The organism is Streptomyces sp. NPDC086787, assembly GCF_044745865.1.
Taxonomy (GTDB): Bacteria; Actinomycetota; Actinomycetes; order Streptomycetales; family Streptomycetaceae; genus Streptomyces.
In genome coordinates this window covers 115,344-170,601 of sequence record NZ_JBIVBC010000008.1, presented here as the reverse complement: position 1 = coordinate 170,601, position 55,258 = coordinate 115,344, and the positions used below count along the sequence as shown (strand labels likewise).

The 55,258-nt window shown below is 70.4% G+C and carries 56 protein-coding genes and 1 pseudogene (2 of these 57 only partly in view); 25 read left to right on the top strand and 32 right to left on the bottom strand.

What is annotated here, in order from left to right; all coding sequences use genetic code 11:
- The 3 genes and pseudogenes from ACIPK3_RS20885 to ACIPK3_RS20875 all read left to right on the top strand — a co-directional run.
- A protein-coding gene (locus tag ACIPK3_RS20885) for an RICIN domain-containing protein (protein ID WP_402571668.1) crosses the window boundary here: on the top strand, positions 1 to 1,264 show its end. 3,392 nt of this gene lie to the left of the window's left edge; 1,264 of the gene's 4,656 nt are visible here — the last part of the coding sequence; the start codon falls outside the window, past its left edge; it ends in the stop codon at positions 1,262 to 1,264.
- 2 nt (positions 1,265 to 1,266) lie between these two features.
- Complete coding sequence (locus tag ACIPK3_RS20880; RefSeq protein ID WP_402571666.1) at positions 1,267 to 1,584, top strand: hypothetical protein; 318 nt, start codon at positions 1,267 to 1,269, stop codon at positions 1,582 to 1,584.
- A gap of 227 nt (positions 1,585 to 1,811) precedes the next feature.
- A pseudogene (locus tag ACIPK3_RS20875) lies at positions 1,812 to 2,059 on the top strand (rhomboid family intramembrane serine protease); the annotation flags it as partial.
- Positions 2,060 to 2,073: 14 nt separating this feature from the next.
- Here ACIPK3_RS20875 and ACIPK3_RS20870 read toward each other — a convergent pair.
- Together ACIPK3_RS20870 and ACIPK3_RS20865 are read right to left on the bottom strand one after the other, a co-directional pair.
- Positions 2,074 to 2,358: a hypothetical protein gene (locus ACIPK3_RS20870; RefSeq protein ID WP_402571664.1), complete on the bottom strand. Its 285-nt coding sequence runs from the start codon at positions 2,356 to 2,358 to the stop codon at positions 2,074 to 2,076.
- A gap of 176 nt (positions 2,359 to 2,534) precedes the next feature.
- Positions 2,535 to 3,503: a LysR family transcriptional regulator gene (locus tag ACIPK3_RS20865; RefSeq protein WP_402571662.1), complete on the bottom strand. Its 969-nt coding sequence runs from the start codon at positions 3,501 to 3,503 to the stop codon at positions 2,535 to 2,537.
- 62 nt (positions 3,504 to 3,565) lie between these two features.
- On the opposite strand from ACIPK3_RS20865, the gene ACIPK3_RS20860 reads away from it, so the two are divergent.
- Both ACIPK3_RS20860 and ACIPK3_RS20855 read left to right on the top strand, forming a co-directional pair.
- Positions 3,566 to 4,870, top strand: coding sequence for an MFS transporter (locus ACIPK3_RS20860; RefSeq protein WP_402571661.1), 1,305 nt, complete (start codon positions 3,566 to 3,568; stop codon positions 4,868 to 4,870).
- 169 nt (positions 4,871 to 5,039) lie between these two features.
- Positions 5,040 to 6,041: a sigma-70 family RNA polymerase sigma factor gene (locus ACIPK3_RS20855; protein WP_402571659.1), complete on the top strand. Its 1,002-nt coding sequence runs from the start codon at positions 5,040 to 5,042 to the stop codon at positions 6,039 to 6,041.
- On the opposite strand, the gene ACIPK3_RS20850 is transcribed toward ACIPK3_RS20855, so the two are convergent.
- The 9 genes from ACIPK3_RS20850 to ACIPK3_RS20810 form a co-directional block, all read right to left on the bottom strand.
- Complete coding sequence (locus tag ACIPK3_RS20850; protein WP_402571657.1) at positions 5,925 to 6,311, bottom strand: STAS domain-containing protein; 387 nt, start codon at positions 6,309 to 6,311, stop codon at positions 5,925 to 5,927. The genes ACIPK3_RS20855 and ACIPK3_RS20850 overlap by 117 nt on opposite strands.
- 66 nt (positions 6,312 to 6,377) lie before the next feature.
- Positions 6,378 to 7,655 carry a thymidine phosphorylase gene (locus tag ACIPK3_RS20845; protein ID WP_402571872.1) on the bottom strand — a complete coding sequence of 426 codons (1,278 nt, stop codon included), beginning with the start codon at positions 7,653 to 7,655 and terminating at the stop codon, positions 6,378 to 6,380.
- 81 nt (positions 7,656 to 7,736) lie between these two features.
- Positions 7,737 to 8,138, bottom strand: a complete 402-nt coding sequence (locus ACIPK3_RS20840) for a cytidine deaminase (protein WP_402571656.1) — start codon at positions 8,136 to 8,138, stop codon at positions 7,737 to 7,739.
- The gene (locus ACIPK3_RS20835) at positions 8,135 to 9,397 is read right to left on the bottom strand and encodes an ABC transporter permease (RefSeq protein WP_402571654.1); all 1,263 of its coding nucleotides are present in this window, start codon (positions 9,395 to 9,397) and stop codon (positions 8,135 to 8,137) included. Before ACIPK3_RS20835 ends, ACIPK3_RS20840 begins: the two co-directional genes overlap by 4 nt.
- Complete coding sequence (locus tag ACIPK3_RS20830; RefSeq protein ID WP_402571652.1) at positions 9,397 to 10,515, bottom strand: ABC transporter permease; 1,119 nt, start codon at positions 10,513 to 10,515, stop codon at positions 9,397 to 9,399. The genes ACIPK3_RS20835 and ACIPK3_RS20830 overlap by 1 nt, the downstream gene beginning before the upstream one ends.
- Positions 10,512 to 12,176 (bottom strand): ABC transporter ATP-binding protein, encoded by a 1,665-nt coding sequence (locus ACIPK3_RS20825; RefSeq protein ID WP_402571870.1) that lies wholly within the window; start codon positions 12,174 to 12,176, stop codon positions 10,512 to 10,514. Before ACIPK3_RS20825 ends, ACIPK3_RS20830 begins: the two co-directional genes overlap by 4 nt.
- Positions 12,177 to 12,446: 270 nt before the next feature.
- Positions 12,447 to 13,502 carry a BMP family protein gene (locus ACIPK3_RS20820; RefSeq protein WP_402571651.1) on the bottom strand — a complete coding sequence of 352 codons (1,056 nt, stop codon included), beginning with the start codon at positions 13,500 to 13,502 and terminating at the stop codon, positions 12,447 to 12,449.
- 213 nt (positions 13,503 to 13,715) lie between these two features.
- The gene (locus ACIPK3_RS20815) at positions 13,716 to 14,744 is read right to left on the bottom strand and encodes a BMP family protein (RefSeq protein ID WP_402571649.1); all 1,029 of its coding nucleotides are present in this window, start codon (positions 14,742 to 14,744) and stop codon (positions 13,716 to 13,718) included.
- A 278-nt stretch (positions 14,745 to 15,022) separates the two neighbouring features.
- Positions 15,023 to 16,249, bottom strand: coding sequence for an amidohydrolase (locus ACIPK3_RS20810; RefSeq protein ID WP_402571647.1), 1,227 nt, complete (start codon positions 16,247 to 16,249; stop codon positions 15,023 to 15,025).
- 233 nt (positions 16,250 to 16,482) lie between these two features.
- On the opposite strand from ACIPK3_RS20810, the gene ACIPK3_RS20805 reads away from it, so the two are divergent.
- Positions 16,483 to 17,136: a class I SAM-dependent DNA methyltransferase gene (locus tag ACIPK3_RS20805; protein ID WP_402571645.1), complete on the top strand. Its 654-nt coding sequence runs from the start codon at positions 16,483 to 16,485 to the stop codon at positions 17,134 to 17,136.
- 16 nt (positions 17,137 to 17,152) lie between these two features.
- Here the strand turns inward: ACIPK3_RS20805 and ACIPK3_RS20800 are convergent, their stop codons facing one another.
- Positions 17,153 to 17,899, bottom strand: a complete 747-nt coding sequence (locus ACIPK3_RS20800; RefSeq protein WP_402571643.1) for a helix-turn-helix domain-containing protein — start codon at positions 17,897 to 17,899, stop codon at positions 17,153 to 17,155.
- 225 nt (positions 17,900 to 18,124) lie between these two features.
- Here ACIPK3_RS20800 and ACIPK3_RS20795 point away from each other — a divergent pair, with 225 nt between their 5' ends.
- From ACIPK3_RS20795 to ACIPK3_RS20785, 3 genes are read left to right on the top strand one after another with little or no spacing between them, the layout of a single operon-like run.
- A complete protein-coding gene (locus ACIPK3_RS20795; protein WP_402571641.1) occupies positions 18,125 to 18,796 on the top strand; it encodes a DUF4097 family beta strand repeat-containing protein in 672 nt (223 codons plus the stop codon).
- Between the two features lie 23 nt (positions 18,797 to 18,819).
- Positions 18,820 to 19,791, top strand: a complete 972-nt coding sequence (locus ACIPK3_RS20790) for an ATP-binding cassette domain-containing protein (RefSeq protein ID WP_402571639.1) — start codon at positions 18,820 to 18,822, stop codon at positions 19,789 to 19,791.
- Complete coding sequence (locus ACIPK3_RS20785) at positions 19,788 to 20,579, top strand: ABC transporter permease (RefSeq protein WP_402571637.1); 792 nt, start codon at positions 19,788 to 19,790, stop codon at positions 20,577 to 20,579. The genes ACIPK3_RS20790 and ACIPK3_RS20785 overlap by 4 nt, the downstream gene beginning before the upstream one ends.
- A 41-nt stretch (positions 20,580 to 20,620) precedes the next feature.
- Here the strand turns inward: ACIPK3_RS20785 and ACIPK3_RS20780 are convergent, their stop codons facing one another.
- The 4 genes from ACIPK3_RS20780 to ACIPK3_RS20765 form a co-directional block, all read right to left on the bottom strand.
- Positions 20,621 to 21,820, bottom strand: coding sequence for a hypothetical protein (locus tag ACIPK3_RS20780; protein WP_402571635.1), 1,200 nt, complete (start codon positions 21,818 to 21,820; stop codon positions 20,621 to 20,623).
- Positions 21,821 to 21,945: 125 nt separating this feature from the next.
- Positions 21,946 to 22,881, bottom strand: coding sequence for an N-acetylneuraminate synthase family protein (locus tag ACIPK3_RS20775; RefSeq protein ID WP_402571633.1), 936 nt, complete (start codon positions 22,879 to 22,881; stop codon positions 21,946 to 21,948).
- A 14-nt stretch (positions 22,882 to 22,895) separates the two neighbouring features.
- Entirely contained in the window at positions 22,896 to 24,170 is a 1,275-nt protein-coding gene (locus ACIPK3_RS20770) for a cytidylyltransferase domain-containing protein (protein WP_402571631.1), read from the bottom strand.
- An 89-nt stretch (positions 24,171 to 24,259) separates the two neighbouring features.
- Positions 24,260 to 25,591 (bottom strand): DUF6716 putative glycosyltransferase, encoded by a 1,332-nt coding sequence (locus tag ACIPK3_RS20765; protein ID WP_402571630.1) that lies wholly within the window; start codon positions 25,589 to 25,591, stop codon positions 24,260 to 24,262.
- Positions 25,592 to 25,789: 198 nt separating this feature from the next.
- Here ACIPK3_RS20765 and ACIPK3_RS20760 point away from each other — a divergent pair, with 198 nt between their 5' ends.
- The 3 genes from ACIPK3_RS20760 (at position 25,790) to ACIPK3_RS20750 (ending at position 29,346) form a co-directional block, all read left to right on the top strand.
- Positions 25,790 to 26,779 (top strand): glycosyltransferase family 2 protein, encoded by a 990-nt coding sequence (locus tag ACIPK3_RS20760; protein WP_402571628.1) that lies wholly within the window; start codon positions 25,790 to 25,792, stop codon positions 26,777 to 26,779.
- Positions 26,776 to 28,110, top strand: coding sequence for an alpha-2,8-polysialyltransferase family protein (locus ACIPK3_RS20755; protein WP_402571626.1), 1,335 nt, complete (start codon positions 26,776 to 26,778; stop codon positions 28,108 to 28,110). Before ACIPK3_RS20760 ends, ACIPK3_RS20755 begins: the two co-directional genes overlap by 4 nt.
- A 147-nt stretch (positions 28,111 to 28,257) precedes the next feature.
- Entirely contained in the window at positions 28,258 to 29,346 is a 1,089-nt protein-coding gene (locus ACIPK3_RS20750) for an acyltransferase family protein (RefSeq protein ID WP_402571869.1), read from the top strand.
- 39 nt (positions 29,347 to 29,385) lie between these two features.
- On the opposite strand, the gene leuE is transcribed toward ACIPK3_RS20750, so the two are convergent.
- Together leuE and ACIPK3_RS20740 are read right to left on the bottom strand one after the other, a co-directional pair.
- A complete protein-coding gene (leuE, locus tag ACIPK3_RS20745; protein WP_402571624.1) occupies positions 29,386 to 30,033 on the bottom strand; it encodes a leucine efflux protein LeuE in 648 nt (215 codons plus the stop codon).
- A 66-nt stretch (positions 30,034 to 30,099) separates the two neighbouring features.
- Positions 30,100 to 31,680, bottom strand: coding sequence for a methylmalonyl-CoA mutase (locus ACIPK3_RS20740; RefSeq protein ID WP_402571622.1), 1,581 nt, complete (start codon positions 31,678 to 31,680; stop codon positions 30,100 to 30,102).
- 80 nt (positions 31,681 to 31,760) lie between these two features.
- On the opposite strand from ACIPK3_RS20740, the gene ACIPK3_RS20735 reads away from it, so the two are divergent.
- A complete protein-coding gene (locus ACIPK3_RS20735) occupies positions 31,761 to 32,570 on the top strand; it encodes a L,D-transpeptidase family protein (RefSeq protein ID WP_402571621.1) in 810 nt (269 codons plus the stop codon).
- Positions 32,571 to 32,773: 203 nt separating this feature from the next.
- Here ACIPK3_RS20735 and ACIPK3_RS20730 read toward each other — a convergent pair whose 3' ends face one another.
- From ACIPK3_RS20730 to ACIPK3_RS20705, 6 genes are all read right to left on the bottom strand, one after another.
- Complete coding sequence (locus ACIPK3_RS20730; protein ID WP_402571619.1) at positions 32,774 to 33,751, bottom strand: hypothetical protein; 978 nt, start codon at positions 33,749 to 33,751, stop codon at positions 32,774 to 32,776.
- A gap of 56 nt (positions 33,752 to 33,807) precedes the next feature.
- Positions 33,808 to 34,470 (bottom strand): RNA polymerase sigma factor, encoded by a 663-nt coding sequence (locus ACIPK3_RS20725; protein ID WP_402571617.1) that lies wholly within the window; start codon positions 34,468 to 34,470, stop codon positions 33,808 to 33,810.
- A 513-nt stretch (positions 34,471 to 34,983) separates the two neighbouring features.
- A complete protein-coding gene (locus tag ACIPK3_RS20720; RefSeq protein WP_402571616.1) occupies positions 34,984 to 35,586 on the bottom strand; it encodes an RNA polymerase sigma factor in 603 nt (200 codons plus the stop codon).
- 134 nt (positions 35,587 to 35,720) lie between these two features.
- Positions 35,721 to 36,104 (bottom strand): hypothetical protein, encoded by a 384-nt coding sequence (locus ACIPK3_RS20715; RefSeq protein WP_402571867.1) that lies wholly within the window; start codon positions 36,102 to 36,104, stop codon positions 35,721 to 35,723.
- A 148-nt stretch (positions 36,105 to 36,252) separates the two neighbouring features.
- Complete coding sequence (locus tag ACIPK3_RS20710; protein WP_402571615.1) at positions 36,253 to 36,825, bottom strand: hypothetical protein; 573 nt, start codon at positions 36,823 to 36,825, stop codon at positions 36,253 to 36,255.
- Between the two features lie 159 nt (positions 36,826 to 36,984).
- Entirely contained in the window at positions 36,985 to 38,583 is a 1,599-nt protein-coding gene (locus ACIPK3_RS20705; RefSeq protein ID WP_402571866.1) for a glycoside hydrolase family 20 protein, read from the bottom strand.
- A gap of 208 nt (positions 38,584 to 38,791) precedes the next feature.
- Here ACIPK3_RS20705 and ACIPK3_RS20700 point away from each other — a divergent pair, with 208 nt between their 5' ends.
- From ACIPK3_RS20700 to ACIPK3_RS20660, 9 genes are all read left to right on the top strand, one after another.
- Entirely contained in the window at positions 38,792 to 39,388 is a 597-nt protein-coding gene (locus ACIPK3_RS20700; RefSeq protein ID WP_402571613.1) for a 2-oxo-4-hydroxy-4-carboxy-5-ureidoimidazoline decarboxylase, read from the top strand.
- Between the two features lie 157 nt (positions 39,389 to 39,545).
- On the top strand, positions 39,546 to 39,926 hold the full coding sequence (gene sdhC / locus ACIPK3_RS20695) for a succinate dehydrogenase, cytochrome b556 subunit (protein WP_402571611.1): 381 nt from the start codon (positions 39,546 to 39,548) through the stop codon (positions 39,924 to 39,926).
- 5 nt (positions 39,927 to 39,931) lie between these two features.
- The gene (locus ACIPK3_RS20690) at positions 39,932 to 40,414 is read left to right on the top strand and encodes a succinate dehydrogenase hydrophobic membrane anchor subunit (protein WP_402571610.1); all 483 of its coding nucleotides are present in this window, start codon (positions 39,932 to 39,934) and stop codon (positions 40,412 to 40,414) included.
- Between the two features lie 19 nt (positions 40,415 to 40,433).
- Complete coding sequence (gene sdhA / locus ACIPK3_RS20685) at positions 40,434 to 42,188, top strand: succinate dehydrogenase flavoprotein subunit (protein WP_402571608.1); 1,755 nt, start codon at positions 40,434 to 40,436, stop codon at positions 42,186 to 42,188.
- Entirely contained in the window at positions 42,188 to 42,949 is a 762-nt protein-coding gene (locus tag ACIPK3_RS20680) for a succinate dehydrogenase iron-sulfur subunit (RefSeq protein WP_402571606.1), read from the top strand. The genes sdhA and ACIPK3_RS20680 overlap by 1 nt, the downstream gene beginning before the upstream one ends.
- A gap of 111 nt (positions 42,950 to 43,060) precedes the next feature.
- On the top strand, positions 43,061 to 43,471 hold the full coding sequence (locus ACIPK3_RS20675; protein ID WP_402571604.1) for a VOC family protein: 411 nt from the start codon (positions 43,061 to 43,063) through the stop codon (positions 43,469 to 43,471).
- A gap of 83 nt (positions 43,472 to 43,554) precedes the next feature.
- Positions 43,555 to 43,962 (top strand): hypothetical protein, encoded by a 408-nt coding sequence (locus tag ACIPK3_RS20670; protein ID WP_402571602.1) that lies wholly within the window; start codon positions 43,555 to 43,557, stop codon positions 43,960 to 43,962.
- Between the two features lie 5 nt (positions 43,963 to 43,967).
- Complete coding sequence (locus tag ACIPK3_RS20665) at positions 43,968 to 44,468, top strand: thiol-disulfide oxidoreductase DCC family protein (RefSeq protein ID WP_402571864.1); 501 nt, start codon at positions 43,968 to 43,970, stop codon at positions 44,466 to 44,468.
- 10 nt (positions 44,469 to 44,478) lie between these two features.
- Positions 44,479 to 45,219: a TetR family transcriptional regulator gene (locus ACIPK3_RS20660; RefSeq protein WP_402571600.1), complete on the top strand. Its 741-nt coding sequence runs from the start codon at positions 44,479 to 44,481 to the stop codon at positions 45,217 to 45,219.
- Positions 45,220 to 45,229: 10 nt separating this feature from the next.
- Here the strand turns inward: ACIPK3_RS20660 and ACIPK3_RS20655 are convergent, their stop codons facing one another.
- Positions 45,230 to 46,582 carry an ABC transporter substrate-binding protein gene (locus tag ACIPK3_RS20655; protein ID WP_402571862.1) on the bottom strand — a complete coding sequence of 451 codons (1,353 nt, stop codon included), beginning with the start codon at positions 46,580 to 46,582 and terminating at the stop codon, positions 45,230 to 45,232.
- Between the two features lie 435 nt (positions 46,583 to 47,017).
- Positions 47,018 to 47,257 (bottom strand): SCO4848 family membrane protein, encoded by a 240-nt coding sequence (locus ACIPK3_RS20650; protein ID WP_402571598.1) that lies wholly within the window; start codon positions 47,255 to 47,257, stop codon positions 47,018 to 47,020.
- Between the two features lie 100 nt (positions 47,258 to 47,357).
- Here ACIPK3_RS20650 and ACIPK3_RS20645 point away from each other — a divergent pair, with 100 nt between their 5' ends.
- Positions 47,358 to 48,641 (top strand): D-alanyl-D-alanine carboxypeptidase family protein, encoded by a 1,284-nt coding sequence (locus tag ACIPK3_RS20645; RefSeq protein WP_402571596.1) that lies wholly within the window; start codon positions 47,358 to 47,360, stop codon positions 48,639 to 48,641.
- Here the strand turns inward: ACIPK3_RS20645 and ACIPK3_RS20640 are convergent.
- The 4 genes from ACIPK3_RS20640 to ACIPK3_RS20625 are packed head-to-tail and all read right to left on the bottom strand — an operon-like array spanning position 48,568 to position 51,434.
- Positions 48,568 to 49,497, bottom strand: a complete 930-nt coding sequence (locus tag ACIPK3_RS20640; protein ID WP_402571594.1) for a YihY/virulence factor BrkB family protein — start codon at positions 49,495 to 49,497, stop codon at positions 48,568 to 48,570. The genes ACIPK3_RS20645 and ACIPK3_RS20640 overlap by 74 nt on opposite strands.
- Positions 49,485 to 49,946, bottom strand: coding sequence for a GtrA family protein (locus ACIPK3_RS20635; protein ID WP_402571592.1), 462 nt, complete (start codon positions 49,944 to 49,946; stop codon positions 49,485 to 49,487). The genes ACIPK3_RS20640 and ACIPK3_RS20635 overlap by 13 nt, the downstream gene beginning before the upstream one ends.
- The gene (locus ACIPK3_RS20630) at positions 49,943 to 50,923 is read right to left on the bottom strand and encodes a decaprenyl-phosphate phosphoribosyltransferase (RefSeq protein WP_402571590.1); all 981 of its coding nucleotides are present in this window, start codon (positions 50,921 to 50,923) and stop codon (positions 49,943 to 49,945) included. The genes ACIPK3_RS20635 and ACIPK3_RS20630 overlap by 4 nt, the downstream gene beginning before the upstream one ends.
- Positions 50,916 to 51,434, bottom strand: a complete 519-nt coding sequence (locus tag ACIPK3_RS20625; RefSeq protein ID WP_402571588.1) for a phosphatase PAP2 family protein — start codon at positions 51,432 to 51,434, stop codon at positions 50,916 to 50,918. The genes ACIPK3_RS20630 and ACIPK3_RS20625 overlap by 8 nt, the downstream gene beginning before the upstream one ends.
- 133 nt (positions 51,435 to 51,567) lie before the next feature.
- Here ACIPK3_RS20625 and ACIPK3_RS20620 point away from each other — a divergent pair, with 133 nt between their 5' ends.
- Both ACIPK3_RS20620 and ACIPK3_RS20615 read left to right on the top strand, forming a co-directional pair.
- On the top strand, positions 51,568 to 52,923 hold the full coding sequence (locus ACIPK3_RS20620) for an FAD-binding protein (RefSeq protein WP_402571586.1): 1,356 nt from the start codon (positions 51,568 to 51,570) through the stop codon (positions 52,921 to 52,923).
- 27 nt (positions 52,924 to 52,950) lie between these two features.
- Positions 52,951 to 53,706: a decaprenylphospho-beta-D-erythro-pentofuranosid-2-ulose 2-reductase gene (locus ACIPK3_RS20615; protein ID WP_402571585.1), complete on the top strand. Its 756-nt coding sequence runs from the start codon at positions 52,951 to 52,953 to the stop codon at positions 53,704 to 53,706.
- Positions 53,707 to 53,755: 49 nt separating this feature from the next.
- Here ACIPK3_RS20615 and ACIPK3_RS20610 read toward each other — a convergent pair whose 3' ends face one another.
- Positions 53,756 to 54,340: a 2'-5' RNA ligase family protein gene (locus ACIPK3_RS20610; RefSeq protein ID WP_402571583.1), complete on the bottom strand. Its 585-nt coding sequence runs from the start codon at positions 54,338 to 54,340 to the stop codon at positions 53,756 to 53,758.
- A gap of 142 nt (positions 54,341 to 54,482) precedes the next feature.
- Positions 54,483 to 55,258, bottom strand: partial view of a tryptophan--tRNA ligase gene (trpS, locus tag ACIPK3_RS20605; RefSeq protein WP_402571581.1) — the 3' portion only. The gene runs 238 nt beyond the window's last position; the window shows 776 of its 1,014 coding nt (coding positions 239–1,014); the start codon falls outside the window, past its right edge; the stop codon is at positions 54,483 to 54,485.

Below are 55,258 nucleotides of genomic sequence, written 5' to 3'. Positions count from 1 at the left end.
CCCGGACGAGTCCACCGTTGAGATCGTCAGTTCCCAGCAGATCGGCAAGTGCCCGGGAATGCCGGAAGCAGCCTTCAACGGCTGCGACGCGAAGTACAACCTCGTCGTCACCTACGAGGCCGACTTCTACCTGTGCACCGATGACGAGGCCCAGGCCACCGCGGCCGGGTGCCCGAAATCGGCGTGGCAGTTCCTCCAGCGCGCGACGCTGAAGGACGTCAAGATCGACGGCTGGGAGCACCACTTCTCCGGCGAGGAAATCGTCAGGGCCGGATGGCAGAGCCTCTTCGGTGACACAGCCGGAGCAATCCTGTTCGAGTTCTTCGCCGCGGATCTGCTGAAGTGCTGGCACGGCAACAAGACCGCCTGCGCCTGGAGTATCGCCACATACGTCCCGGTCGAAACCGCCCTCGCCCCTCTCGCGCGTGCAGTGAAGGGCCTCAGCACTGCGGCCGCAAAGGGAGTCGGTCTCGAGAACGCCTGGAAGGCATTGCGCGCCCTCCCGTTGTCCAAGGAGGCACTCGCCGGCATCGTGGCCAAGGTCAAAAATCTCTTTGCCAAGGCATGCATGCGCAACAGCTTCCCTGGCACCACACGCGTGCTGATGGCCGACGGAACGGCCAGGCAGATCCAAGACCTGCGGGTCGACGACATGGTCATTGCCACCGATCCGGAAAGTGGCCGAACCGAAAAGCACACCGTCACCCAGACCATCTACACGCCGGACGACACCGAATTCGCCGACATCACGATCGACGCCGGCAATGCACAGATCACCGCCACACAGCACCACCCCTTCTGGTCACCCAGCGCCCACCGCTGGATCGACGCAGGCGACCTCGGCCCCGGCCAGACCCTGCGCACCAGCAGCGGCAAGACCGTCACCGTGGTCGGCGTCCACCGCTACCACCAGCTTCACTCCGCCTACAACCTCACCGTTGATGACCTGCACACCTACTATGTGCTGGCGGGAGATACGCCTGTACTGGTTCACAATGCGGGCTGTGATGAGTGGGCAGCCAAGGAAGCCGCCAAGAACGGCGGCGACATCTTCACCTTCTACGGTCCGGGTGGGAAGAATTTCAGCATGGGTCCATATCGACCCCTGGGCCCCGGCACTGCAGAACTCGGCGAGAGCTGGTTTCATCACACTGTGGTGGTCAGAGGCGGTAAAGTCTTCGACCAATGGGCGACAGAAGGGATCGAGATTGAGAAATTCAAGAGGCGCTTCGACTACTGGGATGACATCGACTTCGGATTCTAGCGATGGGTGAATCCATTCGCGAATTCCTTCCTGAGTTGAAAAAACATCACGGTATCTATGTGATGCAGCGAACCTATGAAGGAACCTGCGCGTTCCTTTCGGGGTACGAGGCAGGATCTGGCCGCTACACGCTAAGGGATTTCCATAGCTGGCTACTGCATCGCAAGAAGGGGCGGCCTGAGCTCTTCTGGCCGCTGCTCGTACTCTGTGAGGTTTACTGCGACGGTTCACTGCCGGACATCAGATACTTCACTCCTGAACAGGACGAACAGATGGTCACTGTGCTTTTCGACTTGCTGGAAGAGTTCTTCAGGGGGTAGAGGGGTCGGATACGGCTGCAAGCTGAGGGCCGTCGACTCAGGGTCGACCAATTGCGTTGCCGCCCCGCCGAACCGTACGTCGGCGGGGCGGCGTCGTGGACGTCACCGTGGACGACCCGCAGATGCCGCATGGACTGGTTGCCTCCGACAAAGGACTGACGGCAGCATCAGCCCTGTCCGGTGGGCGGCTCACCGATTAACATCCCGCATCCGGGCAGTACTCCAGTGTGGTCATCCCCGTCCATGACGTGAAGCCGGTGAGCCGCACCCCTTGGGTGACGTACGCGCTGATCGCCGCCAACGTGTTGGTCTTCCTGTCGACCCCCGGCATAGCCGACACCGTCGCGGGCGGCGGTGAGATGGTCCGGCTGTGCCGTCTGCACGCCTTCATGGACCAGTACGCGGCGATACCCAGAGAGTTGCTCCATCATCAGCTGCCGCAGCGGTGCCGACCGGGGAGATCGGGTTCGGTCCGATGCACTTGCTGTCTCAGCTGGTCCAGTCACTCAAGGGGGCGATGGCGCCGTAGAAGCGGCCCTGGTCGCACAGGGCGTCGATCTCGGCGTTGTCTTCCTCGCTCAGCTGTGCATCCAGCGCGACGCCGATGACGTGTCGGGCACGGGTCAATCGCCGAGCGACATCCCCGTCGGCAAAGAATTTTCCGACGGTGTACTCGTCGGCGGTTGCGGACGCCTGGCGGGATCCGAGTCGGTCGAGGGAGACGACGAACTCGTTCAGGTCCTGCAGTACCACGACGACCTCGCTGAGGGGCATGCGGATCTCTCGGAAGGACATGTCCATCAGCGGGCGGCACTCGCCCAACCGCTCCCTGAGCACCAACTACCTGCGCCCAGTCCGTCACCAGGACCTTCAACTGTTCCTACAGCCCCGCTGCCAACCCGCAGCACGCCAGGACCCTGAGGCTTCCTGGCATGCTGCGGGACAGCCCTTTAGGCGAGCAGTTTCCCGCGTTTGGCGAGCAGGAACTTCTTGAAGGCGGCCACCGGGGGTGTGTCCGGGTGGCCGTCCAGCCATGCCACGCCGATCTCCCGTACCGCCCGCGGTGCCGTGACCGTCAGTTCCACGACCCCCGGGCGGGGAAAGGGCGGCGGGGGCAGCAGGGCGACGCCGAGGCCCGCCGCGACCAGACCGCGCAGCGTCTCGGCCTCCTCGCCCTCGAAGGCGACCTTCGGCTTGAAGCCGGCCTCGCGGCACAGGTCGTCGGTGATGCGGCGCAGGCCGTAGCCGGGCTCCAGGGTGACGAAGGTTTCGTCGGCGGCCTCGGCGAGGCGGATGCGTCGGCGGCCGGACAGCGGATGGTCGGCCGGGACGACCAGGCGGAGCTTCTGCTCGTCCAGGCGCCGGGCAACCAGGTCGGGGGCGTCGGGGACGGGAGAGGTGAGACAGAGGTCCAACTCCCCTGTCCGCAGCCCGTCGAGCATCGCCTCTCCGTAGGTCTGGACGAGGCTGAAACGGACGCGCGGGTGGTCGGCCCGGAAGGCGTGGAGCAGTCCGGGCACCGTCTCCGCGCCCATCGTGTGCAGAAAGCCGAAGGCGACCTTGCCGGTGGCCGGGTCGGCGTCGGCACGTACCTCCTCGGCGGCCCGCTCGATCTCGGCGAGCGCGCGCTCGACCGAGGTGAGGAAGGTGCGGCCGGCCGGAGTCAGGGAGACGGTTCGGCCACGGCGGGCGAACAGGTCGACCCCCAGGTCCCGCTCCAGCCGGACCATGGCCCGCGACAGCGTCGACTGCGGCACCTGCGTCTCCTGCGCGGCCCGGGTGACGTGCTCGGTGCGGGCGACGGCGGCGAAGTGAGCGAGGCGCGGGGCGAGCACCCGCACCATCCGTGCCGTGTCTTGCGCGTCACTTGTGTCACCGGACTGTGACAGGCGTCCCTTTGGCCTCGGCTGATGCATCATGGGAACGATTATGGCCAGTCCGTGCATTGGACGGATGAGGGGCGCGTACGTAGCTTCGAAGCATGTCTCCCGCCAGTACCGGGGCGTCCGCGCAAACGGACGCCGTCACGACCGCATCCGCACCCGCTGCTCCTTCGGCTCCCTCCGCTCCCGACTCCCGGATGTCACCGGGCGACCCCGGCTACCGCCGGATGAGCCTCGCCCTCTTCCTCGCCGGAGTCGCGACCTTCGCCCTCCTTTACTCCACCCAGGCCCTGCTGCCGCTGATCTCCGGCGAGTTCGGAGTGACGGCGAGCGAGGCGAGCTGGACGGTGGCGGCGGCCACCGGCGGTCTGGCGCTGTTCGTCCTGCCGATGAGCGCGCTGTCGGAGCGCTTCGGCCGCCGTACGGTGATGACGGCCTCGCTGACGGTCGCGGTGGCGGTCGGACTGCTGGTCCCCTTCGCGCCGTCGCTCGGCACCCTGGTGGTGCTGCGGGCGGTGCAGGGCGCGGCGCTGGCCGGTCTCCCCGCGTCGGCGACGGCCTACCTGGCCGAGGAGGTCCGCCCGAAGGCCCTGATCACGGCGATCGGCCTGTTCGTGGCGGGCAACAGCGTCGGCGGGATGAGCGGCCGGGTGATCACCGGCTGGGTCGCACAGGAGTGGGGCTGGCGGATCGCCGTCGGCGTGATGGGCGTGGTCGCGGTCGCCTGCGCGGTGGCCTTCCGCCTGCTGCTGCCCGCGCCGCGGCACTTCACGGCGGGCTCGCTGCGCCCGCGCGTGCTGGCCCGCACGGTCCGCGATCACCTCTCCAACCCGTTGCTGTGCCGCCTGTACGCGATCGGCGCGCTGTTCATGACGGTGTTCGGCGGCGTGTACACGGTGATCGGCTACCGCCTTACGGAGGCGCCGTTCGGGCTGCCGCAGGGCATCGTCGGATCGATCTTCCTGGTGTACCTGGTGGGCACGGTGTCGGCGTCGACGGCCGGACGGCTGGTCGGCCGACTCGGCCGCCGTGGCTCGCTCTACCTCGCGGGCGGTACGACGACGGCGGGTCTGCTGCTCTCCCTGGCCGACTCCCTCCCGCTGGTCCTGCTGGGCCTGGTGCTGATCACGGCGGGCTTCTTCGCGGGTCACGCGGTGGCGTCCTCGGCGGTCAGCAAGACCGCGACGACCGGCCGCGCCCAGGCCTCCGCCCTCTACCAGTCCTCGTACTACATAGGTTCCAGCGTCGGCAGCACGGTCGGCGCGATGGCCTTCCACGCGGGCGGCTGGTCCGGGACGGTCTGCGTGGGCATGCTGGCGGTCCTCGGTGTCGTGACGATCACGGTGTTCGGCACCCGCGCGGCCCGGGTGGCGGCGCGACGGCAGCTGGTCGCCGCGCACTGAGGCCGCGCCTCCTCCTCGGCCTCGTCCTTCCTCGCCCGCCGTTCGTCGGGTTTCGCGTTCCGCCTTCTCCGGGGCCGCTGTCAGTGGGCTGCGGTAGCTTCCGAAGTGGTGGGACGCGAAGGCGTCTCGCGGGGACGACCGCAGGGGTGGGTGGACGGTGGGCAGCAGTATGGCGACGACAGACCTGGACGCCGCGCTGGAGACGTACCGCACCGAGCTGACGGGGTACTGCTACCGGATGCTCGGTTCCTCCTTCGAGGCCGAGGACGCGGTGCAGGACACTCTGGTGCGGGCGTGGCGGAGTCACGACAGGTTCGAGGGCCGGTCCAGCCTCCGCTCCTGGCTGTACCGGATCGCGACGAACGTCTGCCTGGACATGCTCGCGGCGGCCGGCAAGCGGGCGAGACCGGTCGATCTGTCGGAGTCGACGCCGCTGGCCCGGGCGGCGCTCTCCCCCCGCCCGGACAGCACCTGGCTGGAGCCGATGCCGGACGCGCGCGTGCTGCCCACGGTGGCCGACCCGGCGGAAGCCGCCGTCGCCAGGGAGTCCGTGCGCCTCGCCTTCATGGCGGCTCTCCAGCAGCTGCCGCCCAAGCAGCGGGCGGTGCTGATCCTGCGCGAGGTGCTGGCCTGGAGGGCGAGCGAGGTCGCCGAGCTGCTCGGCACCACGGTCGCCTCGGTCAACAGCGCGTTGCAGCGGGCGCGCGCGACGCTCGCGGACCGGGACGACAGGGGTGCCGGGGCAGCCGTGTCCGACCCCTTGGACGAGGAGCAGCAAAGGCTCCTGGACCGCTATGTGCGGGCCTTCGAGGGCTATGACATGGCGGCGCTGACGGCGCTGCTGCACGAGGACGCGGTCATGACGATGCCGCCGTTCGACCTCTGGCTGACCGGCCACGACGACATCACCGGCTTCATGACGACCCTGGGCTCCGCCTGCGCCGGATCCCGTCTGACACCGGTCCAGGTCAACGGGGTGCCCGGCTTCGCCCAGTACAAGCCGGACCCGGAGACCGGTGGCTTCACCGCCTGGGCGGTGCAGGTGCTGGAGATATCAGGAGGGCGGCTGACCGGGTTCCACTTCTTCCTGGACACCAAGCGCTGGTTCCCGCTGTTCGGGCTGCCCCTCCACCTCGAAGCGGAGTCCGACGAGGTCGAGCAGGGCAAGTAGCGCCGGGGTGGGGCTGCGCAACCGTATCCGCCCTCCGTCCCGGCGGGCGGTGAGCTGGAGCCGGGCGAGCAGGTCGACGTCCCCGAGCCCGGGTTGTCCGAGGCCTCCCACGTCGCACACGACGACCCGGGCCCCGGTGGCCCGCAACAGTGCCCGCACGGTGTCGCACCACCCCGGCACGTCGGCCCGGGCAACGGGGGTGGGCAGGGTGAGTACGGGAGGTGTCGTCGGGTCCACGTGCGGTAGACCGGGCGAGTGCGCCCGACTCATCGGACGCTCGGAACGGGACCGGCGGAGGTCCACCGGTCCCGTTCACCCGCAAGCTGGATCAGCAGGTCAGGCGATGCGCTCCAGCACCACCGGCGTGGTCGAGAACTCCGTGCCCGCGGCCGCGATGTCGTACGAGCCCTCGACCGCCTGAAGCGCGTACTCGAAGCGCTCCGGGGTGTCCGTGTGCAGGGTCAGCAGGGGCTGGCCCTCGGTGACCGTGTCGCCGGGCTTGGCGTGCATCTCGATGCCGGCGCCCGCCTGCACCGGGTCCTCCTTGCGGGCGCGGCCCGCGCCGAGGCGCCAGGCGCCGACGCCGATGTCGTAGGCGTCCAGGCGGGTCAGGACACCGGAGGACGGGGCCTTGATGACGTGCTGCTCCTTGGAGGTGGGCAGCACGGCGTCCGGGTCGCCGCCCTGGGCCGCGATCATGCGGCGCCAGACGTCCATGGCGGAGCCGTCGGCGAGGGCCTTGGCCGGGTCGGCGTCCTTCACCCCGGCCGCGTCGAGCATCTCGCGGGCGAGCGCGATGGTCAGCTCGACCACGTCGGCCGGGCCGCCGCCCGCCAGGACCTCGACCGACTCGCGGACCTCGAGGGCGTTGCCGGCCGTCAGGCCGAGCGGGGTCGACATGTCCGTGAGGAGGGCGACGGTCTTCACACCGTGGTCGGTACCGAGGCCGACCATGGTGGAGGCGAGCTCGCGCGCGTCCTCGATCGTCTTCATGAAGGCGCCGGAGCCGACCTTCACGTCCAGGACCAGGGAGCCGGTGCCCTCGGCGATCTTCTTCGACATGATCGAGGAGGCGATCAGCGGGATGGCCTCGACCGTGCCGGTGACGTCGCGCAGGGCGTACAGCTTCTTGTCGGCGGGGGCCAGGCCGTCGCCCGCCGCGCAGATCACCGCACCGGTGGTGTCGAGGACGTGCAGCATCTCCTCGTTGGAGAGCAGCGCCCGCCAGCCGGGGATGGACTCCAGCTTGTCCAGGGTGCCGCCGGTGTGGCCGAGGCCGCGGCCGGACAGCTGCGGGACGGCCGCGCCGCAGGCGGCGACGAGCGGCGCCAGCGGCAGCGTGATCTTGTCGCCGACACCGCCGGTGGAGTGCTTGTCGGCGGTCGGGCGGGACAGCGACGAGAAGTCCATGCGCTCGCCGGACGCGATCATCGCGGCGGTCCAGCGGGCGATCTCACGGCGGTTCATGCCGTTGAGCAGGATGGCCATCGCGAGCGACGACATCTGCTCGTCGGCGACCACGCCGCGCGTGTACGCGTCGATCACCCAGTCGATCTGCTCGTCGCTGAGCTCACCGCGGTCCCGCTTGGTGCGGATGACGGAGATGGCGTCCATGGCCATGGAGTGCGTTCCTTCCGGAAAAGTGAACACCGCGGCCCCTCCGGGCTCGGTCGGCTCGGAGGGGCCGCGGTGGAATTACTGGCTGAGATGCTCCGGGCCGAAGGCCTGGGGCAGCATCTCGGAGAGGGGCAGGACGCCCGCCGGCGTGTCCAGGAGCAGCTCCGGGCCACCGAACTCGTGGAGCAACTGCCGGCAGCGGCCGCACGGCACGAGCAGTCCGCCCTTGCCGTCCACGCAGGTGAAGTGGGTGAGCCTGCCGCCGCCGGTGCGCTGGAGCTCCGAGACCATCCCGCACTCGGCGCACAGGCCGAGGCCGTACGAGGCGTTCTCGACGTTGCAGCCGGTGACCGTGCGTCCGTCGTCCACCAGGGCCGCGACTCCGACCGGGAAGCCCGAGTACGGGGCGTACGCGTGGGACATCGCTTCGCGGGCCTCCGCGCGCAGTGCCTCCCAGTCGAAGTCGGCGGCCGTGGTCACTTGCCCTGTCCCTTCCGGTACGGCAGGCCGTCGGCCTTGGGCATTCGGAGGCTCTGCGCGGACAGCGAGAGCACCAGCAGGGTGACGATGTACGGGGTGGCGGAGACGAGCTGGCGCGGCACCTCGTCCGTGCCGGCGTACCAGAGGAACATCAGGGCCGAGATCACCACGGTGACGAGGGCCGGGACGTACTTCTTCTTCCAGGCGAGGTACGCCGCGCCGACCACCAGCAGGATGGCGAGGAGCAGGATCAGCGCGTGCACGTTCACCGTGCCGCCGCGCAGGTTGAGGCTGTCGGTGTAGCCGAACAGACCCGCGCCGAGGGCGAGGCCGCCCGGCATCCAGTTGCCGAAGATCATCGCGGCGAGACCGATGTAGCCGCGTCCGGCGGTCTGGCCGTCCAGGTACACGTTCGAGGCCACGATGGACAGGAACGCGCCGCCGAGGCCCGCGAAGCCGCCCGAGATGATCACGGCGATGTACTTGTACTTGTAGACGTTGACACCGAGGGACTCGGCCGCGACCGGGTTCTCACCGCAGGAGCGCAGGCGCAGGCCGAAGGAGGTGCGCCAGAGCACCCACCAGGTGGCCGGGACGAGGGCGACCGCGATGACGGTGAGCGGCGACAGGTCGGTGACCAGTCCGCCGAGCAGGCCCGCGATGTCCGAGACCACGAACCAGTGCTTCTGGTTGAGGGTGTTCAGCCAGTCGGAGAGGCCCGGGATGTCGAAACTGCCGAGCGAGTCGATCGGCGGGGACTGCTTGGAGGAGCCGCCCGCGGCCTCCTCGAAGGTGAACTTCGACAGGTAGCGGGTGACGCCCAGCGCCAGGATGTTGATCGCCACACCGGAGACGATGTGGTTGACGTTGAAGGTCACGGTGGCGATGGCGTGCAGCACGGCGCCGAGCGCACCCCCGACGATGCCGAAGACGACACCGGTCCACGGGCCCCACTGGTAGCCGGCCCAGGCACCGAACCAGGTGCCGAGGATCATCATGCCCTCAAGACCGATGTTGACGACGCCGGAACGCTCGGACCACAGGCCGCCGAGGCCCGCGAGGCCGATCGGCACCGCGAGACGCAGGGCCGTGGACATCTGGCCCGTCGAGGTGATGCCGTCCGCGCCGGTGATCAGACGGACGATCGAGGTCAGCACCAGGACGCCCGCGATGATCAGCAGGAGTACCGGAAGCGAGATGCGGCGGCCGCCCTTGCCGGGCTGCTTCGCCTTGGGCTTGGCGATGGTCGCGGTCGACATCAGGCCGCCACCTCCTTCTTGGTGTTCTTGGCGGCGGCGGCCAGCTCGGCGCCGACCCGGCTCTGCTGGCGGCGCAGACCCCACTGGCGCACGAACTCGTACGAGATGACGACCGCGAAGACGATCAGGCCCTGCATGATCGTGGCGATCTCCTTCGGGTACGCCTCCGGGGTCGCGTAGTCGAGGGCGGGCGAGGCCTTGTCGAGGAAGGCCCACAGGAGCGCGGCGAAGGCGATGCCGCCGGGGTTGTTGCGGCCGAGCAGGGCGATGCCGATGGCGGTGAAGCCGAGGCCGGCCGGGAAGTTCAGGCTGTAGGTGTGGCTCTCGCCGAGCAGCAGCGGCAGGCCGGACAGACCGGCGATCGCGCCCGAGATCAGCATGGAGATCAGCACCATGCGCTTGGCGCTGACGCCGGAGGCCGCGGCGGCGGTCTCGGAGGCACCGGTGGCGCGCAGGTCGAAGCCGAACCGGGTGCGGTTGAGGACCACCCAGTAGCCCACACCGAGCAGGACCGCGAGGAAGACGAGGCCGTAGATCTCACCGGCGTCGGCACCCATGCCGATGCCCGGGATCCAGCCGGACTCCTTCATGACGCCGGTCGTCGGGTTGTTGCCGATGTTCACGCCCCACACGCTGGTGAGGGTGACGTAGCCGATGACGCTGCTGGCGATGGCGTTCAGCATGATCGTCGCGACGACCTCGCTGACGCCCCGGGTGACCTTCAGGACACCGGCGATGCCGGCCCAGAAGGCGCCGGTACACATGGCGACCACCAGCAGCAGCGGCACCTGGAGGAAGCTCGGCAGCGCCACATGGGCGCCGACGACGGCGGTCATCACCGCGGCGAGGCGGTACTGGCCGTCGACGCCGATGTTGAACAGGTTCATGCGGAAGCCGAGGGCGACCGCGATGGCGGCGATGTAGTACAGGGACGCCTGGTTGATGATCAGAACCTGCACGTCCGAGAACGGCAGCTGCTTCAGCATCAGCGTGTACGGCTCGATCGGGTTCTTGCCCGAGGCGAGCAGGACGCCCGAGGTCAGTGCGATCGCCAGGACGAGCGCGAGGGCCGGTCCGGCCACCGCGAGGAGCACGCGCTCCTTGTCGAACTTCTTCATCGGGCCTCGTCCTCCGGACCGGCAGCTTCGTCGGTGGTTTCCACGTGTTCCAGGTGGCCGGACGCGGCGCCCGTCATGGCCGAGCCCAGCTCTTCCGGGGTGATCGTGCAGGGGTCGGCGTCCGCGACCAGCCTGCCGTCGTAGATCACGCGCAGGGTGTCCGACAGGCCGATCAGCTCGTCCAGGTCGGCGGAGATCAGCAGCACGGCCAGACCCTCGCGACGAGCCTCCCGGATGCGGTCCCAGATCTGCGCCTGAGCGCCGACGTCCACACCGCGGGTGGGGTGGGCGGCGATCAGGAACTTCGGGTCGTGACTCATCTCGCGGCCGACGATCAGCTTCTGCTGGTTGCCGCCGGACAGGGAGGCCGCGGTGACGTCGATGCCGGGAGTGCGGACGTCGTACTCCTGGACGATCCGGCGCGTGTCGGCCTGGGCGCCCTTGGGGTTCAGCCAGAAGCCCTTGGCGTTGGGCTTCTCGGTGACGTGGCCGAGCATGCGGTTCTCCCACAGCGGGGCCTCCAGGAGCAGGCCCTGGCGGTGGCGGTCCTCGGGGATGTAGCCGACGCCGGACTCGCGACGCTTGCGGGTGGACCAGGGGGTGACGTCCTCGCCCAGGAACACGATCTGGCCGGAGTCGGCGTTCTTGGTGCCGATCAGGGCGTCGATCAGCTCGGTCTGGCCGTTGCCCTCGACACCGGCGATGCCCATGACCTCGCCGGCGTGGATGGTGAAGGTGACGTCGTCCAGGACGCGCTTGGCGCCGCCCGCGGACGCGAACTCGGTGAGTCCCTCACCGGCGGGCTCGGCCTCGGTGCCCAGGGAGGCACCGCCGCTCGCGTAGACGGTGAGGTTCCTGACCTCCAGCACCGCGCGGTCGGTGACCGTCGACTCGGCGGTCTCCGGGGTGGGCAGCTCGCTGCCGACCATCAGCTCGGCGAGCTGACGCGGGGTGGTCTCGGCGGGGATCGCCGTACCCACGGTGGTGCCACGGCGGATGACGGTGATGTCGTCGGCCACCGACAGCACCTCGCCCAGCTTGTGCGAGATGAAGATGACGGAGAGGCCCTCGGCCTTGAGCTCACGCAGGTTGTCGAAGAGCGCGTCGACCTCCTGCGGGACGAGGACGGCGGTCGGCTCGTCGAGGATGAGGGTCGTGGCACCGCGGAAGAGAACCTTGAGGATCTCCACGCGCTGGCGGTCGGCGACGCCGAGGTCCTCGACCAGCACGTCCGGGCGCACGCCCAGGCCGTAGCGGTCGGAGATCTCCTTGATCTTCTTGCGGGCGCCGGCGCCGATGCCGTACAGCTTCTCGCTGCCCAGCACCACGTTCTCCAGCACGGTCAGGTTGTCGGCCAGCATGAAGTGCTGGTGGACCATGCCGATGCCGCGGGCGATCGCGTCGGCCGGGGACGAGAAGGCGACCTGCTCGCCGTCGATCGCGATGGTGCCCTCGTCCGGCTTCTGCATGCCGTAGAGGATCTTCATCAGGGTCGACTTGCCGGCACCGTTCTCACCGACGAGGGCGTGGACGGTGCCCTTGCGGACCGTCAGGTGGATGTCGTGGTTGGCTACGACTCCCGGGAACCGCTTCGTGATCCCCGCCAGCTCGACCGCGACTGTCGGCTCTGCGGTGAGCGGAGGGCTGCTGGACGCGTCGATGGCGCACTCTCCTTGGGAAAGGGGCCACTCTACGCGCGTAGCGCCCCTGCTTTAAATAGTGCCCGGACCTGACCGATCTCGATTCGCGCTGACTCGCACTGAATCAGACTCGACTCGATCCGTTCCGAGCATTCTGCCGCGTGAACCGGGCGCGGGGAGCAGATGCCCCCGCGCCCGGTTCCGTGGCCGTAACGCTGCCATCGCAGCGCCCGTTTGGCCATGCCTCCGGCGGGCCCACGACCATGAGGTCACCGGCCTATGACACTCCGGTCAGGAGGTCTTCACCTTGATGGAGCCGTCCTTGATGCCGTCCTCGGCCTTCTTGACCGCGGCCACCAGGGCGGCGTTGCTCTTGTAGGCCGGGTTGGAGTCGGCGATGCCGACACCGGTGGACTTGAGGTCGCCGCGGACCTCGCCGGACAGCGGCTTCTTGTCCTTGAGGACCGACTTCGACAGGTCGTACACCGCGCCCTCGACGTTCTTGAGCGCCGAGGTCAGGATGTAGTCCTTGTACTTCGCGAGCGGAGCCTGCTTGTACTGGTCCGAGTCAACGCCGATCGCCCACACCTTGTGCTCGGCGGCGGCCTTGATGACACCCTGGCCGGACAGACCGGCGGCGGCGTACACGACGTCGGCGCCGGAGTCGATCTGACCCTTGGCGGCGTTCTCACCCTTGTCCGGGCTGGAGAAGCCACCCTCCTGCGCCGTCTGCGTCAGGTACTGCTTCTCGACCTTGATCTTCGGGTTGACGGACTTGGCGCCCTGGACGAACCCGTCCTCGAACTTGTGGATCAGCGGGATGTCCACGCCGCCGATGAAGCCGATGTGGTTCTTCTTGGTGGCCTTGGCGGCCGCGACACCGGCGAGGTAGGAGGACTCCTCCTCGTGGAACACCATGTCGGCGACGTTCTTCGCCTGGATGGTGTTGTCGTCGATGATGCCGAAGGTGATCTTCGGGAACTTCGCGGCGACCGACTTGACGGCGGGGGCGTAGGAGTAGCCGACACCGATGATCGGGTTGTAGCCCTGCTTGGCCAGGGTCTCCAGGCGCTGCACCTTGTCGGCGTCGGACTCGCCGTCCTGCGGCTCGATGTCCCGGGCCGTGACGCCGAAGTCCTTCTCGGCCTTCTGGAGGCCCGCGAAGGCGGCGTCGTTGAAGGACTGGTCGCCCTTGCCGCCGACGTCGTACGCCAGACCGATGCCCTTCGAGCCGCCCTTCTCGGACGACGAGGACGAGCTGGACGACGAGCTGCCGCAGGCCGACACGGACAGGGCGAGGGCTGCGGTTGCAACGCCTGCAAAAGTTATACGAGACACCCGGCGCATGGAACTTGACTCCTTTGTGCAAGCGCCCAAACCAGGCGCTGGTTCCGCCGCAGCGTAACGCGCGTAGACGAGACGGAAAACCCCCAATGTCCGGTCCGTTATCTAGCTGTGGCCACACTCACTGAGGAAGGTTACGGACAGCAGTGCGCCCCTCGCGGGAGGCAAGGGGCGCACGGCCTGCAAGGGCCCGGCGGCGGTGCCGCCGGCACTGGATCACTGGGTCTTGATGGTGACCGTTCCGCCGGTGATGTCCTGCTTGGCCTTCTCGACGGCGGCGACGACGCCGGGGAGGGTCTTGTACTTCGGGTTGGAGTCGGCGATGCCGACGCCGCCGGACTTGAGGTCGCCGCGCACCTCACCACTGAGCGGCTTGCCGTCGACGACGGACTTGACCAGGTCGTAGACCGCGCCGCCGACGTTCTTCAGGGCCGAGGTCAGGATGTAGTCCTTGTACTTCGCCAGCGGGGCCTGGCCGTACTGGTCGGAGTCGACACCGATCGCCCACACCTTGTGCTCGGCGGCGGCCTTGATGACACCCTGGCCGGACAGGCCGGCGGCGGCGTACACGACGTCGGCGCCGGAGTCGATCTGACCCTTGGCGGCGTTCTCACCCTTGTCCGGGCTGGAGAAGCCACCCTCCTGCGCCGTCTGCGTCAGGTACTGCGACTCGATCTTGATCTTCGGGTTGACGGACTTGGCGCCCTGGACGAACCCGTCCTCGAACTTGTGGATCAGCGGGATGTCCACGCCGCCGATGAAGCCGACGTGGCCCTTCTTGGTGGCCTTGGCCGCGGCGACGCCCGCCAGGTACGACGACTGCTCCTCGTGGAACACCATGTCGGCGACGTTCTTCGCCTGGATGGTGTTGTCGTCGATGATGCCGAAGGTGATCTTCGGGAACTTGGCCGAGACTTCCTTGACCGCGGGGGCGTAGGAGTAGCCGACACCGATGATCGGGTTGTAGCCCGCCTTGGCGAGCGTCGTCAGTCGCTGCACCTTGTCGGCGTCGGACTCGCCGTCCTGCGGCTCGATGTCCCGGCCGCCGATCTTGAACTCCTTCTCGGCCTTCTCGAAGCCGGCGTAGGCGGCGTCGTTGAAGGACTGGTCGCCCTTGCCGCCGATGTCGTAGGCGAGGCCGATGCCCTTGCCGGAGTACTTGCCGTCCTGCGAGTCCCCGCCGCCGGAGTCGGTGCTGGACTTGCCGCAACCGGCGGCCGCGAGAGCGACGACCGCGACGGTCACCGCAGCTTGGGAGAGTCTCGTCCTCCGAGAGTTCATACGCACAGCAAGCACCCCTTCATCCCCACGGCGCCGAGACGGCCCCGCCTTCCCCAATGGCCCGCCAGTGCTGGCGATTCGGCGCACAGTAACGCGCGTAGAAGGGGAGGGGAACGGGATTGCTCCCGGCCGTTATCGATTCGTGCCGACTCCACGTCGGACGCGGGTCCCGTGGGTTACCTCAGGGTGACACGAACGGACGAAAGGGGGCAAAAGGGATGTTTTGGCGGCGGGCGGTGTCTCTACTGCGCGGCGTCCAGCAGGACAGCGGCCGTGAACAGTTCCACACCCACGGTGATGGCGCGCTCGTCCGCGTCGAAGTCGCCCTGATGCAGGTCGCGCACGGTGCGCTCGCCGGGTGTGCGGACGCCGAGCCGGGCCAGGGCGCCCGGGACGTGCTCCAGGTACCAGGAGAAGTCCTCCCCGCCGAGGCTCTGTTCGGTCCCCTCGACGGAGTCCGCGCCGCGCCGGGCGGTCATGGCGTCGCGCAGCAGCTCGGTGACGTCGGGGTCGTTGACCACCGGCGGGACGCCCCGCACGTAGTTGATCTCGGACTTCGCCCGGTGCATGGTCGCGACCTCGTCGATCGCCGCGTGGACGATGTCGGGCGCCTGCCGCCAGGCCTCGATGTCCAGGCAGCGCACGGTCCCGGACAGCTCGGCGTGCTGCGGGACCACGTTCGGCGCGTGCCCCGACTCGATCCGGCCCCAGGTCAGGGCGAGCCCGCTGCGGGTGTCCACCCGGCGGGCGACCAGCGCGGGCACGTCGATGGCGACCCGGGCGGCGGCGGTGACGAGGTCGGTGGTCAGGTGGGGGCGGGCGGTGTGGCCGCCGGGGCCGTCCAGCGCGACCTCCAGGCGGTCGCAGGCGCTGGTGATGGGACCGGGCCGCAGCCCGACCCTCCCGACCTCGACCCGGGGGTCGCAGTGCACGGCGACGATCCGCCGCACCCCGTCCAGCACCCCGTCCTCGATGGCGTCGGCGGCACCGCCGGGCAGCACCTCCTCGGCGGGCTGGAAGACCAGCCGCACGGGCTGGGGCAGCAGTCCCCGCCGGTGCAGCTCGGCCAGGACCAGCCCGGCGCCCAGCACCACCGTGGTGTGCACGTCGTGGCCGCAGGCGTGCGCCCGGTCGGGCACGGTGGACCGGTAGGAGCACTCGCTCTTGGTGTCGGGGATGGGCAGGGCGTCGATGTCGGCCCGCAGCGCGAAGATTCCCCGGTCGTCGCCCGCCGTACCGTCCACGCCGATGTCACAGACGAGCCCGGTTCCGACGGCGAGCACGCGGGGCGCGAGCCCGGCCCGCTCCAGCCGCTCCTTGATCGCGGCGGTCGTACGGAACTCCTGGTTGCCCAGCTCGGGGTGCATGTGCAAGTCGCGCCGGAACGACACGAGTTCGGCGTGCAGCTCCTCGTTCAGCGCGCCGGGAAGCGCACCCCCGGACAGTTCGGCCTCGGACTCTGGCGACATCAGTTGGTTCACCCTCTGAAGGGTAGGACGCCCGGACGGTCAACTGCCCGTCGATCAACAAAAGTTCAACCCGTTAGGGGAAGAAAATCTGACCACCGGACGCATGGCTGTCGATGGAGGTGGGTAAACTCGCCCGACTTCCGACCAAGTCGATCACGAAATCGGGACAAGCGCGACCGCTGCGCACCAAGAGGCCCGCACGGCCCGACGCTCCCCCGGTATCGTGCGCCGTCGTGACCGACCCGGAGTTCCTTCAGGCCACCCGCTCCTCCTACGATGCCATCGCCCGGGAGTACACGGACCGCCACCCGGACGGGCTCGCGGACAGTCCCGTGGACCGCGCCATGCTCGCCTCCTTCGCCGAACTGGCGAAGGACGCCTCCCCCGCGCCCGTGGCCGACCTGGGCAGCGGCCCCGGACACGTCACCGCCCGCCTGCACGACCTGGGCGTGCCCGTGTTCGGCGTCGACCTCTCCCCCGGGATGGTGGCCCTGGCCCGCGAGGCCCACCCGCACCTGCGCTTCCACGTCGGCTCGATGACGTCCCTGGACCTTCCGGACGAGACACTGTCCGGGATCGTCGCGCTCTACTCGCTCATCCATGTGCCGGACGACCACCTGCCGGCGACCTTCGCCGGGTTCCACCGTGTCCTGGCCCCCGGGGGCCATGTGCTGCTGGCCTTCCAGACGGGTGAACGGGGCGGACTGCACCTGACCGAACGCTTCGGCCACGAGATCGACCTCGCCTACCACTGGCGACCCGCCCACGCGGTCGGCGCCCTCCTGGCCGAGGCGGGTCTGGAGATCCGGGCGACGCTGCTGCGCGAGCCCCTGGAGGACGAGAAGCGCCCGCGGGCCTTCGTACTGGCCCGCAGGCGGGGCCGCTGACGGTGGACGGTGACGGCTAGCGTCCCTCGGTGCCGTCTCCGGGCGGGGGTGTCCCGGGCTTCGTGTAGAGGACTTCGCGGGCCTGTTCCGCGGCGCGGACGATGCTCTCGGAGACGAAGTCGAGGAAGCGGGCGATGCTTTCGAGGCGGGTGGCGGCCGGGCTGTCGGGGCCGAGGACGCCGACGCCCTGCCGTGCGGTCTCGACCAGCCGGTTGTTGGCGTGGACGCTGGCGATCATCGACTGGTACCAGACGTCGTCGTCGACCACGTAGCGGTCACGGCGGCCTTCGTCGCGTTCGCGGCGGACGAGGCTCTGGCCCTCCAGGAACGCGATCGCCTTGGAGACGGAGGCGGGGCTGACCTGTAGGCGCTGGACGAGTTCGGACGCGGTGAGGCTGCCCGCGTCGGTGGTGTAGAGGCAGACCAGCACCCGGGCCATCATCCGGGGCAGGCCCGACTGCATGAGGACGGTGGTGAACACCTCCTCGTACTCGCGCACGGCCTCGACGTCACGGCCGTGCACCTGCCCGCTCTCCGCCGACCCCTGGGGCGCGGTCTGCCTGCGCCGGTGGGCGCGGTGTTCGGTGGCGCGGTGCGCGAGTTCGGCCCGGTAGGCCGTTGGGCCGCCGTTGCGCATGACCTCGCGCGTGACGGTCGAGGTCGGACGGTCGAGTCGCCTGGCGATCTCCGCGTAGGCGTGGCCGTCGGCCAGCCCGAGCGCGATCTGCTGGCGTTCCTGCTGGGTGAGTCTGCCTCCCGGCATCGCGGGTCCCCTTCGTCGTCCCTGGTGCCCCCAGCATAGCGTTCACCTTCAATCCATTGCAACGCACCTAGGATCCACCGTTGCGTTAGGCTCGAAGCCATTGCAACAAAATACCTGCATTGACCTGCATGAATGACATTCGTACGCAACAAGCTCGTTGCCAGACTCGTGAACGCAACGTAGCGTTTCTTATGTCGGAAACACAGACGGACCAAGGAGCACACCATGCAGAAGTTCCACACCCCCGCCCCCGTCGCGGCCGTCCTCGACATCCCCGCGGGACGCATCCGGTTCATCGCCGCCGACCGCGCCGACACCACCGTCGAGATCCTGCCCGCGGACGCCTCCAAGAGCCGCGACGTGAAGGCGGCGGAGCAGACCGAGGTCGCCTACGGTGACGGCGTTCTGCGGATCGAGATCCCCGCGGCGAAGAACCGGTTCCTCGGCGCCTCCGGGTCCGTCGAGGTGACCGTCCAGCTGCCCGCCGGCTCCCGCGTCGAGGCGAAGGCGGCCAGTGCCGAACTCCGGGGCGTGGGACGGCTCGGCGACGTCGTCTTCGAGGGGGCGCACGGTTCGGTCAAGCTGGACGAGACCGCGAGCGCCCGCCTCACCCTTCTCGCCGGTGACGTCTCGGTCGGCCGCCTGGGCGGCCCCGCGGAGATCAGCACCCAGAAGGGCGACATCCACGTCACCGAGGCCATGCGCGGCACCGTCACCCTGCGCACCGAGCACGGCGACATCTCGGCCGGTGCCGCCCGCGGAGTCTCCGCGTCGCTGGACGCCGGCACCTCCTACGGCCGGATCCACAACGCGCTCGCCAACACCGACGGCGCCGACGCCGGCCTGAACATCCACGCGACCACCGCCTACGGCGACATCACCGCCCGCAGCCTGTGAACCTTTCGAGAAAGGGCACTCTCGTGACCGACCTGGCCATCGCGGCGAACGGGCTGCGGAAGTCCTACGGCGACAAGACCGTCCTCGACGGCGTCGACCTGACCGTCCCGGAAGGAACGGTGTTCTCCCTGCTCGGCCCGAACGGCGCCGGCAAGACCACCGTCGTCAAGATCCTCTCCACCCTCGTCTCCCCCGACCCCGCGAGCGGCCGGATCACCGTCGGCGGTCACGACCTCGCCACCGACCCGCAGGCCGTACGCGCGGCGATCGGCGTCACCGGACAGTTCTCCGCCGTCGACGGGCTGATCACCGGCGAGGAGAACATGCTCCTCATGGCGGACCTGCACCACCTGTCCAGGCGCGAGGGACGTCGGGTCGCCGCCGACCTGCTGGAGCGGTTCGACCTCACCGAGGCCGCGAGGAAGCCCGCCTCCACCTACTCCGGCGGTATGAAGCGCCGCCTCGACATCGCCATGACCCTGGTGGGCGATCCGCGCATCATCTTCCTCGACGAGCCGACCACGGGTCTCGACCCGCGCTCCCGGCACAACATGTGGCAGATCATCCGCGAGCTGGTCACGGACGGCGTCACCGTCTTCCTCACCACCCAGTACCTGGAGGAGGCCGACGAGCTCGCCGACCGTATCGCCGTGCTCGACGACGGCAGGCTCGCCGCCGAGGGCACGGCCGAGGAGCTGAAGCGGCTCGTCCCCGGCGGACATGTCCGGCTCCGCTTCACCGACCCGGCCGCGTACCGGGGCGCCGTCTCCGTCCTGGGCGAGGCCGCCCGCGACGACGAGGCCCTCGCGCTGCGGATCCCCAGCGACGGCAGCCAGCGCGAGCTGCGCTCCGTCCTGGACCGGCTCGACTCGGCCGGTGTCGAGGCCGACGAACTGGCGCTGCACACCCCCGACCTCGACGACGTCTTCTTCGCCCTGACCGGCGGCACCGACGGCAGCGGCATCCCCAACCAGCCCAAGGAGGCTGTCCGATGAGCTCCCTCGCCGTCGCCCTGCGCGACTCCTCAACGATGCTGCGCCGCAACCTCCTGCACGCCCGGCGCTACCCCTCCCTCACCCTCAACCTGTTGCTCACCCCGATCATGCTGCTGCTGCTCTTCGTGTACGTGTTCGGCGACACGATGAGCGCGGGCATCGGGGGCGGCGGTCCGGACCGGTCCGCGTACATCGCCTACATCGTCCCCGGCCTGCTGCTGATGACCATCGGCAGCACGGTGGTCGGCACCGCGGTCTCCGTCTCCAACGACATGTCCGAGGGCATCATCGCCCGCTTCCGCACGATGGCCATCCACCGCGGTTCCGTGATCGTCGGACATGTCATCGGCAGCGTGCTGCAGTCCGTCATCAGCGTGGTCCTCGTCGGTGCCGTCGCCGTGGCCATCGGGTTCCGCTCCGCCGATGCCACCGTCCTGGAGTGGCTCGCGGCGTTCGGGCTGCTCGTGCTCTTCGCCATGGCGCTCACCTGGATCGCGGTCGGCATGGGCCTGATCAGCCCGACGGCCGAGGCCGCCAGCAACAACGCGCTCCCGCTGGTCCTGCTGCCGCTGCTCTCCAGCGCCTTCGTCCCCATCGACTCGATGCCGGGCTGGATTCAGCCGGTCGTCGAGTACCAGCCGTTCACCCCGGCCATCGAGACACTGCGCGGTCTGCTGCTCGGCACCGGGATCGGCAACAACGGCTGGCTCGCCGTCGGCTGGTGCCTGGGTCTCACGGTGCTCGGCTATGTCTGGTCGACCTCGAAGTTCGACCAGGACCCGAAATAGCCGTCACGAAAGGGCCGTCACGAGAAGGCCGTCACGACGTCTCAGACCGGCCCCGTGGCCGCCGTGACCGTCGTGACCGTCGTGACCGCCGCCAGCCGGTGCACGTCCCGGGCCGTCCCGGTGACGCCCGACAGGAAGCCCTGGGCCCGGGGCGAGGCGTTCTCCGTCAGCCAGGCGGGGTCGATGTCGCACACCGCGACCTTCACCCCCGTCCCGGCCAGCGCCAGCGGAAGCGTGTGGACCACCGTGGACGGGAAGCTGAGGATCGTACGGCCGATGGGGCCTCGGCGGGCGATCAGTTCCAGCGGGAGGTCGGGACGGACGATCTCCAGGTCCGTCTCGGTGGCCAGGCGGTGCAGTTTGCCGGTGTTCTCGCGGCGGTGGGCGAAGTAGCGGGTGGCGCCGTGGGCCCTGGCCAGGGTGCGGACGGCCTCCAGGTAGCGGTCGCCGTCGACCACGCCGGTCTCCACCAGGGAGGTGCCGACCATGTCCGCGCCCTTGGTGATGCGCGGCGGGCCGAAGCGGGCCCGGGTCCAGGCGAAGTCGTTCGCGGTGACCGTGACGCCCGGCGGGGTCTCCTCCATCGGCATGGAGGAGAAGACCTCCACCCGGCGGCCCCCGCGCGGGGTGAGGCGGCGGCGGGCGGAGGAGGAGACGGGGGCGAAGAACAGGTCGCGCGGGCCGGGGCGGCCGCCTTTGCGGTGCCAGCGGACCAGGCGCTCACCGCGGGCGAGCTGGACGACGAACTCCATCGTCGCCGTGCCGTCGTCGACCACCACCAGCTCCTTTGCCCGGGTGATCGTGAGCAGCAGTTGTACGTAGCGGGAGAACGGGTCCCCCATCACGATGCGGTCGGCCCGGCGCAACGCGCCCGCCAGGCCGCCGATCGTGTGGAACGGCGCGGTCGTGCCTCCCCGGGCCTCCTCCCAGCGCACCCGGTACCCCTCGTCCCGGGCCAGGTCGGCCATGCGACGCAGCTGACCCCGGGTCATGGGGTCGGTCGGGGACAGGACGACGAGCGTCAGTTCCGGGGCCGGCGGTGGCGGCTCGCCGGCCGGGGAGCGCCTCAGCTGTGGCGGGACGACGGGCGTCAGCGGCCCCACGCCGGTGCCACCGGCCCCTCTCAGCTCGTGGAGATGCGCCCATTCCAGCACGTTCAGCAGCTGTACCGGGCTCTCCACGAACGCGAGAGTCGCGGGGGCGCGGAGGGGGGTGCCGGTGTTCCCGGCGCGGGGGCTCATCGACGTACGACCGTCCCGTCGTAAGGCGTTGCGTGGTGTTGTGCGTGTTGTGGTCCGTCGCCCGTGGTCCGGCGCGCGCCGCGGCGGCCTTCGCTCGGACCGTGACCGGGCGGACCGTGAGCGGTTCAGACCGTGACCGGCTCGCCCGCCGCCGCCGCGATCTCCGCCTCGGTGACGACGCCCGCGACACGGCGCAGCTTCTTCATCGGGCCGAGCTCGGAGTCGTAGACCTTCTTGACGCCGTCACCGAGGGAGGCCTCGATGGTGCGGATGTCGCGGACGAGACGCGTCAGGCCCTGCGGCTCCACGGAGGCGGCCTGGTCGGAGCCCCACATGGCGCGGTCGAGGGTGATGTGGCGCTCGACGAAGGCGGCGCCGAGGGCGACGGCGGCCAGCGTGGTCTGGAGGCCGGTCTCGTGGCCGGAGTAGCCGATCGGGACGTTCGGGTACTCCGTCTCCAGGGTGTTGATCACGCGCAGGTTGAGCTCCTCGGCCTTCGCCGGGTAGGTGGAGGTGGCGTGGCACATGAGGATGTTCTCGCTGCCGAGCACCTCGACCGCGTGGCGGATCTGCTTCGGGGAGGACATGCCGGTGGAGAGGATGACCGTGCGGCCGGTGGCGCGCAGGGCCTGGAGCAGGTCGTCGTCGGTCAGGGAGGCGGAGGCCACCTTGTGGGCGGGCAGGTCGAACTTCTCCAGGAAGGCGACGGCCTCGGTGTCCCACGGGGACGCGAACCAGGCGATGCCCTTCTCCTTGCAGTACGCGTCGATCTGCCGGTACTCGTCCTCGCCGAACTCCACGCGGTGGCGGTAGTCGATGTAGGTCATCCGGCCCCAGGGGGTGTCGCGCTCGATGTCCCACTGGTCGCGCGGGGTGCAGATCTCGGGGGTGCGCTTCTGGAACTTGACGGCGTCGCAGCCGGCCTCGGCGGCCACGTCGATCAGCTTGAAGGCGTTCTCCAGCTCACCGTTGTGGTTGATGCCGATCTCGCCGCAGATGTAGACGGGACGGCCGGGGCCGACCTCGCGCGAACCGAACGTGCGCAGACGGGAGTTGATCATGACCGGGGGTGTCCTTACTTGGTGAGGGAATCGAGAGAGGGGCCGAGGATCCAGCTGGCGATCTCTCGGACTGCGCCGTCGCCACCGGGCAGCGTGGTGACCGCGCGTGCGGCGCCGCGTACGACGTCGTGGGCGCTCGCGACCGCCACGGGCCAGCCCACGAGGGCGAAGCACGGGAGGTCGTTGACGTCGTTGCCGACGTAGAGCACGCGCTCGGGCGCGATGCCCTGCTCCTCGCACCACTGCTTGAGTGCGAGGTCCTTGCGGTCGATGCCGTGCAGCACCGGGAGCTTGAGCTTCCGGGCTCGTGCGGCGACGACCGGGTTCTGTTCCGTGGACAGGATCAGCATCTTCAGGCCGCTTCTGCGGAGAGCCGCGATGCCGAGTCCGTCGCCGCGGTGTACGGAGACGAACTCCCGTCCGTCGGAGTCGATCAGCACCCGGTCGTCGGTCTGGGTGCCGTCGAAGTCCAGTACGACCGCGTCGATGTCGGCGGCGGTCGGGAGGGTGCTGGGCCTGGCCGCGTCGAACAGCGGGGCCAGGGCCCTGGCGCGGGCCAGCTCGTGCGGGTCGTCGATCTCCAGCACCCGGGCCGGGTCGGTGCGGACCAGCTCGGTGTGGCCGAAGAAGCGGTGCCGGTGCTCGCGGAAGCCGGCCGCGTCCATCGCGTAGGCGGCGCCGGTCTCCAGCAGGTCCTGGGGGCGGTCCTGGCGGCGCGGGCGGAAGGACTTGTCGTGGTTGACGCCGTAGCCGCCGTCGGCGACGACCGGATCCACCGCCCCGGCCGGTACCGACAGCGGCAGCGGGGCGTCCGCCGCGTCCCGCCAGATGAAGCCGTGGAAGGCGGCCACGGTCACGGCGGTGTCGGCACCGTTCTCGGCCACGGCTCCCGCGACCCCGTCCACGTCCTCGCGGGACAGGAACGGGCTGGTGCACTGGACGAGCAGGACCACGTCGACGGGCGAGCCGTGCAGCGCCTCGTGGGCTTCCATGGCGTGCAGGACGGCGGCCTCGGAGGTGGCGGTGTCGCCGGCGATGGCGGCAGGGCGCAGCACCACCTCGGCGCCGGCCTGGCGGGCCGCGGCGGCGATCGCCCGGTCGTCGGTGGAGACGACGACGTCGGTCACCAGGCGGGTGGCCCGGCACTCGCGGACGGCTCGGGCGACCAGTGGGACGCCGCCGACCGGGGCGAGGTTCTTCGCGGGCACACCCTTGGAGCCGCCGCGGGCGGGGATCACCGCGAGCACCCGGCGTACCGGGGCCGCGCGGACCGCTTCGGGGTGGGACATGGGTTCCTCTCCTTGACGGCCTCGACGGCCTTCGCTTCCTGGGTGTCCTTGGCGATGGCCCGGAGGCCCTTGGCGCGGGATCAGGTCGCTCACAGTTCCCCCATCCGCCGGATCACGGGGGCGACCCGCTGGACGCCGTGGCGGTAGGCGCCGCGCGCGGCCAGGCGCACGATCCGGCGGACCGGTCCGGGCGTCCTGTCGGCGGCCGGGGCGCCCGGCAGCGGGGTGCCGTCGGGGCCCAGGTGGTGGCGGGCGAGGATCCCGGGCAGATAGCCGGGCGCGGTCCGGGTCGTGTAGTAGGGCTCCAGGGGCGGCAGCCCACCGGCGCGGTCGAGCAGTCCGGCGATGCGCTCCCGTGCCTCGTCGAAGGCGGTGTCGTAGGAGCCTTCGGCCGCGACGCCCTGCCGGGCGACCCATTCCTTGTCGGGCTCGGGCCGGTGCCCGGCGTCGAGCTGGTCCCAGGAGGCGAGGCAGCCGGAGCCGGCGAAGTGGTGGTTGCCGAGCGTCTCGCGGACGCCCAGGTCGGTGAGGACGGCGGTGGGGATCCGGCGGTGCAGGGCCTCCAGCGCGGCCGTCGAGCTGACCGTGACGAGCAGGTCGGTGCGGTCGAGCACCTCGCCCATGTGCCCGTACACCAGACGGAAGTTGGCGGGGAGGTCCTGGCCCTGCGCCAGCTTCTGGTAGGGCAGTTCCTCGATGTGGGTGGTGTGCTCGCCCGGCTTGGAGCGCAGCTTCAGCAGCACCTCGCGCTCGGGGTGTCGGCGGGCGTGCTGGATGAGCCGGTCCAGCAGGTACGCGCGGTCCCTGCGGTTCTCCGGGACGGAGGGCTGCGCTGCGAACACCACCGTGCGGGGGTCGTGTTCGCCGGTGTGGGGCTGCCCACCGAGGAAGGGGAGGGCGACCTCGGTCACCGCACGGGCGTCGGCGCCCACTCCCTCGTACACGGCCCGGAAGCGTTCCGCGTCCTGGCGGGAGTTGGCGAGGACCAGGTCGGCGCCGTGGCGCAGCAGCAGGCCGTCGGCGAGCTTCTCGTAGACGACGCCGACGTAGCCGGTGACGACGACGGGGCGTTCGCCGGTGCCCTCCCAGAGCCGCCGCAGACCGTGCAGCACGGCCTGTACGGCACCGCCGACGAGGGCGAGGACGAGGACGTCGTACGATTCCTCGCGGATCGCCCGCAGGAACTCGACGGCGGTGACCTCGCGGAGCGAGTCCGCGCGGACTCCGACTTCCGTCAGCTGGCGGGGGGTGGGGGTGGCGCGGCCCCGCAGGAGGTAGCCGTCCAGCCGGATGCCCGGCCCTGCGGACTCTTCCGGTACTCCCGGTACGACGCGTTGCGCGGTGAGCGCGCCCCACTTCCACCGGGTGTCGGAGTCGGCCAGGACGGCGACCCGCGGAGACTTCGTTGCACTTACTGGCACACCGAAGACGCTAGGAAGGCATTCCGAGGTTCTGCCCAACCCGAATCCAACAAAGGGTTAACAACGTGTCTACGAATTGCGAATCCAACCGGGAATACACACCGGATCTGCCGGGTTAACAATATCGCCACACGTCGTTCACCCGATATCAAGCTTGCGGCCAAGACGGATGCCGGGCCCCCGCCTAACGTCGCCTCCGTGGTCAAGCTCTCCGTCATCGTGCCGTTCTACAACGTGCAGCAATACGCACCCGACACCCTGAAGTCTCTCCGTGCGAACGCACGTGAGGACTTCGAATTCATTCTCGTCGACGACTGCTCACGCGACGAGACCCCGGAGATCCTCGTGCGCGCCGAGCGCGAGCTGCCGGGCTCGGTGTACGTCAGACACGAGACGAACGGAGGTCTGGCCACCGCCCGCAACACCGGCATCGACAGGGCGCGCGGCGAGTACCTGACCTTCCTGGACGGCGACGACTGGCTCGCTCCCGGCTACTATCCGCAGCTCGTCACGGCCATGGACGAGCTGGGCTGCGACTTCGTGCGCACCGACCATGTGCAGTGCACCGGGCGGGCACGGGCCGTCCACCGGGTCCCCCAGGGCAGGCGCGGCGTGGTGCTCAACCCCCGGGACGCCATCCTGCCCGCCGACCGGTCGACCTCGGTGGACTACGCCTACGCGTGGGCGGGCGCCTACCACCGCCGGCTGGTCGACAAGGGCGTGCTGCACTTCACCGACGGGCTGCGCACGGCGGAAGATCGTCCCTGGATCTGGAAACTGCACCGGGAGGCGGAATCCTTCGCCGCGGTCGGCCTGCTCGGCGTTTTCTACCGGCGCGGGGTCGCCTCTTCCCTCACTCAGATCGGTGATGTGCGGCAGCTTGATTTTCTTCGCGCTTTCGATCAGGTGATCGAGGAAACCGCACAGGACGGCGACGCGAATAAACTCCTACCGAAAGCCGTGCGCACATATTGTGCGATCATCTCCCATCATCTGAGTTCCATCGAAAGGTTCGAACCGCCGGTGGCACGGAAATTGAAGTCGCTGAGCGCTGCCGCCCTGCGGCGCATGCCGCAGGACCTGCTGAAGGACGCACTCGATTCCATGGACGTCCAGCGCGCGACACGGCTGCGCCGACTGCGCCGCCGTCCCGCCGCCACGGGAGCCACCGCGGGAGCCGCCGCGTGACCACCCAGATCTTCCTCGCGTCGACGCTCTACGGCACCGCCACGCTCGCCGCCGCCCTCGACTCCGACCGCTTCTCCGACGCCGACCGCCGCATCCTGCTCGTCTGCAACAACGCGGCCGCGCCGGAGACCAGCACCCCCCTGGACCGGATGCCGGGCTTCGAGCGGCTGCGCGACCGCTTCGACGAGGTGCTCTCCTGGAACGAGACCATCTCCCCGTTCCACCCCGGCGGCTGGGCCCCCCGCCCGGACGACGTACCGCTGTGGGAGCGGTACCTGCGGCTGCTGTGGCAGCTCGGCGACGACGACATCGAGCTCGCCGTGGAGTCCATCCAGGTCAACCCGGCGCTCGGCTTCACCCAGATCTTCACCGGCGCTCCCGTCACCGTCTACGCGGATGGCCTGATGAGCTACGGCCCCACCCGCAACAAGATCGACCCCCTGGTCGGCACCCGCATCGACCGCCTGCTGCACCTGGACCTGGTCCAGGGCCTCACGCCGGTGCTGCTCACCGAGTTCGGCGTCGAACCGGAGATCGTGCCCACCGACGCCTTCCTGAAGGTGCTCGCCTCGCTGGCCGACACCGGTGACGAGCTGCCCGCCGCCGAGGAGCCGGCCCTGCTGCTCGGCCAGTACCTCTCCGCGCTCGACATCCTCACCGCCGAGGAGGAGGAGGACCTCCATGTGCGGATGCTGAAGGGTGCGGTCGGTCTCGGCCACACCCGTGTGGTGTTCAAGCCGCACCCCTCCGCCCCGGCCCGCTGGTCGCGCGCACTGGAGAAGGAGGCCGAACGGCTCGGCGCCGATCTCACGGTGCTCGACACGCCGGTCCTCGCCGAGGTCCTCTACCAGCGGATGCGTCCCGCGCTGGTTGTCGGCTGCTTCTCCACCGCGCTGCTCACCGCCTCCGCGCTGTACGGCCTGCCGGTCGCCCGCGTCGGCACCGGGAAGCTGCTGGAGCAGCTGGCGCCGTACGAGAACAGCAACCGGGTGCCCGTGACCGTCGTGGACGCGCTGCTGCCCGAGCTGTCGGACCGGGCGGCCGTCGCCGAGCAGCGCCGGACCGTGGACGTGGACCGGCTGAACGAGCTCGTCCGGGCCGTCAGCTACGCCATGCAGCCGAAGATCTACCCCACGCTGCGCCCGGCAGCCGAGGCCTATCTGACGAAGCATCTGAACCAGCGCACCTGGAGCTACTTCAAGCGGCGCCGGCTGACCTCGCTCGCGCTGCCCGGCGCCGTCCCGTCCCAGCTCGCCTTCATCCCGCGCAGCGCGACGGTACGGCGGGTCGCGCGGCGGGCGCGCTCGCTGAAGCGGTCCGTGGGCGGCTGAGCCCGCCGTGGCGCGAACATCTCCGACCAGATCTATGACCAGATCTATGACCAGGGGAACGAGGGGACACCAGTGATCGACACGCCTGGGGACGCCCGGGGAGCCACCCAGGGCGTGGTGGCCGAACCGGCGGCCCGGCGGCCCGAAGTGCCGCGGCAGTCCGCGCCGTCCGGGCCGTCCGCACCGCGCGAGAACCGGCTGCGCGCCCTGGACGGACTGCGGCTGGTCGCCGCGCTGATGGTGGCCATGTACCACTACGGCGGCCGGGACGGCGATGTCACCCGGGCCTGGGGATCCTCCCCCAAGCACCAGTTCCCCTCCCTGCACCACCTGTTCGCGTACGGCTGCCTCGGCGTGCAGGTGTTCTTCGTGATCAGCGGCTTCGTCATCTGCATGAGCGGCTGGGGCCGCCCGCTCCGCGCGTTCTTCGCCTCCCGCGTCTCCCGGCTGATGCCCGCCTACTGGGCGGCGCTCATCCTGGTCACGGCGGTGTTCGCGCTACCGGGGGTGGTGTACGAGGCGGTCTCGCCGAGCGACTTCCTGGTCAACTTCACCATGCTCCAGCAGCCGTTGGGCGCCGACCGGGTCCTGGGCGTGTGCTGGACGCTGTGGTGCGAGATCCGCTTCTACGCACTGTTCGCCCTGTTCGTGGTGCTGCCCGGGGCGAACCGGCGCCGGGTGATCATGTTCTGCGCCGTCTGGACGGTCGCGGCGGCCGTCAGCCAGGGCGCGAAAATGCCGGTGCTCGACATCGTGGTGATGCCCGAGTACGCGCCGTACTTCATCGGCGGCATCGGGCTGTACCTCGTGCACCGCGACCGGCGTGACGCGTACGCGTGGGGCATCGTGACGGTGAGCTGGCTGATCGGCCAGTACTACGCGGTCGAGCGGCTGTGGCACCCGGCGAGCGTGCACGCGTTCTCCTTCCGCAGCGCCACCAGCATCATGCTCGTCGTCACCTTCGGCTACGTCGCCGTCATGACGATCGCGCTGGGCCGGCTGCGCCGGGCGAACTGGCGCTGGCTGACCACGGCAGGCGCGCTGACCTACCCCTTCTACCTGGTCCACGAGCATCTCGGCTGGGTCGTCATCAAGGTCCTGCACCAGAACCTGGGCATCCCCTCCTACGGCACCTTCCTGCTGACGGTGTCGGCCATGCTGCTGCTCGCCCGGCTGCTGAACCGCTTCGTCGAGGACCGCTTCACACCGATGCTGCGCGGTCACCTGACGCGGTAGCGGGCCCCGCCGCCCGCGCCGGACGGCACCGGTACGGGATCACACGCTCGCCAGCGACAGCTTGACGGCGAACCCCAGGAACAGCGCCCCGGCCGCCGAGGTGGCGGACGCCGACAGCCGCTTGCGGCGGCGGAACGCGGCGGCGAGCTTCGTGCCGCCGAATATCAGCGCGCTGAGGTAGAGGAAGCTGACCAGCTGGAGGAACGCGCCGAGCACGGCGAAGGACAGGGCCGGGTAGGCGTAGCCCGGGTCGACGAACTGCACGAAGAAGGCGACGAAGAACAGGATCGCCTTGGGGTTGACGAGGCTGACGACGAAGGCCCGCCGGAAGGGCCGCTCGTATCCGTCGGCCGGGGCCTCCTCGCCGGAGGTCTCCTCCCGCCGCGCCCGCCACATCCCCCACGCCGCGCGCAGCATCCCGACCGCGAGCCAGGCCAGGTATCCGGCACCCACGTACTTCACGATCCCGAACAGCAGGGCGTTCGCCTGGAGCAGCGAGGCGACCCCCGCCGCCGACAACGTCATCAGCACGGTGTCCCCGCACCAGACACCGGCCGCAGCGGTGTACCCCGCCCGTACCCCGCGCCGGGCGGCGACGGACAGCACGTACAGCGAGTTGGGGCCGGGCAGCAGGATGATCAGAACGAGTCCTGCCAGATAGGTGGGGAGATCAATGACACCGAACATGGGATCGAGTGTCGCACGGAGGTGTGACAGGACTTCCCGGACCTCCCGGACTTCCCGGAGGATCGTTCAGAAGGTCTCCGACGGCACGTACACCCCCCACACCTCCCGCAGCGTGTCGCACACCTCGCCGAGCGTCGCCCGGGCGCGGAGTGCCTCCTTCATCGGGTAGAGGACGTTGTCCTCGCCCTGGGCCGTCTCCTTCAGGGCCGTCAGGGCCGCGTCCACCGCGCGCCGGTCCCGCTCGGCGCGGAGCCTGGTCAGGCGTTCCGCCTGGCGTGCCTCGATCGCGGGGTCCACCCGGAGGGGTTCGTACGGTTCCTCCTCGTCCAGCCGGAAGCGGTTGACGCCGACGACCACCCGGTCGCCGGCGTCCGTCTCCTGGGCGACGCGGTACGCGTTGCGTTCGATCTCGCTCTTCTGGAAACCGCGCTCGATCGCGGCGACCGCGCCGCCCATGTCCTCGATCCGGCGCATCAGGTCAAGCGCGGCCGCCTCCACGTCGTCCGTCATGTGCTCGACGGCGTACGACCCGGCGAACGGGTCGACGGTGGCGGTGACGTCGGTCTCGTGGGCCAGTACCTGCTGGGTGCGCAGGGCGAGGCGGGCGCTCTTGTCGGTGGGCAGCGCGATCGCCTCGTCGAAGGAGTTGGTGTGCAGGGACTGGGTGCCGCCGAGCACGGCGGCGAGGGCCTGTACGGCCACCCGCACCAGGTTCACCTCCCGCTGCTGCGCGGTGAGCTGGACGCCGGCCGTCTGGGTGTGGAAGCGCAGCATCAGCGACTTGGGGTTCCGCGCGCCGAACTCCTCCCTCATCACCCGCGCCCAGATCCGGCGTGCGGCGCGGAACTTGGCGACCTCCTCCAGGAGCGTCGTACGGGCCACGAAGAAGAAGGACAGGCGGGGCGCGAAGTCGTCGACGTCCATGCCCGCCGAGACCGCCGTACGGACGTACTCGATGCCGTCGGCGAGGGTGAAGGCGATCTCCTGCGCGGGGGACGCTCCCGCCTCCGCCATGTGGTAGCCGGAGATCGAGATCGTGTTCCACCTCGGCATCTCGGCCCGGCAGTACTTGAAGACGTCCGCGATGAGCCGCAGCGACGGCTTGGGCGGGAAGATGTACGTCCCGCGCGCGATGTACTCCTTCAGGACGTCGTTCTGGATCGTCCCGGTCAGCCGGTCGGCGGACACTCCCTGTTCCTCCGCCACCAGCTGGTAGAGCAGGAGCAGCAGGGCCGCCGGGGCGTTGATGGTCATCGACGTCGACACCTTGTCCAGCGGGATCCCGCCGAACAGCACCCGCATGTCGTCGAGGGAGTCGATGGCGACGCCGACCTTGCCGACCTCGCCGTGGGCGAGTGGCGCGTCGGAGTCGTGGCCCATCTGGGTGGGCAGGTCGAAGGCGACGGACAGACCCGTGGTGCCGTGCGCGATCAGCTGCTTGTACCGGGCGTTGGACTCGGTCGCGGTGCCGAAGCCGGCGTACTGACGCATGGTCCAGGGGCGGCCCGTGTACATCGTCGGGTACACCCCGCGGGTGTAGGGGAACCCGCCCGGCTCGCCCAGCCGCTCGGCGGGGTCCCAGCCCCCGAGGTCGTGTGGCCCGTAGACCGGTTCGATCGGCAGTCCGGACTCCGACTCACGTGCCATGGTGTGCCTCCGCAGTACGTCGTTCACTTCTCACGATGCCCCGGAGTTCGACGGCGCTCACGCCGGGAAGCATCTGGGGCATGGGGAGCCTCGGAGGAACGACCACCGCACTCGCCTCGGCCGCCGCCGCACTCGCCGTGCTGTGCGGCTGTACGGTCCAGCCGACCGCGGCGCAGGACGGCAGGCCCCGCTCACCGGTGCACGCCCGGCTGCCGTCCGGCTCCCCGCCTGTGGGGAGGGACACCGCGGGGAGGCCCGCCCGGGTGCTGTGGTCCCGTGGTGACTCGGGCACCGGTGTGCGCGAACTGCAGGCCCGGCTGCGCCAGGTGGAGTGGCTCTTCGACGGGCCGACGGGGTCGTACGACGATCTGACGGAACGGGCGGTCAGGGGCTTCCAGGGCAAACGCGGGCTGCCCAGGACCGGCCGGACCGACACCGTCACCTGGCAGCGGCTGCTGGGCATGACGCACCGGCCGGGCACCTGGGAGCTGTATCTGATGGGCGGCCAGCCGGCCGACGCGCCCGACCCGCGTTGTCTGACCGGGCGCGTGCTGTGCATCAGCAAGACCACCCGGACACTGCGCTGGATGGTGGACGGGCGGACACGGTCGACGATGTCGGTGCGGTTCGGCGCGCAGTACACACCGACCCGGGAGGGCGTGTTCCGCGTCTACTGGAAGTCGCGGCACCACGTCTCGACGCTCTATCACTCCCCCATGCCGTACGCGCTGTTCTTCAGCGGCGGCCAGGCGGTGCACTACTCGTACGACTTCGCGGCACGCGGGTACGCGGGCGGCTCGCACGGCTGTGTGAACGTACGGGACGAAGCGGCGATCGCCGGGCTGTTCGCGCAGGTCCGCACCGGGGACAAGGTCGTCGTCCACTGGTGACCGCGAGCGGCAGTGGGATTGGGGCGCGGGCGGGACCGGGGGAACGTGTCCCGCCCGCGCCGAGTGCACGAGCCGTGGGTACGGGGGGAACCCCGGCTCCGTGCGCCAGCCGATGACCAGTCGGCTCACTCATTACTGCGCCGGAGTGCCAAGAAACGTCACACCTCGCGTGGAAAAACTTTCAACAACCTAAAAATCGCAGGTCAGAGCAGGTTGGCGAGGGACGTCGGGGTGGGCAGCACGGTGCTGCCGCCGTCGCCGCCGCCCTGGTCGATGCTGCCGCCGCGCGGACGGCCGCCGTGCCCTCGGCCGTGGTGACCGCCGTGGTCTCCGTGACCGCCGTGACCCTGCTCGTCGCCCCAGCCGTCGCCCTCGCCGCCGTCGCCCTTGCCGTCACCGTCCTTGCCGGTGCCGCCGAGGCCCGCGGTGAGCTCCAGGACGTACGCGCAGTACTTCGCCACCTGCGCGGAGCCGCCCGCCGCCCCCTCCAGGGTGCGGCGGCGGTCGGAGCCGAGCGTCCTGCCGTCGCGAATGTCCTGGCAGGACAGGGCGACGGCCTTCCACCAGGTGCCGGTCCTGCCGGACGGCGCGGCCAGGTCGCCGCCGCCGTCGTCCCCACCCTTGTCGCCCTTGCCGTTCTTGCCCCCGCTGCCGTCCTTGCCGTCCCTGCCGGGTCCGTCCGCGGTGTCGTGGGCGGAGCCGCCGGGGACGGCCGGGGTGACACCGGGCGTCGGCACGCCGGACTTGCCGCCCTGCGCGCTGTCCAGGGCGGGCGAGCCGGGCGGGTTCTCGGAGGACGCGGCGGCGGACACCGAGGCGGCGGGGCCCGGACGGTGGTCGCCGAACGGCTGCGGCAGGACTCCGGTTCCGGCGGCCACCGCGACCCCGCCGACGGTGCCCGCGACCAGTGCCCCGGCCAGTGCGAGGCGCACCGGACGGGCCCAGCGGGGGCGGCGCGGGGCGCGGGCCCGGGCGGGTCGCTCGGCGGGTGCCGTCTCGCGCGCCTTGCGGAAGGCGGCCAGCGCGGCCTCCTCGCCGGGGAGCTCGGCACCGGCCACGGTGGCGTCGGCGGCGAGCGCGTCGAGGGCCTTGGCCAGCCGTTCGGCCTGCTCGGCCGCGGCGGGGCCGGTGACTTCGGGTGACTCGCCGCGCAGCAGCCGCTCCGCCGTTTCATGATTCAACCACCGGCCGGGTGTCCGGGAGCTGTCTCCCTGGGACGCACAGCTCTTGTCGGCCATCACATGTCCTTCTGCGTCCGCGCGCGCATATGCGTCACAGTGGCGGACGTCACCGCGCTGCCACGCGGCTCTCGCTGGGCCGGCAGCGCGTCGAGCGCCCCGGCGGATTCCGGATCCTCACCGAGCAGCTCCGCGAGCCGCTTCAGCCCGCGGTGTGCGGCCGTGCGTACGGCGCCCGCGCGCTTGCCGAGCGTCTCGGCCGCGGTCTTGGCGTCGAGGCCCACGACCACGCGCAGGACGACCGCCTCGGCCTGGTCCTGCGGCAGGCGGGCGATGAGGGAGAGGGTGCTGTCGGTGGCCAGGGCCTCGATGGCCTCGCCCGCGGTGTCGGACTCGGCGGCCCGGCCGGTCAGTTCGGTCTCGTCGCCGCCTATCGCGGGGCGGCGGCCGCGCATCCGTATGTGATCCAGCGCACGGTTGCGGGCTATCCGGGCGGCCCAGCCGCGGAACCGGTCCGCGTCTCCGCTGAAGCGCTCCAGGTCGCGGGCTATCTGGAGCCAGGCCTCGGAGGTGACGTCCTCGGCGTCGGGATCGCCGACCAGGGTGCGCACATAGCCGAGCAGCCGTGGATGCACCGCTCGGTACACAGTCCGGAACGCGGTCTCGTCCCCGTCCTGTGCCGCACGCACCGCGGCGGTCAACTCCGCGTCGTCCCCCAGCACCCGTGGTTCCTCGATAGATGGTCGCGGTTTCGCATCCGCCGTCCGCCGCATTGGCCATGCGTCTGCGCCCGGCGCGAAAGGCACGTTACGGCGTGAAACCACTGCCCGTCCACGTCGGTACAAGATGCAACTAACTCGTGACGCAGTGAGGTGTGACAGAAAGCGCACTCCCGGCGCTGTAGAAAGTACGGGCCGCCGCGCGGTCCGTACCACGCGACGGCCGGGGCCTCTCCTGTGGGGGGTGGCGGTCCCGGCCGTCTCGCTCGTCCGGCCAACAGTGGTCAGGAGGAGCCGGAAACACCTGGACAGGGGCTCTCCGTGTCCGCCGGTCGCCAGTCGTCCCGTCGCCGGGTCCGCGCCCGCCCGGCCCCTGTTTCCCCGGTTCCCCGGGCGGCCCGGAACGCGGCGGCGGCATGGCGTTCGGCTGCCGGATCCGCGGCTCCCGCCCGCAGGGCCGCCCCCAGGAGCGTCCCCAGCGCCTCCGGCCCGCCCGTTGCCCCGGTCCGCAGCCGCTCACCCATCCGCTCCCCCATCCGCCCACCCGCTCCCGTCCAGCAGCCGCGCGAGCCGCTTCAGCCCACGGTGCGCGGACGTCCGTACCGCGCCGGAGCGCTTGCCCAGGACCCGGGCCACCGCCGGACCGTCCAGCCCCACGACCACCCGCAGCAGCACCGCCTCCGCCTGGTCGCGCGGCAGCTCGGCGAGCAGGCGCAGGGCGAGTTCGGTGGAGATGGTCTCCAGCGCCTGCTCATGGGTGCTGTGCCAGGACGGCAGGTCAAGTACCTCCGGGTCCAGCGTGGTGGTCCGCGGCCGCGCCCGTCTGCGGCGCAGATGGTCGAGCGCCCGGTGCCGGGCGATGGTCGCGCTCCAGCCGCGGAACCCCGCGCCGTCGCCCCGGAACCGGCCCAGGTCACGCGCTATCTCCAGCCAGGCGTCCGATGCGACGTCCTCGGCGTCGTCCCCGACCATGCCGCGCAGATACCCGAGCAGACCGGGTTGCACCAGTCGGTAGACGACCGTGAAAGCCGCCTCGTCCCCCGCCTGCGCCCGCGCCACGGCCGCACCCAACTCGCCGTCGTGCGCCTGCCCGTGGCGGGGCTGTGCGTCCTGGCCCAAGAGCCGTCCTCGTCCGTGCCGGGCTCGCGCTCCTGCTCGCGCCAGCGGCGAATCCGTTCCCACGCTGCTCAGCGTCGCGGCCGAAGGATTTGTCACCGGGTGTCGGTCCCGGCTTCCGTCAGTCCCGGCTCACGTCAGGCCCCGCCCGCGTCCCGGCACAGCAGGCGCAGCGAGCCGTGGCCGCCGAAGCAGCGCCGTGCCTCGTCCACGGGATCCCAGAGGCGGCCGTCGGGTGTGCGGATCCAGTGCTCGCCGCCGGTGGCCCACCACTCACCGCCGACCTGCCGGACGATCACCTCACCGGCGTACGCCCCGAAGCCGCGCAGCGCGTTCCGGACGGCGGCGTACGGCACTCCCTCGCGCCGTATGTCCTCGATCATCCGGTCGACGCGCCACAGACTGCGCGCCGAGTAGTCGAGCCGCATCCGGGCGCCCTCGCGCATCGTCGCCACCGCGTCCGCGGCCCAGCGCGTCGGCTGCGCCGCGGCGTGCGGCCTGCTCTCCTGCCGTGTTGTCACATCGTGTGCAGTCACACTCGGTAGAGCGAGGTCAGCGGCGTTTTCGTCACCGGAATCCGGGGCCTTCCCGCAATCGGCGCAGGACCGCCCCACACGTCCCCGGGGCGGTCACAGGACCCCCTCAGGCCAGGGTCGGCCCAAGCCCGGACTAGCTCCGGCCGCGGGCCCGGCGGGACACCACCGCGCGCAGCACCCGGCGTCCTTCGACGGACACCTCCAGTGCCCGGCGCAGCCCGACCGCGTCGTGCTCGGCGAGCAGTTCGAGGACGGTGACCTGGCGGCGCAGTTCGGCGGCGACGAGCGGCGACATGCCCTCCGTGCGGCCCTCGCGCGGACCGTCGACATGGGCGTCGCCGTCCTCGGCGGGGTCGAGGAGGCCGTGTATCCGGAGCGAGGCGACCGAGCAGGCGTCGGCCCAGGCGCGTATCCCGGCGTCGGTGTAGTGGGCGGGGGCGGTGCCGAGCATCCGGCGGGCGAGGAGCGCGGCCTCGTCCTCGACGGACTCCGGGGAACCGGCGGGCTGCTGGGCGTCGAGGAGCGCGGCGCGTGCCTTCTCCAGGGCCTCGCCCCAGTCGCCTCCGCCGTCCGTGAGGCTCGCCCACAGCGGCCGCAGGACCTCGTCGTCGCCGCCCAGCAGGGGCACGCAGCGGTCCAAACAAGCCAACCCGCCGGCGGCCAGTCCGCGTTCGTCGGCCTGAGCGATCAGGTCCACCAGGCTCATCCACGCCTCCCTCGCCAGGGCGCCGACGATACGGAGCCCGCACTTCCCCTTACTGCGTGCGACGGGCCCGGAATGTCACAGGGGTACGGTTTCAGCCAGGGCGCGCGACTTCTCGGGGCCGGCCGACCGCCCGTCAACCCAGCCGGTCGGTCCAGCCGGTCAGTCCAGCCGGTCGGCCAGCTTTCTGAACTCCGGCCAGCTGAGGGCGGGGGTGCCGGGGTCCCAGAGTTTCTGGACGGTGGCCCGCAGCGGCATCCGTATCCCGGCGGCCACCTGGTCCTGCGTCTGCGCATGGGCGAGGTCGCACCAGACGGCGAGGGAGCCGCCGAGTATCCGCCCGTCGTAGCGGGCGGGCACGGCGGTGGTGCCGCGCAGCACCCGGGGGTTCCACTGCTCGTAGATCCGCTGCCCCGTGGGGTAGACAAAGGTCTGCGGCTCGCCGAGGACGTAGTAGAGGAACTCGTCGTTGTAGTTGAGGACCTCGCGGCCCGGGGCGAGGTACGCGTCGGGCTGCCGGGCGCCGATCTCCTTGCCGGTCCAGTAGGCGGCCTGGAGGTCCTTCGCGGGCTGCACGGACGTGTCCCGGTAGAAGCCGTCGTTCCAGGCCCGCATGGTCCTGTCGTGGGCGCGGACGGTGTCGGCGCGGGCGTTCAGCCAGCCGGTGGCGAGGTCGGCGACGGTGCCGCCGGAGCCGTACTTCTGCCGGGCGGCGGCGGCCAGCTGCGGATAGGAGGCGGCCGGGTCGGTGGCCATGAGCGCCTGGTACTCGTCGCCGCCGAGGTGCCAGTAGGCGCCCGGGAACAGCCCGGCGTACTCGTTGAGCAGATCGTCGACCAGTGCACCGGCGGCCGGTTTGGATATGTCGATGGCCCCGCGTGTCGCGCCGCCCCGGGCGTTGCGCAGTTGGAGGTCGGGGTGGGCGGCGAGGACGGCGCCGAGGTGCCCCGGCGAGTCGATCTCCGGCACGACGGTGATGTGACGGCTCGCGGCGAGGTCCACGATCCGCTTGACCTGTGCCTTGGTCAGATGGTCCTTGGAGACGATCTCGGGGTGGGTCGTGGACTGGATCCGGAAGCCCTGGTCGTCGGAGAAGTGCAGTCCCAGCTGGTTGAACTTGAGGTCGCCCAGTTCGCGCACCCGGTCCTCGATCCAGGACTCGGTGAACGGCTTGCGGGCGATGTCCAGCATGAGCCCGCGCTGCGGCTTGGCGGGCTCGTCGCGCACGACGCCCTCGGGGGCCGTACCGCCGCCGTGGACCTCCTGCTTGAGGGTGCGGGTGCCGTAGAAGACGCCGGCGTCGGCGGGTCCGGTGATGTCCACGCCCCCGCCGCGCACGGTCAGGGTGTACGACTCCGGGTTCGCGCCCTTGTCTCCGCCGAGCGCCAGCCGTATGTCCCCGGGACGGGTGTCGTCCCGCTCGCCCGCGTACGACAGGCCGAGCTCACCGGCTATGAGGCGGCCCTCGTCGGCCAGCCGGGGGTCGCCCACCACCACGCGCTCGCCGCGGGCCGGACGCCAGCCGGGGCCCCGGGCGGGGGTGTGGGAGCGGACCGCGGGGATGGTGCGGGGTGTCTGGGAGAGGGGGTAGGACCGGGTCGGGGTGGGGCTGGGGGCGGCCGGGGCGGAGGGCGTGACCCCGCCGGTGCTGCCGGAGGGCGGCCGCACCGCCCCGGCGGGCCGTCCGCCGTCGCCGGTGGAAGCCCAGACGGCTATGCCCACGCCGAGGGAGACCGCGGCGACGAAGGCCCCGGCGGCCACCGCCCGCCGCCGTCTCACCTGCTTCGCCGATGCCCTGCGCCTGTGCTGAGTCACACCGCCAACCTACGGCCCTCCCGGCGGGGCCGCGTCCACCGCACGTTCCGAAACTCTCCCGTCCGAGTGAAATTCGGGCCCTGTTCGGACACTCGATGACCGCACTCGATAGCGTGGTGACATACCTTTCACAAGATCCCCTGCCGCACCACATGTGACGCGAGGACCCACGCTGTCTGCGCACCGTCTGCCGTATGCCTCCGACTTCACCGGCCGAGCGGACATACCGGCATTCCCCGAACAGTCCCGCAGCGCGCCGGCTCCCATCCCGCTGCGGGACTTCAACAGCGCGCCCGCCGAGCAGGTGCGCGAGGCTCTTCTGGCCTGCCTGCACAGCCCCCACTGGGCGCGCCGCCTCGCCGACCACCGCCCCTACCCCGACCTGGACTCCCTCCTGGCCGCGTCCGACGAGGCGGCCTACGACCTGGCACCGGCAGACCTCGCCGAGGCCCTGGCCGGGGAGTCCCTGCCCCAGCTCCCGGACGACGCCTACTCCGCCGCCCACACGGCCCTCAGCGCCGCCCATGCCGCCTACGAGGCCCGTTTCGGCCACGTGTTCGTCATCTATCTGGGTGACTCCGCCCCCGGCGAGGCCCTCGACCGGGCCCTCGAAGGCATCCGATCACGATTGACCAACGATCCGGACGACGAGCGGGTGGTGACGGCGGACCAGCTCCGCCACCTGGCGAAGCAGCGCCTGATCACCTATCTCAGGGGCGCGCACAGCCACACCGCGGCCGCCCGCCAATAGCCCGTCCGGTGCCAGTTTGATCACACGAGGTAGGCCCCCTGTAAGCCAGGCGGCAGCACGTCGCTACGATGCTGGGGGCCGGTGGACCGTACCCGGCCGGGCCCGACCGACACCGAAGCCGGCGCGGCCCTAGTCCTCGCTCCCGGAGGGTTCTTCCGTGCCGGCTGGAACGCTGTACCGCGGCCGGGAAGGAATGTGGTCCTGGGTGGCTCATCGAGTCACCGGCGTCCTCATCTTCTTCTTCCTGTTCGTTCATGTGCTGGACACCGCACTCGTCCGTGTCTCCCCCGAGGACTACGACAAGGTCGTAGCCACGTACAAGACGCCGATCGTCGCACTGCTGGAGTACGGCCTCGTCGCCGCCATCCTCTTCCACGCGCTCAACGGCCTGCGTGTCATCGCCGTCGACTTCTGGTCCAAGGGCGCGCGCTACCAGAAGCAGATGCTGTGGACCGTGGTCGTCGTCTGGCTCGTCCTGATGGCCGGCGCGATCTACCCCGTCCTCGGCCACGCCTATCGTGCCCTCGTCGGGAGCTGACGCCCATGTCCACCACTGAAACCTCCGCGTCCGGGATCGGCCCCGTCGAGGGCGAGAGCCTCTACAGCGTCGATCACCCGGCCCCGCTCATCGAGGCCCCGCGCAGGCGGACCAAGAAGACCCCCCGCTCGACCCGGGGCAACTTCGAGATGGCGGCCTGGCTCTTCATGCGCCTGTCCGGCGTCGTGCTGGTCGTCCTGGTCATCGGCCACCTGCTCATCCAGCTCGTCCTCGACGGCGGCGTCTCCAAGATCGGCTTCGCCTTCGTGGCCGGCCGCTGGGCGTCCCCGTTCTGGCAGGTCTGGGACCTCCTGATGCTCTGGCTCGCGATGCTGCACGGCGCCAACGGCCTGCGCACGGTCATCAACGACTACGCGGAGCGCCCGACCAGCCGACTGTGGCTGAAGGGCCTGCTGTACACCGCCACGGTGTTCACCATCCTGCTGGGCACGCTGGTGATCTTCACCTTCGACCCGAACATCCGCTAGGCACGGGGCTGCGAGAATCATGAAGATCCACAAGTACGACACCGTCATCGTCGGCGCCGGTGGCGCGGGCATGCGCGCGGCCATCGAGTCCACGAAGCGCAGCCGCACCGCCGTGCTGACCAAGCTCTACCCCACCCGCTCCCACACGGGCGCCGCGCAGGGCGGCATGGCCGCCGCGCTGGCCAACGTGGAGGAGGACAACTGGGAGTGGCACACCTTCGACACGGTCAAGGGCGGTGACTACCTGGTCGACCAGGACGCCGCCGAGATCCTGGCGAAGGAGGCCATCGACGCCGTCCTCGACCTGGAGAAGATGGGCCTGCCGTTCAACCGGACCCCGAACGGCACCATCGACCAGCGCCGCTTCGGCGGCCACAGCCGCAACCACGGCGAGGCCCCGGTCCGCCGCTCCTGCTACGCGGCCGACCGCACCGGTCACATGATCCTCCAGACGCTGTACCAGAACTGCGTCAAGGAGGGCGTGGAGTTCTTCAACGAGTTCTACGTCCTGGACCAGCTGATCACCGAGGTCGACGGCGTCAAGAAGTCGGCCGGTGTGGTGGCGTACGAGCTGGCCACCGGCGAGATCCACGTCTTCCAGGCGAAGGCCGTGATCTACGCCTCCGGCGGCACCGGCAAGTTCTTCAAGGTGACGTCCAACGCGCACACCCTGACGGGTGACGGCCAGGCGGCCGTCTACCGCCGCGGGCTGCCGCTGGAGGACATGGAGTTCTTCCAGTTCCACCCGACCGGCATCTGGCGCATGGGCATCCTGCTGACGGAGGGCGCCCGCGGTGAGGGCGGCATCCTCCGCAACAAGGACGGCGAGCGCTTCATGGAGAAGTACGCGCCTGTCATGAAGGACCTCGCGTCCCGTGACGTCGTGTCCCGCTCCATCTACACGGAGATCCGTGAGGGCCGCGGCTGCGGTCCCGAGGGCGACCACGTCTACCTGGACCTCACCCACCTCCCGCCGGAGCAGCTGGACGCCAAGCTGCCCGACATCACCGAGTTCGCGCGCACCTACCTGGGCATCGAGCCGTACACGGACCCGATCCCGATCCAGCCGACCGCGCACTACGCCATGGGCGGCATCCCGACGAACGTCGAGGGTGAGGTCCTGTCGGACAACACCACGGTCGTGCCGGGCCTGTACGCGGCCGGCGAGGTCGCCTGTGTGTCGGTGCACGGCGCCAACCGCCTCGGCACCAACTCGCTGCTGGACATCAACGTGTTCGGCCGCCGGGCCGGTATCGCGGCGGCGGAGTACAGCCAGAAGGCGGACTACGTCGAACTGCCGGAGAACCCGGCCGAGCTGGTCGTCGGCCAGATCGAGCGGCTCCGCGCCTCCACGGGCACCGAGCGCGTGGCGACGCTGCGCCGCGAGCTGCAGGAGACCATGGACGCGAACGTCATGGTGTTCCGCACCGAGCAGACGATCAAGACCGCGGTCGAGAAGATCGCCGAGCTGCGCGAGCGTTACCGGAACGTCGCGATCCAGGACAAGGGCAAGCGGTTCAACACCGACCTGCTGGAGGCCATCGAGCTGGGCAACCTGCTCGACCTGGCCGAGGTCATGGCGGTCTCCGCGCTCGCCCGCAAGGAGTCCCGCGGCGGTCACTACCGCGAGGACTATCCGAACCGCGACGACGTCAACTTCATGCGCCACACCATGGCGTACCGCGAGGTGGGCGACGACGGGACGGAATCCATCCGTCTCGACTACAAGCCGGTCGTCCAGACCCGCTACCAGCCGATGGAGCGTAAGTACTGATGGCAACCCCTGTTCTGGACAAGGTGGAGGCGGAGGCCGCGGCCTCTCCCTACATCACGGTCACCTTCCGGATCCGCCGGTTCAACCCGGAGATCTCGGCGGAGGCGGTCTGGGAAGACTTCCAGCTGGAGATCGACCCGAAGGAGCGCGTCCTCGACGGCCTCCACAAGATCAAGTGGGATCTGGACGGCACGCTGACCTTCCGCCGTTCCTGCGCCCACGGCATCTGCGGCTCGGACGCGATGCGGATCAACGGCAAGAACCGTCTGGCCTGCAAGACGCTGATCAAGGACATCAACCCCGAGAAGCCGATCACGGTGGAGCCCATCAAGGGCCTCACGGTCCTCAAGGACCTCGTGGTCGACATGGAGCCGTTCTTCCAGGCCTACCGGGACGTGATGCCCTTCCTGATCACGAAGGACACGAACGAGCCGACGCGCGAGCGTCTCCAGACGGCCGAGGACCGCGAGCGCTTCGACGACACGACGAAGTGCATCCTCTGCGCCGCCTGCACGTCCTCGTGCCCGGTGTTCTGGAACGACGGCCAGTACTTCGGGCCGGCCGCGATCGTGAACGCGCACCGCTTCATCTTCGACAGCCGTGACGAGGCGGGCGAGCAGCGCCTGGAGATCCTGAACGACCGCGACGGCGTGTGGCGTTGCCGCACGACCTTCAACTGCACGGACGCCTGCCCGCGCGGTATCGAGGTCACCAAGGCGATCGCCGAGGTGAAGAAGGCGCTGATCACGCGCCGCTTCTGAACGCCGGATCGCTTCGATCCAGGCCCGAGGGCCGTGTTTCCGACACTCTGGAAACACGGCCCTCGGGCGTTTTTGGCGGTTTCCTCCCCCTGTGGGCCCTAGTGTGACGTCATGTCAGATGACGTGTCGTACGAGCTGCTCGGGTTCGACAATGTGCTGCTGCCGGTCGGGGACCTCGGCGAGGCCGTGGGCTTCTACGAGCAGACGGGGTTCGCCGTCGCCTTCCGGTTCGACGAGGCCGGGATCGCGCTGCTGAAGGTCGGGGGCGAGACGCCCGGGCTGCTGCTGCGGGCCGAGGAGGGGCTCGGACCCCGGCCGCCCGCATGGCCCTCCGCGCGGGTCTGGCTGGAGGTGGCGGACGCGCGGGTGGCCGCGAGCAGGATCGCGGGAGCCGGGATCGCGCTGCTCGGTGAGCCGTTCCCGGTGGCCACCGGGTGGACCGTGGAGATCGCCGATCCCTGGGGCAACGTCATCGGGTTCACCGACTACAGCAAGCGGCCGGAGCTCGCCCGCCGCAAGTGAGTTGAACATGTTCAAAAGGAGGTCTAGAGTCGGCTCCGTCAGCGTTTTGAACGCGTTCAGAAAGTTCGGGGAAGGGGTGGGGCATGGACCGCACCGTCATCGCCTACGTCATCTACTTGGTCATCAGCATCGGCCTGACCGTCTGGGTGGCCCGTACGCTCAGCCACAACGGGCGGGTGTTCCTCGCCGACGTCCTGCGGGGGAACGAACCGCTCGCCGACGCCGTCAACCGTCTTCTGGTGGTCGGCTTCTACCTGGTGAACCTCGGTTTCGTCGCGCTCTTCCTGAGCAACAGCGGGAACATCGACGACACCCGGGGCATCTTCGAGAACCTGTCGGCCAAGCTCGGTGTGGTGCTGCTGGTGCTCGGCGTGATGCACCTGGGCAACGTGTACGTGCTGAACCGGATCCGGCGGCGCGGAGCGATGGAGCGCGAACAGCTGCCGCCCGTCGCCCCGCAGGGCTGGGCCACCCCGGGCGCCGGGGCGTGAGCGCGATGACCGCGGACCGGGACCGGGGCGCCCTGCGCGTCCCGGTCCACGGGCTCACCGTGCTCTACGACGCCGAGTGCTCCCTGTGCGCCCATGTGCGCGACTGGCTCGTGAGGCAGCGGCAGTTGGTGCCGCTGGAGCTGGTACCGGCGGGCTCGGCCGAGGCCCGGCGCCGGTTCCCCGGCCTCGACCACGGTGGGACCCTCTCGGAGGTGACCGTCGTCGGCGACTCGGGGCAGGTCTACCGGGAGGCCGCCGCCTGGATAGTCGTCCTGTGGGCCCTGCGCCAGTACCGCCCGCTCGCCCACCGGCTCAGCACCCCGGCCGGCCTCCGCCTCGCCAGGGGCGCGGTACTGGGCGCGGCCGCGTGGCGCGGCAGCCAGTGGCGCGGCGCCCAGTGGGGCGGAACCGGATACCGGCGCGAGGACGGCTGGAGGTACGACCCGGCCCGCGGCTGGACCTACGACCCTCCGGGGTGCGACGGCGGTGCCTGCGCCAGTCGTTAGGCTCTTTCCCGTGTCCGCGACGAACGACGGCTCCGCAGAGGCCGCCACCCAGAGCAAGTCCGAGCAGACCCGCGCGCTGATCCTGGAGACCGCGATGCGGCTGTTCCAGGAGCGGGGGTACGACAAGACGACGATGCGGGCCATCGCCAAGGAGGCCGGGGTCTCCGTCGGCAACGCGTACTACTACTTCGAGGGCAAGGAGCACCTGATCCAGGGCTTCTACGACCGGATCGCCACCGAGCACCGGGCGGCGGTCCGGGAGGTGCTGGCCCGGGAGACCGACCTGGAGGCGCGGATCGCGGGCGTGCTGCGGGTCTGGCTGGACATCGCGAAGCCCTACCACGAGTTCGCGGTGCAGTTCTTCAAGAACGCCGCCGACCCGGACAGCCCGCTCAGCCCCTTCTCCCCGGAGAGCGAGCACGCCCGCCAGGAGGCGATCAGCGTCCACCGGGAGGTGCTGCGCGGTGCGAAGACCAAGGTGCCGGAGGAGCTGCGGGACGTGCTGCCCGAGCTGCTGTGGCTGTCCCAGATGGGGCTCGTGCTGTACTGGATCTTCGACCGCACTGAGGGCCGTGAACGCAGCTACCGGCTGGCCGCACGCGGCGCCCGGCTCACCGCACGCGGAGTCTCACTGGCCCGGTTCCGGGTACTGCGCCCGCTGGTCCTCGAGGTGCACGAACTGTTCACGGACTTCCTGCCCGGAATGACCAGCGCGCTGCCGGACCCGGGGAGCCGGGGGCGCGGCAAGTGACCGCGCCGCGTCAGATCCAGTTCAGGCGCCACAGCCGCCACACGCCGGTGCCGTCCGAGAGGTACTGACTGCCGCCGACGTCCTCGGTGCTGACGACGTACTCCTTGCCCTGCCACAGCGGGATCAGCGGCACGTCGGAGGCGACGACCTCCTGGAGGGCGCGGAAGTCCGGATCGGCGCTGCCGCGGGCGGCGTACTGCTGGCTGGCCAGGATCAGGCGATCGGCCCGCTTGCTGCTGTAGCCGGTGTTCATGGCGGAGTCGGTGCCGACGAGCGGGCCGCCGAAGGTGTCCGGGTCCGGATAGTCGGCGACCCAGCCGACCGCGTACGCGTCCAGCCTGCCTTCGCCGTAGAGCCTCTGGAACTCGGTCCAGCCGTACCCCTTGACGTCCACCTTGAACAGGCCGCTCTCCTCCAGCTGGCGCTTCAGCTCGGCGGCCTCCGCGGCACCCTCGCCGCGCCCCTCGCCGTAGCCGAGGGTGAAACGGACCGGGAGTTTCACACCGGCCTCGGTGAGCAGTTCCTTCGCCTTCTCGGTACTGCGCTTCGGGTACTTGTCGAAGTACGACGTGGTGTGGCCGGTGATGCCGGTCGGGATCAGCGAGTACAGCGGGGCCACCGTGCCGTCGTACACCTTGGCGACCAGTTTCTCCCGGTCGACCAGCCAGGCGACGGCCCGGCGGACGGCCCGGTCGTGCAGCGGCGAGCCGGCGCGGGTGTTGAAGTAGAGGTTGCGGATCTCGGCGCTGTCGGACTCCGAGAAGCGCTGGCCGGGGTCACTGGCCGAGAGGCGGGACACGACCGAGGCGGGCATCGTCCTGGTGGCGACGTCGACCTGCCGTTCCTGCCAGGCGTCGTTCAGCTTGTTGCCGTCGGCGAAGTAGCGGAGCCGGACGGGCTTGCCCGCGCTCGCGACGGCGCCCTTGTAGTGCGGGTTGGGCCTGAGGTCCGCCCGCTCCTTCCGGACGTAGGCGGTGAGCGTGTAGGGACCGCTGCCGTCCACCGCGTTGCCGGTGCGCAGCGACTTCGCCGGGTACTTGGTGCGGTCGACGATCGAGCCCGCGCCGGTGGCCACCTTGAGCGGGAACGTGGCGTCCGGCGACGAGAGGTGGAAGGTCACGGTGTCGCCCTGGGCGCTGACCGAGCCGAGCGTGGACAGCACGGATGACGGGCCGGCAGGAGACTTGATCTTCATGACGCGGTCGAAGGAGTACTTCACGTCCTGCGCGGTGACCGCCCGCCCGCTCGGGAAGGTGAGTCCGGAGCGCATCACGCACTTGTAGGTCTTCAGCCCGCCCCCGACGAATCCGCAGCTCTTCGCCGCGTCCGGGACCGGGGCGACGGCGCCCGGATCCAGGGTCATCAGTGACTGGAACACATTGCTGTACAGGGCCCAGGAACCGGCGTCGTAGGCGCCGGCGGGATCGAGCGAGGAGACGTCGTCCGTCGTGCCGACCGTGATGATCCTGTCCTTGTTCTCCTGCGACGGCAGCAACTGCCAGCCGCCCACTCCCACAGCCGCCAGCACAAGAAGCGTTGCAAGAATCCGCATGCGAACTGACCGCATGGTGGCGCCCTCCCCGGGACCTCCGCCGACCTCTACCCAAGGCCTGGCGCAAAGTGCCACTCCCCTAGTGGCGCGGATCACTCAATCACACGTGTTTCGGGTGGGGGAAGAGAAATCGGGGTCGGCTTCTTCACGGGCGGGGCACGAGCGGGACACGAAGGTCACACAGCTGACACACAGTTGACGTGCAGTCAGGCGTCGCGCGGGACGGTTCGCTGCCGTCCGGGACCCCTATGACGTTCGGCGCAGTGCGCGCACCGCGCGCAACCCGATGACGCCGATCACCGTCCCCAACACCAGGGAGACCAGTGCCAGCAGCAGGTGCACCCAGAAGTAGGCCGTCGGGCGGCCGTCGTCGAAGGCGAGTCCGCTGCCGTCCTTGACCAGATTCTTGATGAAAGTGATCCAAATGCCCCAGCTCCACACTCCGAAGGCGAGCAGGAACCAGGAGACCGGGCGGCTGAGCTTCATGCCCCCAGTATCGCCGTCGGCGGCCCGGGGCCGTGTCCGGGGTGGACGGACGGCCGGGGCGGATGCGACTTCGCGGCGTGCTCCGGGTACGTTCTCGTCCGTGCTCGCCCCGAAGAAGACCGTCAAGCGATCCGCCCTGGTCACCTCCGCCGCCCTGCTGTCCCTGTCGCTCACCGCGCCGGTCGCCCTCGCGTCCCCGCACCACCCGACGGTGAACTCCTCGGCCACTCCCCCGGCGCACATGTCGCCGGTCGGCGGCGCCCGCCTCGCCCTGTCTGGCACCCAGGTCAATCTGGCCGCCGGGGTCCCCGTGCTGCCCAAGGGCCTCTCGGCGCGCTCCTGGATCGTCTCCGACGCCGAGTCCGGCGAGGTGCTCGCCGCGCACAACGCGCACTGGCGGCTGCCCCCGGCGAGCACCCTGAAGATGCTGTTCGCGGACACGGTCCTGCCGAGGTTCCCGAGCACGACGACACACAAGGTGGTGACGTCGGACCTGGCCGGCATGGGCGCGGGATCCAGCCTGGTCGGGGTGAAGGAGAACGAGACCTACACCGTCCACGACCTGTGGATCGGTGTCTTCCTGCGCTCCGGCAACGACGCCGTCCATGTGCTGTCGGCGATGAACGGCGGTGTCCCGCAGACCGTCAAGGACATGCAGGCGCACGCCGACGAGCTCCAGGCGCTGGACACGCACGTGGTGAGCCCGGACGGCTACGACGAGCCGGGGCAGGTGTCGTCGGCGTACGACCTGTCGCTGTTCGCGCGTTCCGGGCTCCAGAAGAAGGACTTCCGCGAGTACTGCTCGACCGTGCGGGCCAGGTTCCCGGGCGAGACCAGGAAGGAGAAGGGCAAGTCCGTCCGCGGCTCCAACAAGATCCAGAACACCAACCGGCTGCTCAGCGGCGACTACGACACGCCTGTCTACCCGGGCATCGCCGGGGTGAAGAACGGCAACACCACCAACGCGGGAGCGACCTTCACCGGTGTCGCCGAGCGCGGCGGCAAGGTGCTGCTGGTCACCGTCATGAAGCCGGAGAAGGCCGGGCACAACGAGGTCTACAAGGAGACCGCCAAGCTTCTCGACTGGGGCTTCCAGGCCGCCGGGAAGGTGACTCCGGTGGGGCAGCTGGTGGCGCCGAGGAGCGTGGCGGGAGCCGGCGGTCCGGGCGCCGCCAAGCCCGCCGGGAAGGGGACCGACGGGTCGTCACCGAAGCCGGTGGCGAGCTCCTCGGGCGGTTCGGGCGGCATGGGCGTCGCCCTGGGGATCTCCGCCGGAGTGCTGGCGCTGCTCGCGGTCGGCGCCTTCCTGGTCAACCGCCGGTGGCCGCTTCCGGATCTGGTGCGCCGCCGGTCTTCTCGTCCGTCTCGTCCCTCTCGTCACTGAGCTCGATCTCCTTGCTCTGCGTCGCCGTCCAGGAGGCGCAGAACAGGACCAGCTTCGAGGTGAAGTTGATCCACAGCAGCAGGGCCACGGGGACGCCGAACGCGCCGTACATGCTCTTCGTGGCCACGCCCTGCATATAGCCGCTGAGCAGCAGTTTGAGCAGTTCGAAGCCGATCGCGCCGGTCAGCGCGGCGACGATCAGGCGGCGGCGCTGCGGCTCGACGCCGGGCAGCAGGGTGAGGACGTAGAGCAGCAGCAGGAAGTCGGCGAGCACCGCCACGGCGAACGCGGCGATCTGGAGCAGGACGCTGCCCCAGCTCGCCCGGTCGAGTCCGAGCTGGTCGGCGAGCCGGCCCACCAGCGCGGAGGCGCCGATGGAGATGGCCAGGGTGGCGATCACCGCGCCGCCGAAGCCGACCAGCACGCCCGCGTCCTTGGCCTTGCGCAGCAGCGGGTTCTCCTCGCTGTCCGGCCGCTCCCACACCGCGCGCAGGCAGTCGCGCATCTGGCCGACCCAGCCGATTCCGGTGAACAGCAGGATCGCGCCCGCGATCAGCCCGATCGCCCCGGCGTTCTGGACCAGCGAGTTGATGTCCAGTTGCTCGGAGATGCCGGGGACCTGGTCGGCGATCTTGTTCTGGAGGTTCTTCTGCTGGGACTCGCTGAGCGTGGCGGCGCCGACCGCGGCGGCCACGGTCAGCAGCGGGAACAGCGAGACGAAGCTGATGAACGTCATCGCGGCGGCCAGTCTCGTCCACTTCACCCGGTCCAGCCGCTCGTAGGACCGCCAGGCGTGCGTGGTCATCAGGCGCGTGACGATCGGCCCGATACCGGGAAGTCTCTTCAGCCAGTCCATGATCCAACCCTGCCCTCCGCACGGAACACCCATGTGCGGGTACCCCAGAAGCGCAGGACCGTGGCCAGCGCCATGCCGATTCCGGCGCCGGAGACGGTGTCGGCGCGCTGCGAGGTGAGTCCGAGGCCGTAGTGGCTGACGGCGAGGCACAGCAACTGGACGAGGGCGCCCGCGAGGTTCACGGCGACGAAGACGGCGTACGGGCGCAGGCCCTTGGGCTGGGTGTGCCGGTAGGTGCCGAGCGCGTTGCCGGTGTAGGCGACCGTGCAGCCCGCGACGAAGGAGAGCGTCTTGGCGGTGAGCGGACCGGTCCCGGCCGTGCCGCGCAGCCAGGTGAAGAGGGTCAGGTCGACGGCGTAGGCGAGCAGGCCGACGGCCGCGAAGCCCAGCAGTTCCGCGTGCCGGGCCGCGGCCGGGGCCCGGGCCGTCCGGGGGCGGACCGGGGTCACCAGTTGGCCACCGCGAGCCCGTACATGGCGATCCAGGCCAGGCCGATCAGGGCCAGGGCCCGGTCGCGCAGCACCACGTCCTCGGGTTCGCCCGCGGTGCCCCGGTCGGCGAAGACGGCGTATCTGAGGACCGCGAGGATGAAGGCGACCATGGACAGCTGCCGCCAGGGCAGCACGCTCGTGTGCGGCACGCCGCCCGCCTCCAGGGCCCACATGCAGTAGCCGAGTACGGCGACACCGGCCGCGAGCTGCCAGACGAACCGCAGGTAGCCGGTGGTGTACTCGGTGAGCAACGCGCGGGTGGCACCCGCCTTTCCGGCCATCTGGAGGGCTTCGGAGTAGCGCTTGGCCGACACCATGAACAGCGCGCCGAACCCGGTGGTGATCAGGAACCAGCGGGACAGCGGGATGCCGAGCGCGAGCCCGCCGATCATCGCCCGCATCAGGAAGCCGGTGGTGACGACGGCGAGGTCGACGACGAGGACGTGCTTGAGGCTGACGCAGTAGGCGAGTTGCAGGCCGATGTAGGCCGTCAGGAGGGCCGCGACGGCCGGGGAGGTGAGTACGGCGGCGGCGACCGGGGCCAGCACCGCGAGGACGCCTCCGGTGGCGTAGGCGACGGGCACCGGGACCTGTCCGGCGGCGACCGGGCGGCGGCACTTCACGGGGTGGGCGCGGTCGGCCGGGGCGTCGCGGGCGTCGTTGATCAGGTACACGGCGGCGGCGCAGGCGGTGAACAGGACGAAGACGAGCGCGACCTGGGAGAGGGCGTGCCGGGAGAACAACTGCCCCGCCGCGGCCGGGGCCGCGATCACGAGGGTGTTCTTCATCCACTGCCGGGGGCGGGTGGTTCTCAGCAGCCCGCCCAGCAGCGTGCCGGTGCGCAGCGGCGGGGGCGGTCCCGGGGGTGTGCGCGGGGCCCGGAGGACCGCCTCACCGGCGGGGCGGCTGTTCGCGAGGGGCGCTGTCTCAGTCATGGGCGCCTCGGCTCAGGTCGTGCATCCAGCGTGCGCCGAGCCGGGCCGTGAGCGCTCCCAGTGCCGCGCCCGCGACGACGTCCGACGGGTAGTGGACGCCTGCCACCAGCCGGGAGAGGCATACGGCGGCGGCGAGCGGTACGGCCGCGTGGGCGCCCAGGGCGCCGAAGGCGACGGCGGCGGCCGCCGAGGAAGTGGCGTGGGCGCTAGGGAAGGAGTGCCGGCCCGCCGTGCGCACCAGGGGCTCCACATGGGTCGGGCGGGGCCGGCGTACCAGCCGCTTCACAGCCATGCCCGCCAGATGCGCGCCCGCGACGAGTGCTGTGCCACGTAGCCAGGAGCCGCGCCGGGCGCCGTCCACGGCGGCTCCGGCGAGGCCCGCGCCGAGCCACAGGGCGCCGTGTTCGCCGACGAGGGACAGGCCGCGCACGGCGGACGCGACGCGTGGATCGGTGCCGTGGGCACGGAGTGCAGAAAGGATTCTGTGGTCCAGGTCGTCGAAGTCGTCCATGTGGACTCACTGTTCACGTCCACACCGGAAAAACTAAGACACTATTATGCGACATCCCATTAATCACCCGTTTTGGGTAGCAGCCGGATGTTACTGGATTAATCCCTCATACAGGGACGATACGGTCACCGGCATGCCTGGAGACACGGTGTCCCTCACCGGCTGGGGCCGCACCGCCCCCACCGCCGCCCACCTCATCCGCCCCCGGACCTACGAGGAGGCCGTGGCCGCGGTCCGCGCCCGCGGCGGCCGGGGCGGCATCGCCCGGGGGCTGGGGCGGGCGTACGGGGACGCGGCGCAGAACGCCGGCGGCTCCGTCATCGACATGACCGGGCTCGACGGCATCCACGCCATCGACGCCGACGGCGGCACCGTGCTGTGCGGCGCGGGCGTCTCCCTGCACCGGCTGATGGAAGTACTGCTGCCGCTCGGCTGGTTCGTGCCGGTGACCCCGGGCACCCGGCAGGTGACCGTCGGCGGGGCCATCGGCGCCGACATCCACGGCAAGAACCACCATGTCTCCGGCTCCTTCTCCCGCCATGTGCTGTCCCTGGAACTCCTCACCGCGGACGGCGAGATCCACGCGGTGGGCCGCGGCACCCCGCTGTTCGACGCGACGGCCGGCGGCATGGGCCTGACCGGGGTGATCCTCACGGCCACGCTGCGGCTGCTGCCGGTGCAGACCTCGTACATGTCGGTCGACACCGAACGCGCCACCGACCTCGACGACCTGATGGCCCGTCTGACCGCCACCGACCACCGCTACCGCTACTCGGTCGCCTGGATCGACCTGCTCGCGCGCGGCGCGGCGACCGGCCGCGCGGTGCTGACCCGCGGCGACCACGCGCCCCTGGAGGCACTGCGCCGCGGCACCCGTGCTCGTACCCGTCCGCTGGCCTTCAACCCCCGGCAGCTCCCGGCCGCCCCCGCCCTCATCCCCGACGGGCTGCTCAGCCGCACCGCGGTGGGGCTGTTCAACGAGCTCTGGTACCGCAAGGCACCGCGCTCGCGCTCCGGCGAGCTGTGCGGCATCTCCGCCTTCTTCCACCCCCTGGACGGCGTGCCGCACTGGAATCGGATCTACGGCCGCGCGGGCTTCGTCCAGTACCAGTTCGTCGTCGGACACGGCCAGGAGGACACCCTGCGCCGGATCGTGCACCGGATCGCCGCACAGCGCTGCCCCTCCTTCCTCGCCGTGCTCAAACGCTTCGGCGAGGCCGACCCCGGCTGGCTCTCCTTCCCGATGGCCGGCTGGACGCTCGCCGTGGACATCCCCGCCGCCCTGCCCGGCCTCGGCGCCTTCCTGGACGGGCTGGACGAGGAGGTCGCCGCGGCGGGCGGGCGCGTCTACCTCGCCAAGGACTCCCGGCTGCGCCCGGAACTGCTCGCCGCCATGTACCCGAGGCTCGACGAGTTCCGGGCCCTGCGCGCGGAACTGGACCCGCACGGGACCTTCGTCTCGGACCTCTCCCGCCGCCTCGGCCTCTGAACCCCTGACACTTCTCGAGGAGCTGTCGTGAAGGACGCATTCGGCATCCCCCAGTCCCTGCTCGTCCTCGGCGGCACGTCCGAGATCGCCCTGGCCACCGCGCGCCGGCTGATCGCCCGCCGCACCCGCACCGTGTGGCTGGCGGGCCGCCCGTCGGCCGCCCTGGAGCAGGCCGCCGGGGATCTGCGCTCCCTCGGGGCGGAGGTCCGCACCGTCGCCTTCGACGCGCTCGACCCCGAGTCCCACGAGACGGTGCTCGGCAAGGTCTTCGCCGAGGGCGACATCGACATGGTGCTGCTCGCCTTCGGGATCCTCGGCGACCAGGCGCGCGACGAACGCGAACCGGCGCACGCGGTGCGCGTCGCCCAGACCAACTACACCGGCGCGGTGTCGTCGGGCCTGGTCGCCGCGCGGGCCCTCCAGACCCAGGGGCACGGCTCCCTGGTGGTGCTCTCCTCCGTCGCCGGTGAACGCGCCCGCCGCTCGAACTTCATCTACGGCTCCAGCAAGGCGGGCCTGGACGCCTTCGCCCAGGGCCTCGGCGACGCGCTGTACGGCACCGGCGTGCACGTCATGGTCGTACGCCCCGGCTTCGTCCGCTCCAGGATGACGGCGCATCTCACCGAGGCCCCGATGTCCACCACGCCCGAGGATGTCGCCACGGCCATCGAGCTGGGGCTGCGCCGCCGCACGGAGACGGTGTGGGTACCGGGCACGCTCCGCGTGGTGATGTCGGCCCTGCGGCACGCTCCGCGGGCGGTGTTCCGGCGGCTGCCCGTCTAGGGCGTATCCAGGGCCCGGGACAGAGCTCAGGGCCGTCGCGCCGGGCGGGTCACCGGCTGGCGATCGTCCCGCGCTCCATGTCGGACTGGCCCGCCTGGGGCGGTACCGCCGAGCGACCGAAGACGAAGTCGCGGAGTTTGCGCCACACGCCGTCGGGACCCTGCTCGTAGAGGGCGAAGCCGGTGCACGGCCACTCGGCGCGGTACTCGGCGAGCTCCTCGAAGGCCCGGTCCATCGCGGCGTCGTCGATGCCGTGTGCCACCGTGACGTGCGGGTGGTAGGGGAACTGGAGGTCGCGCGCGAGGGGGCCGGAGGTGTCACGGACCCGGGTCTGGAGCCGGTTGCAGTCCTCGGCTCCCTGGACGACCTGAACGAACACCACCGGTGACAGGGGCCGGAAGGTGCCGGTGCCGGACAGCCGCATCGGGAAGGGGCGGCCGGCCGCGGCGACCCCGGTCAGATACGCCTCGACGGCCGGCAGGTCCGCCGCGTCCAGCTCCGTCGGCGGCAGCAGGGTGACGTGCGTGGGGATGCCGTGCGCGGCGGGGTCACCGAAGCCCGCGCGCCGCTCCTGGAGCAGGCTGCCGTGAGGCTCCGGGACCGTGATCGACACCCCGATCGTTACGGTCCCCACGTCGTCTCCCTGTCGTCGTGTCTGTCGGATTCGTACTCAGCCGTCCGGCTATCGACTGTAAGGCCACGGCTGTCTTGTGGGCAGGCGCAGCGGTAGTGATGTGCAGCGCTCTGCCCACGACGGTCGTGAGCGGTCGTACGCCTCAGTGCTTGGCGGGCAGGAAGCCCACCCGGTCGTACGCCTGGGAGAGGGTCTCCGCGGCGACGGACCGGGCCTTCTCCGCCCCCTTGGCCAGGATCGAGTCGAGCGTCTCCGGGTCGTCCAGATACTGCTGGGTACGGTCCCGGAACGGCGTCACGAACTCGGTCATGACCTCGGCGAGGTCGGTCTTCAGCGCACCGTAGCCCTTGCCGTCGTACTTCTGCTCCAGTTCCGGGATACCGGTGCCGGTGAGCGTCGAGTAGATCGTGAGGAGATTGCTGACGCCGGGCTTGTTCTGCGCGTCGAAGCGGATCACGGTGTCCGTGTCGGTGACCGCGCTTTTGACCTTCTTCGCGGTGGTCTTCGGCTCGTCGAGCAGGTTGATGAGGCCCTTCGGCGTGGACGCCGACTTGCTCATCTTGATCGCCGGGTCCTGGAGGTCGAAGATCTTCGCCGTCTCCTTGAGGATGTACGGCTTCGGCACGGTGAACGTCTGGCCGAACCTGCCGTTGAAACGCTCGGCCAGGTCGCGGGTCAGCTCGATGTGCTGGCGCTGGTCCTCGCCGACCGGGACCTCGTGCGCCTGGTACAGCAGGATGTCGGCGACCTGGAGGACCGGGTACGTGAACAGGCCGACGGAGGCGCGGTCCACGCCCTGCTTGGCGGCCTTGTCCTTGAACTGGGTCATGCGGGACGCCTCGCCGAAGCCGGTGAGGCAGTTCATGACCCAGCCGAGCTGGGCGTGCTCGGGCACATGGCTCTGGACGAAGAGCGTGC

What these genes read in the sequence shown, in the direction of transcription:
- leuE (WP_402571624.1), bottom strand. Translation starts at nt 30,033, where the DNA reads ATGTTCGGTGTCATTGATCTCCCCACCTATCTGGCAGGACTCGTTCTG.
- ACIPK3_RS20855 (WP_402571659.1), top strand. Translation starts at nt 5,040, where the DNA reads ATGGCGACGACAGACCTGGACGCCGCGCTGGAGACGTACCGCACCGAG.
- ACIPK3_RS20850 (WP_402571657.1), bottom strand. Translation starts at nt 6,311, where the DNA reads ATGAGTCGGGCGCACTCGCCCGGTCTACCGCACGTGGACCCGACGACA.
- ACIPK3_RS20680 (WP_402571606.1), top strand. Translation starts at nt 42,188, where the DNA reads ATGGCAACCCCTGTTCTGGACAAGGTGGAGGCGGAGGCCGCGGCCTCT.
- ACIPK3_RS20800 (WP_402571643.1), bottom strand. Translation starts at nt 17,899, where the DNA reads ATGCCGGGAGGCAGACTCACCCAGCAGGAACGCCAGCAGATCGCGCTC.
- ACIPK3_RS20770 (WP_402571631.1), bottom strand. Translation starts at nt 24,170, where the DNA reads ATGTCCCACCCCGAAGCGGTCCGCGCGGCCCCGGTACGCCGGGTGCTC.
- ACIPK3_RS20830 (WP_402571652.1), bottom strand. Translation starts at nt 10,515, where the DNA reads ATGAAGAAGTTCGACAAGGAGCGCGTGCTCCTCGCGGTGGCCGGACCG.
- ACIPK3_RS20860 (WP_402571661.1), top strand. Translation starts at nt 3,566, where the DNA reads ATGTCTCCCGCCAGTACCGGGGCGTCCGCGCAAACGGACGCCGTCACG.
- ACIPK3_RS20865 (WP_402571662.1), bottom strand. Translation starts at nt 3,503, where the DNA reads ATGATGCATCAGCCGAGGCCAAAGGGACGCCTGTCACAGTCCGGTGAC.
- ACIPK3_RS20740 (WP_402571622.1), bottom strand. Translation starts at nt 31,680, where the DNA reads ATGGCACGTGAGTCGGAGTCCGGACTGCCGATCGAACCGGTCTACGGG.
- ACIPK3_RS20735 (WP_402571621.1), top strand. Translation starts at nt 31,761, where the DNA reads ATGGGGAGCCTCGGAGGAACGACCACCGCACTCGCCTCGGCCGCCGCC.
- ACIPK3_RS20835 (WP_402571654.1), bottom strand. Translation starts at nt 9,397, where the DNA reads ATGTCGACCGCGACCATCGCCAAGCCCAAGGCGAAGCAGCCCGGCAAG.
- ACIPK3_RS20640 (WP_402571594.1), bottom strand. Translation starts at nt 49,497, where the DNA reads ATGGACTGGCTGAAGAGACTTCCCGGTATCGGGCCGATCGTCACGCGC.
- ACIPK3_RS20670 (WP_402571602.1), top strand. Translation starts at nt 43,555, where the DNA reads ATGGACCGCACCGTCATCGCCTACGTCATCTACTTGGTCATCAGCATC.
- ACIPK3_RS20820 (WP_402571651.1), bottom strand. Translation starts at nt 13,502, where the DNA reads ATGCGCCGGGTGTCTCGTATAACTTTTGCAGGCGTTGCAACCGCAGCC.
- ACIPK3_RS20655 (WP_402571862.1), bottom strand. Translation starts at nt 46,582, where the DNA reads ATGACCCTGGATCCGGGCGCCGTCGCCCCGGTCCCGGACGCGGCGAAG.
- ACIPK3_RS20795 (WP_402571641.1), top strand. Translation starts at nt 18,125, where the DNA reads ATGCAGAAGTTCCACACCCCCGCCCCCGTCGCGGCCGTCCTCGACATC.
- ACIPK3_RS20780 (WP_402571635.1), bottom strand. Translation starts at nt 21,820, where the DNA reads ATGAGCCCCCGCGCCGGGAACACCGGCACCCCCCTCCGCGCCCCCGCG.
- ACIPK3_RS20880 (WP_402571666.1), top strand. Translation starts at nt 1,267, where the DNA reads ATGGGTGAATCCATTCGCGAATTCCTTCCTGAGTTGAAAAAACATCAC.
- ACIPK3_RS20785 (WP_402571637.1), top strand. Translation starts at nt 19,788, where the DNA reads ATGAGCTCCCTCGCCGTCGCCCTGCGCGACTCCTCAACGATGCTGCGC.
- ACIPK3_RS20620 (WP_402571586.1), top strand. Translation starts at nt 51,568, where the DNA reads ATGCCTGGAGACACGGTGTCCCTCACCGGCTGGGGCCGCACCGCCCCC.
- ACIPK3_RS20625 (WP_402571588.1), bottom strand. Translation starts at nt 51,434, where the DNA reads ATGGACGACTTCGACGACCTGGACCACAGAATCCTTTCTGCACTCCGT.
- ACIPK3_RS20630 (WP_402571590.1), bottom strand. Translation starts at nt 50,923, where the DNA reads ATGACTGAGACAGCGCCCCTCGCGAACAGCCGCCCCGCCGGTGAGGCG.
- ACIPK3_RS20710 (WP_402571615.1), bottom strand. Translation starts at nt 36,825, where the DNA reads ATGAGCCTGGTGGACCTGATCGCTCAGGCCGACGAACGCGGACTGGCC.
- ACIPK3_RS20650 (WP_402571598.1), bottom strand. Translation starts at nt 47,257, where the DNA reads ATGAAGCTCAGCCGCCCGGTCTCCTGGTTCCTGCTCGCCTTCGGAGTG.
- ACIPK3_RS20675 (WP_402571604.1), top strand. Translation starts at nt 43,061, where the DNA reads ATGTCAGATGACGTGTCGTACGAGCTGCTCGGGTTCGACAATGTGCTG.
- ACIPK3_RS20845 (WP_402571872.1), bottom strand. Translation starts at nt 7,655, where the DNA reads ATGGACGCCATCTCCGTCATCCGCACCAAGCGGGACCGCGGTGAGCTC.
- ACIPK3_RS20665 (WP_402571864.1), top strand. Translation starts at nt 43,968, where the DNA reads ATGACCGCGGACCGGGACCGGGGCGCCCTGCGCGTCCCGGTCCACGGG.
- ACIPK3_RS20690 (WP_402571610.1), top strand. Translation starts at nt 39,932, where the DNA reads ATGTCCACCACTGAAACCTCCGCGTCCGGGATCGGCCCCGTCGAGGGC.
- sdhA (WP_402571608.1), top strand. Translation starts at nt 40,434, where the DNA reads ATGAAGATCCACAAGTACGACACCGTCATCGTCGGCGCCGGTGGCGCG.
- ACIPK3_RS20810 (WP_402571647.1), bottom strand. Translation starts at nt 16,249, where the DNA reads ATGTCGCCAGAGTCCGAGGCCGAACTGTCCGGGGGTGCGCTTCCCGGC.
- ACIPK3_RS20870 (WP_402571664.1), bottom strand. Translation starts at nt 2,358, where the DNA reads ATGCCCCTCAGCGAGGTCGTCGTGGTACTGCAGGACCTGAACGAGTTC.
- ACIPK3_RS20775 (WP_402571633.1), bottom strand. Translation starts at nt 22,881, where the DNA reads ATGATCAACTCCCGTCTGCGCACGTTCGGTTCGCGCGAGGTCGGCCCC.